Annotated in this window: 46 protein-coding genes and 3 pseudogenes (1 of these 49 running past the window's edge); 27 read left to right on the top strand and 22 right to left on the bottom strand. The window is 61.0% G+C overall.

Annotated elements, in window-relative coordinates; all coding sequences use genetic code 11:
* The 3 genes from B3N48_RS26585 to B3N48_RS26575 all read right to left on the bottom strand — a co-directional run.
* Nucleotides 1-784, bottom strand: partial view of a lysine N(6)-hydroxylase/L-ornithine N(5)-oxygenase family protein gene (locus B3N48_RS26585; RefSeq protein ID WP_296188796.1) — the 5' portion only. It extends 545 nt beyond the left edge of the window; only the first 784 of its 1,329 coding nucleotides appear in the window; its start codon is at nt 782-784; the stop codon falls past the left edge of the window.
* Between the two features lie 174 nt (nt 785-958).
* A complete protein-coding gene (locus B3N48_RS26580; protein WP_296188794.1) occupies nt 959-2,653 on the bottom strand; it encodes a multidrug ABC transporter permease/ATP-binding protein in 1,695 nt (564 codons plus the stop codon).
* A 50-nt stretch (nt 2,654-2,703) separates the two neighbouring features.
* Nucleotides 2,704-3,255 carry a sigma-70 family RNA polymerase sigma factor gene (locus B3N48_RS26575; protein WP_296188792.1) on the bottom strand — a complete coding sequence of 184 codons (552 nt, stop codon included), beginning with the start codon at nt 3,253-3,255 and terminating at the stop codon, nt 2,704-2,706.
* A 449-nt stretch (nt 3,256-3,704) separates the two neighbouring features.
* Between B3N48_RS26575 and B3N48_RS26570 the strand changes: the two genes are divergently transcribed.
* Nucleotides 3,705-5,450 carry an OPT family oligopeptide transporter gene (locus B3N48_RS26570; protein ID WP_296188791.1) on the top strand — a complete coding sequence of 582 codons (1,746 nt, stop codon included), beginning with the start codon at nt 3,705-3,707 and terminating at the stop codon, nt 5,448-5,450.
* Nucleotides 5,451-5,765: 315 nt separating this feature from the next.
* Here the strand turns inward: B3N48_RS26570 and B3N48_RS26565 are convergent, their stop codons facing one another.
* Both B3N48_RS26565 and B3N48_RS26560 read right to left on the bottom strand, forming a co-directional pair.
* A complete protein-coding gene (locus B3N48_RS26565; protein ID WP_296188790.1) occupies nt 5,766-6,689 on the bottom strand; it encodes a Gfo/Idh/MocA family protein in 924 nt (307 codons plus the stop codon).
* A gap of 69 nt (nt 6,690-6,758) precedes the next feature.
* Nucleotides 6,759-7,937: a XylR family transcriptional regulator gene (locus B3N48_RS26560; RefSeq protein WP_296188787.1), complete on the bottom strand. Its 1,179-nt coding sequence runs from the start codon at nt 7,935-7,937 to the stop codon at nt 6,759-6,761.
* A 163-nt stretch (nt 7,938-8,100) separates the two neighbouring features.
* Here B3N48_RS26560 and xylA point away from each other — a divergent pair, with 163 nt between their 5' ends.
* From xylA to B3N48_RS26530, 6 genes are all read left to right on the top strand, one after another.
* Nucleotides 8,101-9,417: a xylose isomerase gene (gene xylA / locus B3N48_RS26555; RefSeq protein WP_296188785.1), complete on the top strand. Its 1,317-nt coding sequence runs from the start codon at nt 8,101-8,103 to the stop codon at nt 9,415-9,417.
* Between the two features lie 260 nt (nt 9,418-9,677).
* Entirely contained in the window at nt 9,678-10,679 is a 1,002-nt protein-coding gene (gene xylF, locus B3N48_RS26550) for a D-xylose ABC transporter substrate-binding protein (protein ID WP_296188783.1), read from the top strand.
* 200 nt (nt 10,680-10,879) lie between these two features.
* Nucleotides 10,880-12,454, top strand: coding sequence for a D-xylose ABC transporter ATP-binding protein (gene xylG / locus B3N48_RS26545; RefSeq protein WP_296188781.1), 1,575 nt, complete (start codon nt 10,880-10,882; stop codon nt 12,452-12,454).
* A complete protein-coding gene (locus B3N48_RS26540) occupies nt 12,451-13,587 on the top strand; it encodes a sugar ABC transporter permease (protein WP_296188780.1) in 1,137 nt (378 codons plus the stop codon). The genes xylG and B3N48_RS26540 overlap by 4 nt, the downstream gene beginning before the upstream one ends.
* 191 nt (nt 13,588-13,778) lie before the next feature.
* Entirely contained in the window at nt 13,779-14,045 is a 267-nt protein-coding gene (locus tag B3N48_RS26535; protein ID WP_296188778.1) for a hypothetical protein, read from the top strand.
* Nucleotides 14,045-15,262 carry a type II toxin-antitoxin system HipA family toxin gene (locus B3N48_RS26530; protein ID WP_296188776.1) on the top strand — a complete coding sequence of 406 codons (1,218 nt, stop codon included), beginning with the start codon at nt 14,045-14,047 and terminating at the stop codon, nt 15,260-15,262. The genes B3N48_RS26535 and B3N48_RS26530 overlap by 1 nt, the downstream gene beginning before the upstream one ends.
* A 70-nt stretch (nt 15,263-15,332) precedes the next feature.
* On the opposite strand, the gene dusA is transcribed toward B3N48_RS26530, so the two are convergent.
* A complete protein-coding gene (dusA, locus tag B3N48_RS26525; RefSeq protein WP_296188841.1) occupies nt 15,333-16,313 on the bottom strand; it encodes a tRNA dihydrouridine(20/20a) synthase DusA in 981 nt (326 codons plus the stop codon).
* A gap of 311 nt (nt 16,314-16,624) precedes the next feature.
* Between dusA and B3N48_RS26520 the strand changes: the two genes are divergently transcribed.
* From B3N48_RS26520 to B3N48_RS26510, 3 genes are read left to right on the top strand one after another with little or no spacing between them, the layout of a single operon-like run.
* Entirely contained in the window at nt 16,625-17,989 is a 1,365-nt protein-coding gene (locus B3N48_RS26520) for an iron-containing redox enzyme family protein (RefSeq protein ID WP_296188775.1), read from the top strand.
* Nucleotides 17,986-18,969, top strand: coding sequence for a class I SAM-dependent methyltransferase (locus B3N48_RS26515; RefSeq protein WP_296188773.1), 984 nt, complete (start codon nt 17,986-17,988; stop codon nt 18,967-18,969). The genes B3N48_RS26520 and B3N48_RS26515 overlap by 4 nt, the downstream gene beginning before the upstream one ends.
* 32 nt (nt 18,970-19,001) lie before the next feature.
* On the top strand, nt 19,002-19,301 hold the full coding sequence (locus tag B3N48_RS26510) for an RcnB family protein (protein WP_296188771.1): 300 nt from the start codon (nt 19,002-19,004) through the stop codon (nt 19,299-19,301).
* A gap of 325 nt (nt 19,302-19,626) precedes the next feature.
* Here B3N48_RS26510 and B3N48_RS26505 read toward each other — a convergent pair whose 3' ends face one another.
* Nucleotides 19,627-20,529, bottom strand: coding sequence for a manganese catalase family protein (locus tag B3N48_RS26505; protein ID WP_296188769.1), 903 nt, complete (start codon nt 20,527-20,529; stop codon nt 19,627-19,629).
* A 232-nt stretch (nt 20,530-20,761) separates the two neighbouring features.
* A pseudogene (locus tag B3N48_RS26500) lies at nt 20,762-21,126 on the bottom strand (DUF892 family protein).
* A 115-nt stretch (nt 21,127-21,241) separates the two neighbouring features.
* On the opposite strand from B3N48_RS26500, the gene B3N48_RS26495 reads away from it, so the two are divergent.
* On the top strand, nt 21,242-21,757 hold the full coding sequence (locus tag B3N48_RS26495) for a DUF4142 domain-containing protein (protein ID WP_296188768.1): 516 nt from the start codon (nt 21,242-21,244) through the stop codon (nt 21,755-21,757).
* Between the two features lie 76 nt (nt 21,758-21,833).
* On the opposite strand, the gene B3N48_RS26490 is transcribed toward B3N48_RS26495, so the two are convergent.
* Entirely contained in the window at nt 21,834-22,577 is a 744-nt protein-coding gene (locus tag B3N48_RS26490; RefSeq protein ID WP_296188767.1) for a DUF72 domain-containing protein, read from the bottom strand.
* 164 nt (nt 22,578-22,741) lie between these two features.
* Entirely contained in the window at nt 22,742-23,839 is a 1,098-nt protein-coding gene (locus B3N48_RS26485; RefSeq protein ID WP_296188766.1) for an alpha/beta hydrolase, read from the bottom strand.
* A 299-nt stretch (nt 23,840-24,138) separates the two neighbouring features.
* Between B3N48_RS26485 and B3N48_RS26480 the strand changes: the two genes are divergently transcribed.
* Both B3N48_RS26480 and B3N48_RS26475 read left to right on the top strand, forming a co-directional pair.
* On the top strand, nt 24,139-25,362 hold the full coding sequence (locus B3N48_RS26480) for a zinc-dependent alcohol dehydrogenase (RefSeq protein WP_296188764.1): 1,224 nt from the start codon (nt 24,139-24,141) through the stop codon (nt 25,360-25,362).
* 26 nt (nt 25,363-25,388) lie between these two features.
* Nucleotides 25,389-25,610 (top strand): PLD nuclease N-terminal domain-containing protein, encoded by a 222-nt coding sequence (locus B3N48_RS26475; protein ID WP_414704292.1) that lies wholly within the window; start codon nt 25,389-25,391, stop codon nt 25,608-25,610.
* A 74-nt stretch (nt 25,611-25,684) separates the two neighbouring features.
* Here the strand turns inward: B3N48_RS26475 and B3N48_RS26470 are convergent, their stop codons facing one another.
* Nucleotides 25,685-26,044: a response regulator gene (locus B3N48_RS26470; RefSeq protein ID WP_296188761.1), complete on the bottom strand. Its 360-nt coding sequence runs from the start codon at nt 26,042-26,044 to the stop codon at nt 25,685-25,687.
* 348 nt (nt 26,045-26,392) lie between these two features.
* Here B3N48_RS26470 and tal point away from each other — a divergent pair, with 348 nt between their 5' ends.
* A complete protein-coding gene (tal, locus tag B3N48_RS26465) occupies nt 26,393-27,319 on the top strand; it encodes a transaldolase (RefSeq protein WP_296188759.1) in 927 nt (308 codons plus the stop codon).
* A 125-nt stretch (nt 27,320-27,444) separates the two neighbouring features.
* On the opposite strand, the gene rssC is transcribed toward tal, so the two are convergent.
* Both rssC and rssB read right to left on the bottom strand, forming a co-directional pair.
* Entirely contained in the window at nt 27,445-27,927 is a 483-nt protein-coding gene (gene rssC, locus B3N48_RS26460; RefSeq protein WP_037009276.1) for an anti-sigma factor antagonist RssC, read from the bottom strand.
* Nucleotides 27,927-29,108: a two-component system response regulator RssB gene (rssB, locus tag B3N48_RS26455; RefSeq protein WP_296188754.1), complete on the bottom strand. Its 1,182-nt coding sequence runs from the start codon at nt 29,106-29,108 to the stop codon at nt 27,927-27,929. The genes rssC and rssB overlap by 1 nt, the downstream gene beginning before the upstream one ends.
* A 265-nt stretch (nt 29,109-29,373) precedes the next feature.
* Between rssB and B3N48_RS26450 the strand changes: the two genes are divergently transcribed.
* Nucleotides 29,374-29,673: a PilZ domain-containing protein gene (locus B3N48_RS26450; RefSeq protein ID WP_296188751.1), complete on the top strand. Its 300-nt coding sequence runs from the start codon at nt 29,374-29,376 to the stop codon at nt 29,671-29,673.
* 101 nt (nt 29,674-29,774) lie between these two features.
* On the opposite strand, the gene B3N48_RS26445 is transcribed toward B3N48_RS26450, so the two are convergent.
* A complete protein-coding gene (locus B3N48_RS26445; protein ID WP_296188749.1) occupies nt 29,775-30,476 on the bottom strand; it encodes an MlaA family lipoprotein in 702 nt (233 codons plus the stop codon).
* A gap of 201 nt (nt 30,477-30,677) precedes the next feature.
* Here B3N48_RS26445 and B3N48_RS26440 point away from each other — a divergent pair, with 201 nt between their 5' ends.
* Both B3N48_RS26440 and B3N48_RS26435 read left to right on the top strand, forming a co-directional pair.
* Nucleotides 30,678-31,313, top strand: coding sequence for an HAD family phosphatase (locus B3N48_RS26440; protein ID WP_296188747.1), 636 nt, complete (start codon nt 30,678-30,680; stop codon nt 31,311-31,313).
* Between the two features lie 108 nt (nt 31,314-31,421).
* Complete coding sequence (locus B3N48_RS26435; protein WP_296188746.1) at nt 31,422-31,685, top strand: DUF4404 family protein; 264 nt, start codon at nt 31,422-31,424, stop codon at nt 31,683-31,685.
* A 117-nt stretch (nt 31,686-31,802) separates the two neighbouring features.
* Here B3N48_RS26435 and queF read toward each other — a convergent pair whose 3' ends face one another.
* Nucleotides 31,803-32,633: an NADPH-dependent 7-cyano-7-deazaguanine reductase QueF gene (queF, locus tag B3N48_RS26430; protein ID WP_296188744.1), complete on the bottom strand. Its 831-nt coding sequence runs from the start codon at nt 32,631-32,633 to the stop codon at nt 31,803-31,805.
* 81 nt (nt 32,634-32,714) lie between these two features.
* Nucleotides 32,715-33,221 (bottom strand): cupredoxin domain-containing protein, encoded by a 507-nt coding sequence (locus B3N48_RS26425; RefSeq protein ID WP_296188743.1) that lies wholly within the window; start codon nt 33,219-33,221, stop codon nt 32,715-32,717.
* A 162-nt stretch (nt 33,222-33,383) separates the two neighbouring features.
* Between B3N48_RS26425 and B3N48_RS26420 the strand changes: the two genes are divergently transcribed.
* Complete coding sequence (locus B3N48_RS26420) at nt 33,384-34,064, top strand: heavy metal response regulator transcription factor (RefSeq protein ID WP_296188741.1); 681 nt, start codon at nt 33,384-33,386, stop codon at nt 34,062-34,064.
* A complete protein-coding gene (locus tag B3N48_RS26415) occupies nt 34,064-35,422 on the top strand; it encodes a heavy metal sensor histidine kinase (protein ID WP_296188739.1) in 1,359 nt (452 codons plus the stop codon). The genes B3N48_RS26420 and B3N48_RS26415 overlap by 1 nt, the downstream gene beginning before the upstream one ends.
* Before the next feature lie 210 nt (nt 35,423-35,632).
* On the opposite strand, the gene B3N48_RS26410 is transcribed toward B3N48_RS26415, so the two are convergent.
* The 3 genes from B3N48_RS26410 to B3N48_RS26400 all read right to left on the bottom strand — a co-directional run bounded on the left by B3N48_RS26410 (nt 35,633) and on the right by B3N48_RS26400 (nt 38,884).
* Complete coding sequence (locus tag B3N48_RS26410; protein WP_296188738.1) at nt 35,633-36,877, bottom strand: lipoprotein-releasing ABC transporter permease subunit; 1,245 nt, start codon at nt 36,875-36,877, stop codon at nt 35,633-35,635.
* A gap of 65 nt (nt 36,878-36,942) precedes the next feature.
* A complete protein-coding gene (gene lolD / locus B3N48_RS26405) occupies nt 36,943-37,626 on the bottom strand; it encodes a lipoprotein-releasing ABC transporter ATP-binding protein LolD (RefSeq protein ID WP_166595144.1) in 684 nt (227 codons plus the stop codon).
* Nucleotides 37,627-37,633: 7 nt separating this feature from the next.
* Entirely contained in the window at nt 37,634-38,884 is a 1,251-nt protein-coding gene (locus tag B3N48_RS26400) for a lipoprotein-releasing ABC transporter permease subunit (protein WP_296188734.1), read from the bottom strand.
* 126 nt (nt 38,885-39,010) lie between these two features.
* On the opposite strand from B3N48_RS26400, the gene B3N48_RS26395 reads away from it, so the two are divergent.
* Nucleotides 39,011-39,598, top strand: a complete 588-nt coding sequence (locus B3N48_RS26395) for a PilZ domain-containing protein (protein ID WP_296188733.1) — start codon at nt 39,011-39,013, stop codon at nt 39,596-39,598.
* A 44-nt stretch (nt 39,599-39,642) separates the two neighbouring features.
* Nucleotides 39,643-40,365 carry a glycerophosphodiester phosphodiesterase gene (locus tag B3N48_RS26390; protein ID WP_296188732.1) on the top strand — a complete coding sequence of 241 codons (723 nt, stop codon included), beginning with the start codon at nt 39,643-39,645 and terminating at the stop codon, nt 40,363-40,365.
* Nucleotides 40,366-40,407: 42 nt separating this feature from the next.
* Here B3N48_RS26390 and sthA read toward each other — a convergent pair whose 3' ends face one another.
* Nucleotides 40,408-41,802 carry a Si-specific NAD(P)(+) transhydrogenase gene (sthA, locus tag B3N48_RS26385; RefSeq protein ID WP_296188729.1) on the bottom strand — a complete coding sequence of 465 codons (1,395 nt, stop codon included), beginning with the start codon at nt 41,800-41,802 and terminating at the stop codon, nt 40,408-40,410.
* A gap of 418 nt (nt 41,803-42,220) precedes the next feature.
* Between sthA and B3N48_RS26380 the strand changes: the two genes are divergently transcribed.
* Complete coding sequence (locus B3N48_RS26380; RefSeq protein ID WP_296188728.1) at nt 42,221-42,787, top strand: chalcone isomerase family protein; 567 nt, start codon at nt 42,221-42,223, stop codon at nt 42,785-42,787.
* Here B3N48_RS26380 and B3N48_RS26375 read toward each other — a convergent pair whose 3' ends face one another.
* Nucleotides 42,788-47,002: a dermonecrotic toxin domain-containing protein gene (locus B3N48_RS26375; protein ID WP_296188726.1), complete on the bottom strand. Its 4,215-nt coding sequence runs from the start codon at nt 47,000-47,002 to the stop codon at nt 42,788-42,790. It abuts the gene before it with no gap.
* A gap of 295 nt (nt 47,003-47,297) precedes the next feature.
* Between B3N48_RS26375 and B3N48_RS26370 the strand changes: the two genes are divergently transcribed.
* Nucleotides 47,298-48,587, top strand: a complete 1,290-nt coding sequence (locus B3N48_RS26370) for an MFS transporter (RefSeq protein WP_296188725.1) — start codon at nt 47,298-47,300, stop codon at nt 48,585-48,587.
* A 304-nt stretch (nt 48,588-48,891) separates the two neighbouring features.
* Here B3N48_RS26370 and B3N48_RS26365 read toward each other — a convergent pair whose 3' ends face one another.
* Nucleotides 48,892-50,355 (bottom strand): glyceraldehyde-3-phosphate dehydrogenase, encoded by a 1,464-nt coding sequence (locus B3N48_RS26365; RefSeq protein WP_296188839.1) that lies wholly within the window; start codon nt 50,353-50,355, stop codon nt 48,892-48,894.
* Between the two features lie 169 nt (nt 50,356-50,524).
* Here B3N48_RS26365 and mfd point away from each other — a divergent pair, with 169 nt between their 5' ends.
* The 4 genes and pseudogenes from mfd to B3N48_RS26350 form a co-directional block, all read left to right on the top strand.
* Entirely contained in the window at nt 50,525-53,977 is a 3,453-nt protein-coding gene (mfd, locus tag B3N48_RS26360; protein WP_296188723.1) for a transcription-repair coupling factor, read from the top strand.
* Between the two features lie 9 nt (nt 53,978-53,986).
* Nucleotides 53,987-54,523 carry a CsiV family protein gene (locus B3N48_RS26355; RefSeq protein ID WP_296188722.1) on the top strand — a complete coding sequence of 179 codons (537 nt, stop codon included), beginning with the start codon at nt 53,987-53,989 and terminating at the stop codon, nt 54,521-54,523.
* A 13-nt stretch (nt 54,524-54,536) separates the two neighbouring features.
* A pseudogene (locus B3N48_RS27020) lies at nt 54,537-55,067 on the top strand (SWIM zinc finger family protein); the annotation flags it as partial.
* Between the two features lie 39 nt (nt 55,068-55,106).
* A pseudogene (locus B3N48_RS26350) lies at nt 55,107-57,242 on the top strand (DEAD/DEAH box helicase); the annotation flags it as partial.
* Nucleotides 57,243-57,671: the final 429 nt, after the last annotated feature.

The raw sequence follows: 57,671 nt of genomic DNA, 5'->3' as shown, positions 1-57,671 counted from the left end.
GGTTGAAAATAGTGTCGGTGAACGACGGGTTGAAGATCTGGTTGACGAAGGGGCTGTCGTCGGAGGGCTTCAACGCGCTGCCGCGAATCACCAGGCTGGCCTCCACGTTGTCGAAACGGCTGGCCAGATCTTCAAAGATTTCCGCTGCACTCTGCCCGCCGCCGACCACCGCCACGCGCAACGGCCCCGGACGGTTGCTCAGCAGTTTTTCAATGCCGCCACGATAGCCTGACGAGTGCAGGATGCGCGGATCGCTGAGGCCGTCGAACGCTGCCGGTGCCTGGGGAATGCCGCCGATGCCGAACACCAGGTTGCGTGCGCGACGTCGGGAAATCTCGCCGCCGGGGCCGCGAGACAGCACGTCCACGGCATGGAGGCGGCCGTCCTGGAGATGAGGCTCAAGCGACATCACTTCCTGGCCGTAATGCGCCTGCTCGCTGAAGTGCGACGCGGCCCAGCTCAGGTAATCGGTGTACTCCTCGCGGGTGGGGAAGAAGGTCTTGAGGTTGATGAAATCCTGCAGACGCCCGCGCTCGTTGAGGTAGTTGACGAAGGTGAAGCGGCTCGCCGGATTGCGCAGCGTCACCAGGTCCTTGAGGAAGGAAATCTGCATCGTGGAGCCGTCGATCAGCATGCCTTCGTGCCAGTTGAACGCGGGCTTCTTCTCCAGAAAGCACACCTGAGGCGCCAGACCGTCGCGCAGCGCATGCTCCTGGGTGGCAATCGCCAAAGCCAGGTTCGACGGGCCGAAACCGATGCCGATGTAGTCGTAGACGAGTTCCATGCTTCCCTCTCGTTAGGCGCGATGCGCGATCAGGTTCCGTCGCTGGTGAGGTAACGCCATGACTGGGCATTGCCTCTCGCTACCGGACGGGTCACGCGCATCAGTGATGAATAGGACTGATTATCATTAAGACGCCTGAGCCTTTAGGCTGTTTAGTCGTCAGCGCTGAAAAACTTACAAAGCCTTTACATTTTTTAGCGGGTACGCGCCGCCGATTTCCTCCACGGCGTCGCGGCTCGCGTGGTCACGGCGGTCGCCCTGCAACTCGCTGAGCTGACCGGATTCCATCTTCACCAGACGGTCGGCCAGATCGAAATACTGGTCGTCGTGGCTGATGGCGAACACGGTCATACCTGCCGCTTTGAACATCGGCAGCAGTTCGCGGTAGAAGAACCGGCGGAACAGCGGGTCCTGGTCAGCGGCCCATTCGTCGAGGAGCAGAATGTCGCGTTTTTCCAGCACGGCCAGCAGCAGCGCCAGGCGCTTGCGCTGCCCTTGAGAGAAACGCGTGTCGAGCAGATGCCCGTCGCCAATCTGCACCTTGTGCTTCATGTGCAGTTGGCCGAGCCAGTGATCGATGTGTTCGGCAGCGGCGTTTTCGCCATCGGCACCCAGCAGTTGCGCGAACAGGTGAAAGTCGGTGAATACGCTGGCGAACAGGTGCCGATAGGCAAGCCAGTCGTCCGAACTGATCACCTGGCCGTCGATCAGAATCGCGCCCGCCGAAGGGCGATACAGACCACTGAGCAGGCGCGCCAGGCTGGATTTTCCGCTGCCGTTGCCGCCCATCAGAAACACCGTTTCACCCCGACGCAGCGTCAGGTTGACCGGGCCGACGTCGAAGCCGGGCTCGTCGCCCTGCGCCGGATAGTGGTACTCGACGTCACGCAATTCGAGGGTCTGCCAATGACCGACGATGTGGCTTGGTGCGACCTCGAAGCTGTGGTGATGCTCGGCCAGCGCGAGGGATTCCACCTTGTCCAATGCCACGCGCCCCGAGATTTGCGCCGGGATCGCAGCGACCGCAAGCACCAGCGGCGTGCGCATGAACAGCACGGTCAGGGCGTAGGTCGCGGCCACCTCCGTCGGTGCCCAGCCCAGGCCGTTCGCCAAGTAAAACGCCAGGCCGATGGTGCCCAGGACCATGATGTTGGCCCAGTTGCTGGCCAGGCCGTGATAGCGGTCGGCGAGGGTGAAATGCTCGCGATAACGCAAGGCAGCGACGTCGAAGGTTTCTTCATATAAACGGCGCGCACGGTCGCGGTTGAGGGTCAGCTCCTTGCGGCCGTCGATCACGCTTTGATAACTCTGATAGAGCTTGTCTTCGGACTCGCGCAGCGCGCGGATGTGGGCGTTGAGTTTGCCCACCAGCAGCCAGCCGACGCCGAGGGTGAAGGCCATCCAGCACAGCGTGGTGATGAACAACGACGGCGACAGCCAGGCCAGGTAGCTGAATGCGGCAACGCTCAACACGGTGCCGTAGATCAGGTCCGGCAGCTGCACGAATGCCATGGTCACGGCGCGAATGTCGCTGGACAGGCTGGCGAAGATTTTCGCCCCACCGATGGCTTCGATGCGCTCGATGTTGGTGTCCAGCAAGCGCTTGACCATCACCCGGCGCAGGCCGTAGACGAAGCGATGGCCGAGCGCGGTCAGCGACAGCGACGCCCCGGATGCCAGCGCCAAAAGCAGGACCAGCATCAGGCCGAATTGCCACAACGCGGTGCCCAGACCGTCGTGGGTGCTGATCATGCGCTGGTTGACGAAAGCGATCACGCCGACGCTCAACAGGCCGCTGCTGATGCTCAACAGCAACACCAGCGCGAGTGGCCAACGGTATTGCTGGAAGACCAGACGAACTAATTTCATGGATGACTCCGAACAGTGGAAGCAGAATACAAAGGGCGAAGCGTCGGCGGCTAAAGCTCGCCCAGCCGGGCGCGGCAATGGGACAGGGTGTCGCGCAGCAGGAAGTTGACCATCGTCGGTGAGGTGCCGATGACCTTGGCCACATCACGCTGGGTGTAGCCCTGGATCTGGCTGAGGTTGAAAACGATGCGCATGCGCTTGGGCAGCTCGTTGAGGGCGCCGACCAGTTGGGTCAGCGATTCGCGCCCCGCCAAGACACGCTCGGGCGATACCTCGAAACGCGGCGGCTCGTCGAGTTCTGCTTCGGCGCCGTGACTGCGCTCCAGTCGCTGACGACGCAACCGGTCGATGGCCAGGTTGCGCACCACACGAAACATGTAGCGGGCAGGCTCGATGGAGGACAGGTCGCTTTCGAGCATCTTCACGAAAGCGTCCTGCACCACGTCTTCGGCACGGGCACGGCAACCGAGGAACTTGGCGGCCAGTCGCAACAGCCCTTCGCGATGGGTGTTGTAAGTGCCCATCAGTGCGTCGAGACGAGGATCGGTCGGGCCAAGAGACCCGCCCGAGCAGGCGGCGCGCACACGTGTGAGCTGGCTCATTGCAGGTTGAAAACCCATCTTGTTCGACATCCCTGGTAACAAAGAGACGCGAAGGATAACGCAAACGATTCTCATTGCAACGTAAGAAAATTTACCGATTGGTGAAACTTTCGCTATAAGCACGAGGTCGGTTTCTCGCCAACGGTGTAAAGGCGAAATACTGGCAAACCCGGTCTATCTTGTTGATCAACAACGATATTTACTCTCGATCGAGCCCTTGGACGTAGGAGACGCCGGATACTAATTGCCCCCCTCGCGCTCAGCAGAGGCACTATCGAATACACCACACATCCTGTAGGAGACGCCGGAGGCACGACGCCAGCGAGCTGGCGCGCTGCGTCGGCAAACCGGCGCACGCGGTCTAATTGATCCTCCTCACACGGCCCCAACGGTGAACCTTTCTCACCCCAAAACGCTCACTAGTCCTGAGACCGACCACAGGACGTCCCATGGGCCGACACGCCAACACTTCCCTTCTCGTGCCGCGCATCGAGCGTGAACTGAGCCCGCGTGCCGTGCTGACAGGCGCTGTGTTAGGCATCCTGCTGACGCCCTCGAATGTCTACGCCGGCCTCAAAATCGGCTGGTCGTTCAACATGTCGATCATCGCGCTGTTGATCGGCTTCGGGATCTGGCAGAGCCTCGCCCGTCGCAATCATCGGCAGCCCCCGTGGACCCTCCACGAAAGCAACATCAACCAGACCGTCGCCTCAGCCGCCGCATCGATCATCTCGGGCGGGCTGGTGGCACCGATCCCCGCGTACACCCTGCTCACCGGCCAGCAACTCGACCCCCTCCCCATGATGGCGTGGGTGTTTTCCGTGAGTTTTCTCGGCATCTGGATCGCCTGGTACCTGCGCCCTACCCTGCTCAACGACAACGGCCTGAAGTTTCCCGAAGGCATGGCCACGCTGGAAACCCTTCAGCACATTTACCGCCACGGGCAGGAAGCCGTTACCCGCATCAAGGTGCTGTTCAGCGCCGCGTTACTGTCGGGCCTCGTGAAGTGGATCGACGACTTCATCTGGGCCATTCCGCGTTGGGCTCCCACGGCGCCGTTGGAACGGCTGACGTTCACGCTCGACCCGTCGCTCCTGCTGATTGGCTTCGGTGGAATCATCGGCATTCGCGTTGGGCTGAGCCTGCTGCTCGGCGCGCTAGTGGCGTGGGGGGGGTTGTCACCGTGGCTGATCGATCACGGCTGGGTGCTGTTGGCGCCGGACGCCAACGGCCCCCAGTTCGCCAAACTGGTGGAATGGCTGCTGTGGCCGGGGGTCAGCCTGATGGTGTGTTCGACGCTGACCGCCTTGGGCGTGCGGCTCTTCATCGCGCCCAAAGCCAAACGGGGACCTGAAGAACGACGCGCCCGAGCCCCTTTTTCAACAGGCCCGATCGCCGGTCTGTTGCTGGCGATTGCGCTGGTGGTGGGCTTGCAGGCCTTGCTGTTTGGCATTGACCTGTGGATGGCGCTGCTGAGCATTCCGTTGGCCATCTGCCTGGCGGTCGTCGCTGCGCGGGTGGTGGGCGCCACGGGCATTGCCCCCATCGGCGCCATCGGCAAGCTGTCGCAGCTGACCTTCGGCCTGATCGCGCCCGGCCAGGTGCCGATCAACCTCATGAGCGCCAATACAGCAGGCGGCGCGGCTGGACAGTCCACCGACCTGATGAACGATTTCAAGGTGGGCCTGGCCATCGGCGCAACGCCAAAAAATCAGGTCGTCGCTCAATGCATCGGCATTTTCATCGGCAGCGTGGTCGGGGTGCTGGTGTACCTTGCGTTGATTCCCGATCCCCAGCACATGCTGCTCACCGAACAATGGCCCGCCCCTGCCGTCGCCACGTGGAAAGCCGTGGCCGAAACCCTGACCCACGGTTTGGGCTCGCTGACACCGCAGATCCGCTGGGCGATCATCGTCGGCGGTCTGATCGGTGTGCTACTGGGTGCGTTCGACAGCCTGTTGCCGCAACGCACGGCGCGTTGGCTCCCGAGTTCGGCGGCGCTGGGTCTGGCGTTCGTCTTGCCGGCCTCTACCTCGCTGATGATGGGGCTCGGTGCGGTATTGACCTGGGCGGTGAGCCGCCAATGGCCGAGCCTCACCGAGCGATTCGCGATCACGGCTGCGGCCGGACTGATCGCCGGTGAAAGCATGACGGGCGTCGGTGCCTCGTTCTGGGCGATGTTCCAGAACCTGTGAGTGCCGTTCGTCTATCGGAGTCAACACATCCACGGCTCACGCTTCAAAGCCCTGGAGTATCGATGGCGTCGATAACGAACATACACACGAAGGCCGTTCATTTTCCCCACTCGGATCGGGATCATGTCGGCACCGAATCATTGAACAAGGATTTCACCCCATGTCCGTCAACATGTCCATTTTGCTGATGCTGATCGTTTCCTTCTCCATCGCACTGGCAGGCGTCGGTCACGTCTGACCGCCGAGTCGCTCTGTCGGCGGCCAGATCCCGAACGCGCGCCTACCCACGCGATGAATGTCAGTGGGCTGACGGCGTCACTCGTGAAACGCCGCGACCGTCTGCTTGCTTCCCACGAAGAAACTGTCGGCCACAATGCGCAACGGCTGCAGATCGAGATCGCTGCGTCCCTCAGCGATGAGGCTTGCAAAATGCCGGTACATCGCCGGGTATTCGCCCTCTTCGGACACCTTCTGCGCGACGCCATCGAGACTGACCTGTGCCCCGCCCGAATCCAGACGTAGCACACTGTCATCGCTCTGCAGTTCGATGCGCCACAGCTCGTTGACACTGTGGTCAAAATCTAATTCCGCCGTCACCGGCACTTGGCCGCCACGCAGGTTCAACGACGCCGCGATGGGTGATTGGCAATTGCTCGGCACGCTCAACGCAGCAGCGTCGACGAACAGCGCGTCGGGCAGCAAATCAGTGACGATGGACAGTGCGTTAATCCCCGGATCGAACACCCCCAACCCGCCCGCCTGCCAGATCCACGCCTGGCCCGGGTGCCACTTGCGCACCTGCTCTTTCCACTCGATGCGCACCTGTTTGAGTTGCCGGCCTTCCAGCCAGGCTCTGGCATTGAGCACACCCGGCGCGAAGCGCGAATGCCAGGCGAACAGGCCGCTGACCCCGGCACGCTCGACCTCGTCGATCAACGCCATGGCTTCGCCCAGTGTCGAGCACGGCGGCTTTTCCACCAGTACGTGCTTGCCGGCTTTCAGCGCTTCTTGCACCAGCGCGAAACGCCCTTGAGGCGGGGTGCAAAACGCGATCGCGTCCACCTGCGGCCCTTTCGCCAGCAGCTCGGTCAGCGAACCGAAGTTCTGCACGTCCGGGCAATGGGCGCCCAGCGTGGCTACTGCCACCAGCTCGAACTGCGGGTTGGCGTGGATCGCCGGCACATGCTGGTCCTGCGCAATCTTGCCGTAGCCCACCAGCCCTAAACGAATCGGATGCATCGATGACTCCTGTGATCGTGTCGTGGTCATGTACAGACCCGCCCTGGCCGAGCGCGCCTGAAAATCGAATCAATGAACAGCGCTTTGCTGATATTCCCGAGGAGTGCAGCCGAACTCCCGGCGAAACACGGTGTGCAGGTATTGCGCGGATTTAAAACCGCAATGCTGGGCGATGTCGGCGATGGCGGAATCGGTCTTTTCCAGCCGTGACGCCGCTGCCGCGAGTTTGAAGCCGAGGATTTCGTCATGCACGCTGCAACCGCGTTCCTTGCGGAAATGCGCTTCCAGCGAGGAACGGGAAATCCCGACATAGCCCGCGACTTGCGCGGTCTTGATCCCCTGACAGGCGTATTGCCGGATGAAATGCAGGGCCTGCATCACATAAGGATTGCCCAGCGGCTGATGCAGACTCGAAGCCTGCACGTTGATCGCCTCGGGGGGCACCAGAATCTGATGGGTCGTCGAGGGCATGCCGTGGAGCATCTGGTGCAGCATGTGCGCGGCCATCCGGCCCATGCTTTGCGTGCCTTGAATCACTGAACTCAAGGGCACGCGCGTGAGGGTGCGGGTCAACGGGTCGTTATCGATGCCGATCAGCGCCACCTGCTCCGGCACGGCAATGCCCGCCGTCAGACAGGCCTGCAACAGTTGTCGGGCACGGGCGTCGCTGACAGCGATGATGCCAATGGGCTTGGGCAGGCTGTGCAGCCAGGCGATCTGTTGTTCGACGGCGCTGTCCCAAAGCGGCGCACTGGTGCTCAGGCCGCGATAGACCTCACCGCGCAGGCCGTCGCGCTTCAACAGGCGGCGGAATGCGGCTTCCCGCTCCTGAGCCCAGCGGTTGCTCTGCGCTTCGGGCAGGCTGAAGCAGGCAAAACGGGTCAGCCCGGCCTCGATCAGGTGCTCGTACGCCATCTTGATCAGGGCGAAATTGTCAGTGGCGACGTAGGGGATGTTCGCAGGATAGGCGCGAGAATCTTCATAGGAACCGCCGACGGCGACCACCGGCAGTTTGCTGTGGGCCAGGGCTTCGCCAATCAGCGGGTCGTCGAAATCGGCGATGATCCCGTCGCCCTGCCAGCGCTCGATGCCTTTCAAACGGCAGAGAAAGTCCTCCTCCAGGAACAGATCCCAGGACGCGCGGGTGCTGCTGAGGTAATCCCCGATGCCGGTGATGATGCCGCGATCGTAGATCTTGCTGCCGTTGAACAGCAGCGCAATACGGTGAACGGGCGGGACGGTTTTCATTGTTTTCTCCCGGGCCTGCGAAACAGGTCGGCACAGACTAGGCCTGCGCACGGCGAATCTCAATACTCAAAATCGAACACTGCGTTGGTGATTTTCGTAATCGGCAGCGGCCACCCCGTTGCTAGTATCGGGGCATCGCCAAGAACAATAAGGAAATACCTCGATGCCCTGCTTTCCCGAAATCGACACGATTCGCTACGAAGGCCCCCAAAGCGATTCCCCCCTTGCCTTTCGCTATTACGACGCCGACAAGTTGATACTCGGCAAACCGATGCGCGAGCACCTGCGCATGGCTGCGTGCTACTGGCACACCTTCGTCTGGCCGGGGGCCGACATGTTCGGCGTCGGCACCTTCAAGCGCCCATGGATCAAAGCGGGGGACGCCATGGAGGTTGCGCGCTTCAAGGCCGAAGCCGCCTTCGAATTCTTCTCCAAGCTGGGCATCGACTACTACAGCTTCCACGACACTGACGTCGCCCCCGAAGGCGCAAACCTCAAGGAATACACCCGCAATTTCGCGCAGATGGTCGATGAACTCGAACGCCATCAGCAACAGAGCGGCCTCAAGCTGTTGTGGGGCACGGCCAACTGCTTCAGCAACCCGCGTTTTGCCGCCGGGGCCGCGAGCAATCCCGACCCGGAAGTGTTCGCCTTCGCCGCCGCCCAGGTGTTCAACGCGATGAATGCCACGCAACGGCTGAACGGCGCGAACTACGTGCTGTGGGGCGGTCGCGAAGGCTACGAGACCCTGCTCAATACCGACCTCAAGCGCGAGCGCGAGCAGCTCGGCCGCTTCATGCAGATGGTGGTCGAACACAAGCACAAGATCGGCTTCAAGGGCGATCTGCTGATCGAGCCCAAACCCCAGGAGCCCACCAAGCATCAATACGATTACGACAGCGCCACGGTCTTCGGCTTTCTGCAGCAGTTCGGGCTGGAAAAAGAGATCAAGGTCAACATCGAGGCCAACCACGCGACCCTGGCGGGCCACAGCTTCCATCACGAAATCGCCACGGCGGCCTCCCTCGGCATCTTCGGCAGCATCGACGCCAACCGCGGTGATCCACAGAACGGCTGGGACACCGATCAGTTCCCCAACAGCGTCGAAGAACTGACCCTCGCCACCTACGAAATTCTCAAGGTCGGTGGCTTCCAGAACGGTGGCTATAACTTCGATTCGAAGGTGCGCCGCCAGAGTCTCGACGAAATCGACTTGTTTTATGGCCATGTCGCGGCGATGGACGTGCTCGCCCTGTCCCTCGAACGCGCCGCCGCGATGGTGCAGAACGATGTGTTGGAACAGTTCAAGACCCAGCGCTACGCCGGCTGGGATCAACCGTTCGGGCGCGCGGTGCTGACCGGCGACTTCAGCCTCGAATCCCTTGCACAACACGCCCTAGACAACGATCTCAATCCGCAGGCCGTCAGTGGCCGACAGGAAATGCTCGAAGGCGTTGTGAACCGGTTTATCTACCGCTGACGTCATTCACCGGGAGTTGAACCTGAGGGAGCCGGCTTGCCGGCGTAAGCGTCCGGTCAATGACATTGATGTTGCTGATCCACCGCTTTCGCCAGCACGCCGGCTCCCACAGGTTGAGTGGGTTGCCGGCAAGTTCCCACGAAGACGTGGTGACAAACTCGCGACAATTCTCTGCATCACGTCGTCACTGAAGTCTCTACAGTTTTATCCGCGATACGCTCATGAAGTGCCTCTAAACAACAATAAAAGGACGCACCCCAATGAAGAACCTGAAACGCACCTTGCTCGCCTCTGCCCTGGCTTTGCTCAGTCTGCCGGTCATGGCGGATTCAGCCCATCCAAAAATCGGCTTTTCCATCGATGACCTGCGTCTCGAACGCTGGTCCCGCGACCGCGATTACTTCGTCGCGGCGGCTGAGAAAATGGACGCCAAAGTGTTCGTGCAATCGGCGGACGCCAACGAGCAGAAGCAGATTTCACAGATCGAAAACCTGATCTCACGGGGCGTCGACGTCATCGTCATCGTGCCGTTCAACGCCACCGTGCTGACCAACGCCGTGGCCGAAGCCAAGAAGGCCGGCATCAAGGTCGTGTCTTATGACCGGCTGATTCTCAATGCCGACATCGACGCCTACATTTCCTTCGATAACGAGAAAGTAGGCGAAATGCAGGCCTCGGGCGTCCTCAAGGCCGCGCCCAAAGGCAATTATTTCTTGCTCGGTGGCGCGCCCACCGACAACAACGCCAAGGTGCTGCGCGAAGGCCAGATGAAGGTGCTGCAACCGGCCATCGACAAGGGCGACATCAAGATCGTCGGCCAGCAATGGGTCAAGGAATGGAACCCCACTGAAGCCTTGAGCATCGTCGAAAACGCCCTGACCAAGAACGGCAACAAGATCGACGGCATCGTCGCTTCCAACGATGCCACCGCGGGCGGCGCGATTCAGGCCCTCGCCGCGCAGAAGCTCGCGGGCAAAGTGCCGATTTCGGGTCAGGACGCTGACCTGGCAGCGGTCAAACGGGTCATCGACGGCACTCAGACCATGACCGTGTACAAGCCCCTCAAACTCATCGCCTCTGAGGCCGCCAAGCTGTCGGTGCAACTGGCACGCAACGAGAAACCGGCCTTCAGCTCGCAATACGACAACGGCACCAAGAAGGTCGATACCCTGCTCCTGACGCCCACGGCGTTGACCAAGGACAACATCGATTTGCTGGAGAAGGACGGGTTCTACACCAAGGATCAGATGGCGGGGAAATAGCGGTTTTCAACACGTCTGTCACACGCTCACCCTTGTAGGAGCGTGGCGTGTCCCGCGAACGGCGGGGTACCCGTCGTCAGTCCTGTAGCTACGGTGTGCCTGACACACCGTGCCTGTTGAATTCACGACTGCTGCACCGCCGTTCGCGGAACACGCCACGCTCCTACACCGGAGATCCGGCCTGCCCTGGAATACCCGCCATGTTCGACTACCTGTTGCAAATGAACGGCATCGTCAAAACCTTTGGCGGTGTCAAAGCCCTCAATGGCATCGATATCAAGGTGCGTCCCGGCGAATGCGTCGGCCTGTGCGGTGAGAACGGTGCAGGCAAATCGACGCTGATGAAGGTGCTGTCGGCGGTCTACCCCTACGGCACCTGGGAAGGCGAGATTGTCTGGGACGGCCAGCCCCTGAAGGCGCAGTCCATCAGCGAAACCGAGGCTGCCGGGATCGTCATCATTCATCAGGAATTGACCCTCGTCCCCGATCTTTCGGTGGCGGAAAACATCTTCATGGGTCACGAACTGACGCTGCCCGGTGGGCGCATGAATTACCCGGCGATGATCCACCGCGCCGAAGCGTTGATGCGCGAACTCAAAGTGCCGGACATGAACGTCTCGCTGCCGGTGTCGCAATACGGCGGCGGGCATCAGCAACTGGTGGAAATCGCCAAGGCGCTGAACAAGCAAGCCCGCCTGCTGATCCTCGATGAGCCCTCCTCGGCCCTGACCCGCTCGGAAATCGAGGTGCTGCTGGACATCATTCGCGACCTCAAAGCCAAGGGTGTGGCCTGCGTCTACATCTCCCACAAGCTCGATGAAGTGGCCGCCGTCTGCGACACCATTTCGGTGATCCGCGACGGCAAACACATCGCCACCACGGCCATGGCCGATATGGATATCGCGAAGATCATCACGCAAATGGTCGGCCGCGAGATGAGCAACCTCTACCCTACCGAGCCCCACGACATCGGCCAAGTGATCTTCGAAGCGCGCCACGTCACCTGCTACGACGTCGACAACCCCAAACGCAAACGGGTGGACAACATCTCCTTCAGCCTCAAGCGCGGAGAAATCCTCGGCGTGGCGGGCCTGGTCGGCGCGGGCAGGACCGAACTGGTGTCAGCGCTGTTCGGCGCTTACCCCGGTCGCTACGAGGCCGAGGTCTGGCTGGACGGCAAACCCATCGACACGCGCACGCCGCTCAAGTCGATTCGCGCCGGACTGTGCATGGTCCCCGAAGACCGCAAACGCCAAGGCATCATTCCCGACCTCGGCGTGGGCCAGAACATCACCCTTGCCGTGCTCGACAGCTTCGCCCACCTGACCCGCATCGACGCCGAAGCGGAACTGGGCAGCATCGACAAGGAAATCGCGCGCATGCACCTCAAGACCGCGAGCCCGTTTCTGCCGATCACCAGCCTCTCCGGCGGCAATCAGCAAAAGGCCGTGCTGGCCAAGATGCTGCTGACCCAGCCGCGCGTCCTGATCCTCGACGAGCCCACGCGCGGTGTCGATGTCGGCGCCAAGTACGAGATCTACAAACTGATGGGCGCGCTGGCGGCCAACGGTGTGTCGATCATCATGGTGTCGTCGGAGCTGGCCGAAGTCCTGGGGGTGTCGGACCGCGTGCTGGTGATCGGCGAAGGCCAGCTGCGCGGCGACTTCATCAATCAAGGCCTGACCCAGGAGCAAGTACTGGCCGCCGCCCTGCGCCCTGCGGGCCGCGATAACCCAAACGATCAGCCCCAAGCGGTGAGAGAAACGCGTACATGAATCAGCTCAAACACCTGTTCACTCGCTACAAAATGCTCGCCCTGGTCATCGCCATCGCGGTGATCTGGCTGTTCTTCAGTTGGCAGACCGAGGGCGGTTTTCTCACGCCGCGCAACCTCTCCAACCTGCTGCGGCAGATGTCCATCACCGGGATTCTGGCGTGCGGCATGGTGCTGGTGATCATCAGCGGCGAAATCGACCTGTCGGTCGGCTCGTTGCTGGGGCTACTCGGCGGCATGGCGGCGATCCTCGACGTGGTCTATCACGTGCCGCTGATCGTGAACCTTGGCGTCGTCGCGCTGTGCGGTCTGGCGATCGGCCTGGCCAACGGCTGCATGACCGCCTACCTGCGCATCCCTTCGTTCATTGTCGGGCTCGGTGGCATGTTGGCGTTTCGCGGGATTCTGCTGGGCATCACCGGTGGCACCACCATCGCCCCAGTGTCGCCGCAACTGGTGTACGTCGGCCAGGGGTATCTGCCGCCGCTGGTGGGCGTGATATTGGGCGTGCTGCTGTTTGCCCTGACGCTGTTCCTGACCTGGCGCCAGCGTCGCAATCGCGCCTTGCATGGCCTGGCAGCCCACGCCTTGCTGCGCGATGTGTTGCGGGTGATCGCCATCGGCGCGGTGCTCGCCGGTTTTGTCTACACCCTCAACAGCTACGACGGCATTCCGGTGCCGGTCTTACTGCTGTTGGTGCTGCTTGGCGTGTTCAGCTACATCACCAGCCAGACCGTGTTCGGTCGCCGGATCTACTCGGTGGGCAGCAACATGGAAGCCACGCGCCTGTCCGGCATCAACGTGCAGGCCGTGAAGCTGTGGATCTTCGGCATCATGGGCGTGATGTGCGCCCTCGCCGGCCTGGTCAACACCGCGCGGCTGGCGGCGGGATCCCCCTCGGCCGGTAACATGGGCGAACTCGACGCCATCGCCGCGTGCTTCATTGGCGGGACTTCCATGCGCGGCGGGTCGGGCACGGTCTATGGCGCGTTGCTCGGCGCGCTGGTGATCACCAGCCTCGACAACGGCATGTCGATGCTCGATGTCGACAGCTATTGGCAGATGATCGTCAAGGGCAGCATTCTGGTGCTGGCCGTGTGGGTCGACGTCAGCACGCGCACTGGCAGACGCTGAGTTCATTTTTAAAGCGCTCATGTGAGCCGCTTATCGTTCATAAGCAGACAGAAGAGGCGGTTTAACCTAAACTCCGCCTCTACTAAACGGCCATATATGGCCGTTTATCTGTGATAAGCCGCTCAAATAGGCCGTTTATGATGAGCTTCTTTCCCGTTGATTGCAGCGCGACACTCCAGCGAATCGGCTTATTGATCAAAGCCAACCGCCTGGCACAAAACATTCGCCAGCTTGATGTGGTAAGCCGTCTGGGCGTGCCGGAGAAGGTCCTTCGTCGTATTGAAAAAGGCGATCCCTCGGTCAATGTCGGCGCCTGGATGCTGGTGCTCTGGAATCTGGGCCTGATGGATCAGGTGTTTCGACCGGCCGACGAGACGTCGATATCGGTGTTGGCCCTGAAGGAAGACACGACCGGACGCCGCGCTCGCGTGCGCCGGGCCAAGGCTGAGGATTTCTGATGCCTAACGCTTATATCTACATGGAAGATCCGGCCACGGGCGAGGTATCGACCTTGGGCCGATTGACCCTGAACAGCGGAAAACCCGGCGAATTCATTTATTCCCCCTCAGCTCTGGAAGCCAAGGTGTGGGTGCCTGACCCGATCCGCTTTCCTCTCTCCGACCGGGTGTATACCGTCACCCGAAACCGGGGCGTTCCCGGTTTCATCGACGACGCGATTCCCGACGGTTGGGGCGAACGCATCCTGCAACGCCTGCAGCGCGATCCGGTGACCCGGTTCGACCTGCTGCTCGGCTCGCCCAACAGCGACCGAACCGGCAACCTCATGACCGGGCGCGAAACCCGGCCGCCTGCCGGAATCGGCCAGAAGCCCCTGCCTCGCCTTTCCGGGCTGGACGCGTTCATCGAGGCTTGCGAAGTGATCTACGACCGGGACCTGAGCGAGGAAGCGGTGAAGCAACTGGGGATTCGCGATCAACGCTCATCGGTCGGGGGTGCGCGGCCGAAAAGAACCTTTCTCGGCGAGCGAAAGCTGATTCTCGCCAAGCCACGGGACCGCTTCGATCAATTCGACCTGCCGCCCCTGGAACACGCCTGCATGACCTTTGCCGCTAAAAAAGGCCTGCGCGTGGCCAACACCTCGCTCTATCGGGATCAGAAAGGCAAAACGCTGTTGGTGGAGCGCTTCGACCGGGTGTACGCCAACGGCCGGTTCCGGCGCACGCCGATGCTCAGCGGCCTGACACTGCTGGACACCGACTGGCACATCGTCGATATGCGCGCGCGATCCTACGCACGCTTGGCCGACGAGCTGTACCGCAGAAACGTGCCGGACGACGATCGCCGTGAGCTGTTTACGCGCATGGTGTACAACGCGCTGGTGGGCAATGCCGACGATCATCCGCGCAACCACGCCATCCTCTATACCGAGGGCATGTGGCGGCTGTCACCGATGTTTGACGTACTGCCGCTGCTTGATGAGGGGCCCGCGCGCCAGCTGTCGATGTCGGTCGGCATCGATGGCCCCCGCATCTCTCGCGCCAATCTGTTGAGCCAGCACGAGCATTTTGCGCTGACCCTGGCTGAAGCCGAACACACCCTTGAAGAAGTGGCCAGCTGGGCTGACGCGCTCAAGGATCACTACGCGGACTTTCTTCAGGGCGAAGATTTACGGCTGGCCCAAGCAGCCACGACGTCGGCGTTCATTCTGGGCTAAGGCGCGTGGCCGAAGGGTGAGCGCAGGTCCGATGATGGGCGGGCGCGAGCGACGCCCCTGCCTTCCCGATTCAACGCCCGTCGAGCAATTCCCCTGCCTTGTCCAGCAAGCCCAACGGGTCGTCGGTCTTGTGAATGTCCACTGACAGCAGCTGACGAAACTTGCGTGCGCCAGGAAAACCGGTGCCCAGACCCAGCACGTGACGGGTGATGTGGTGCATCGAACCGCCGTCGCGCAAGTGGGCTTCGACGTAAGGGCGTAATTGCGCCAAGGCCTCGGCGCGGGAGACTTGTGGCGCATGGCTGCCAAACAGCGCGCGATCGACCTCAGCCAGCAGATAGGGATTGTGATACGCCTCGCGGCCCAGCATGACCCCGTCGAACGTCTGCAAATGCTCGCGGCATTGCTCAAGGGTCTTGATGCCGCCGTTGAGGATGAACTCGAGGTCGGGGAAATCCTGCTTCAACTGCGCCGCGATGTCGTAGCGCAACGGCGGAATCTCGCGGTTTTCCTTGGGCGACAGGCCTTCGAGGATGGCGATACGGGCGTGCACGGTGAAGCGGGTGCATCCCGCGTCACGCACGATGCCGACGAACTCACAGAGCTGCTCATAGCTGTCCCGGCCGTTGATGCCGATGCGATGCTTAACGGTCACGGGAATCGACACGGCGTCGCGCATGGCCTTCACGCAGTCGGCGACCAACTGCGGATGGCCCATCAACACCGCGCCGATCAGGTTGTTCTGCACCCGGTCGCTCGGGCAGCCGACGTTGAGGTTGACCTCGTCATACCCCGCCGCCTCAGCCAGACGCGCGCAGGCGGCCAGGTCCGCCGGGTGACTGCCGCCCAGTTGCAAGGCCAGGGGATGCTCGGTCTGGTCGTGGCGCAGGAAGCGCTCACTGTCGCCGTGCAGCAGCGCGCCGGTGGTGACCATTTCGGTGTACAGCAGCGCGTGCTTCGACAGCAGGCGCAGGAAATACCGGCAATGGCGATCCGTCCAGTCCATCATCGGCGCGACGCTGAATGTTATGGAGGGAATACCTTGATTCAATAGAGGGTGGTCGTCGGAGCGATTCAATTTCAGCCTTCAGGCGTGGCAGGCCTGCGCACGCGGTATGCAAAGGGTGTTGGCGTGCGGCGGGTGATTCAGGATCTGAACAGGGCCGCACTCGGTGGCGGGCATTGTAATGGTTCCTGGCGATCATCGCTGGGCAAAAACCGCTGAAGGCGGGAACCGGCCCCTGCGCCCCGACGAACGATCCCTCCGCCCATCACCAGCCATCGAACGCTTGTAAAGCCTTTTGAATTATCCCGCGAGCGCCCTCTCTGACTTACATATCAAGAAAAGTCAGCAGGTCTTCCATGACAGCCTTACAGCGTTTATCGCACGCCTCTGCCACCGCACAGCCCCCACTCAGCGACGTGAAATCGCTCTATGGTCGGCTGCTTCGCGCCCCGACCGCCGACAGTGCCGAGGCCGCCCGGCGGTTTCTGGACCAACAGTTAGGCCTGGTGAAGCCGTTGCCGTCAGGCCTGCCGGCCGACCCTGCTGACTTCACTGCGTGGGTGACCCGCAACTGCCAGTCCGTTGCCGAACGCTACCGGGCCTACCTGGAAAGCCGGCATGCAGGCGAATCTCGGGCTTTCTTCAGCACCAAGGCCCACGCCTTGCATTTCTTGCAGCATGTCGCGCCGAGCAAGCTGGTGGACGGGGCCTGGCTGTACGGCAGCGTCCGGCACGCGGACGACTGGCGTTACCACGGGCTGATTCGCACCTACCTCGAAGAGCTGGGCGATGGCGACCCGGCGCTGAACCATGTGCTGCTCTATCGCACGCTGCTGGAAGAACACGATTGCGCCCCTACCGCGCACCTCGACGACGAGCTGTACCTGCAGGGCGCTCTACAGCTCGCCCTCGGCAGGCTGTCCGATGAGTATCTGCCGGAAGTGCTCGGCTACAACCTCGGCTATGAGCAGTTGCCGTTGCACTTGCTGATCACGGCGTTCGAGCTCAATGAACTGGGCATTGATCCGTACTATTTCACCTTGCACGTGACCATCGACAATGCCAGCACCGGCCATGCCCACAAGGCAGTGAAGGCGGTCATGGACCTGATGCCCACTGACGAGTCCCGCACGACCTTTCTGGAGCGTCTGCGTCATGGCTACCTGCTCAATGACTTGGGCCGAAATTCGACCGGCGTCATCGCCTCGTTCGATCTGGAAAACGAAGTCGTCGCGATGCTGGAAGCCAAGAGCACCTTTGGCCAGCACATGCATTCGGACTACTGCAAGCTCGAAGGCCGCACGGTCAATGAATGGCTGGCAACGCCGGGGCAGAGCCGGGCATTTCTCACCTCGCTGGAAAACCGCGGCTGGATCAAACGCCACGAAGACCCGAGCCATAGCCGTTTCTGGCAACTGATCGACGGCCCCGGCGCGGTGATGTTCGGGGTGTTCAGCGGCTATGAAATGCAGTTGCTCAACGACTGGATTGCCGGCGACTGGCGCGCAGACCAGGCGGTCGAGCGCAACAGCCCGTTCCGCGCGCGCTTTCGGCGTACCCCCGCTCAGGCTTCGAGCCCATCGCTGCCCCGTCGCACCCCGCCTCGACCGCTGGACGAGCTGATTCCGCTGATCGCGCCTGAGGCGCATCCGACACCCGAAGGCCTTGCGGCTACCCTGGCATTCGCCCGGCAACTTTCCCACGGAGGCCTGACCCGATGACCGTTCCTGGAGCACTCGACCTGCCGCAAAACGCCTCCGACATGGACGAAAGCCATGACCTTGCCCTCCTCCAATTGGGTCAGTACCTGCAAGCGGAGGATTATCGCTTCGTCACCGTCACGCCTCTTTCGCATCAGCGGGTGAACCAGCGGGAAGAGAACCGCGTGGCCCAGGACCTGCGGGGTATTTTTGGCTGGAGCCGACCTTTCGAAAATGGCCTGTTGCCGCCCGACACCCTTGAAGCCTTGCTCGACAGCGGCGTGATTCGCGCCCGCGCCGGGATGTGGGTCAGTGACGTGCGCTGGTCTAGCCTCGATGACGCGCTGTTCGTCCACTCGAGCTTCCCCACCGTGGCCCACGACTCAGTATTTTTCGGCCCCGACACCTACCGATTTGCCCAAGCCATCGAGGCTCACTTGAGCACGTCAACGCATACCATTCGTACCGCCGTGGACATCGGCTGTGGCAGTGGCGTCGGCGCGATCCTGATTGCGAAGGCGCGACGTCACGCCAACGTGCTCGCTGTGGACATCAACCCGACCGCCCTGCGCTTCACGGCGGTGAATGCGTCGCTGGCCGGGACCGAGAACGTCTCGGCCTGGCACAGCGACATTCTGGCCAGCACCACAGGGGAATTCGACCTGATCGTTGCCAACCCGCCCTACATGCAGGACACCCAGCAGCGTGCCTACCGCCACGGCGGGGATCAGCTTGGCTCTGAGCTGTCCGTACGGATTCTGGCCCAGGCCATCGACCGGCTAGCACCGGGCGGCAGCGTATTGCTGTACACCGGCGCGCCCTCGGTGGGCGGTGTGGACCTGTTTCTGCAACAGGCGCATGGCTTGATCGAGCGCGCTGACCTGGCTTGGTCTTATCGCGAAATGGACCCCGACGTCTTCGGCGAAGAACTGGAAACGGACACCTATAAAGAGGCAGAACGCATTGCGGCGGTGGTGCTGACCGTCACACGCCTGAACTGACTTTCATGTGGATATCGACAGGAGACCTTTCCATGATGCAAAAGCCGACCCTTGCTGCACTGTCACTCGCGGCGCTGTGCGCACTGTCCAGTTACGTAAATGCTGCTGACGGGCCGAGTGTAAAAGTCGACCGACCGGGCGCAGGTGTGCAGGAAATCAAGGCAGGGGACGTCGTCCCCGATGAATACCAACGCAGCAGCCTCTCCCTCAAAGACTGGAAAAGCAGGCACCTGAAAGCGCCTGAGAAGAACGAGCAATGGGTGGAGATTGGCGGAAAGTATGCGCTGGTCAGCATCCCGACGGGCACCGTCAAAGAGATGGTCAACAAGTAAGACAGGTCGCGGTCAAACCCTTTCCTTCACATAAAAAAAGCCCGTGCATGCACGGGCTAAAAACACTCGGCTCGGGCTACGGCCGGCCAAGCAAGCCCTGTTTGAAGCGCTGAATGAACAGCGAAGTGTGCAAACCCCGTGTGCAGGCAATCGCCTGCGCATCGAAGCGTCGTGCACACTTGCCAAATTCACGGCTCACCAGGTCATCAAGACGGGGGAGTCGTGCAGATGCGTTTTCGGGTGTCGGGGCCATGACGTCATCCTGTTCAGAACAGTGAAATCAAAAAGGTGGCCACAGCGTGAATCCGCCGTGGCCTGCAGGGTTTTACAGCGAAGGTTTCAGATCGGGATCTTCACCCTGCGCCAAGCCTGAGCCAAGGTCTGCGCCGGTGACCGGATCGGCCGCCAGGTTGGATTTGGTCCGTTCCTTGAGCATGGTCAGCGTGACGGCATCCTCTTCGCTCAGTTCGACAGTCGCCATGCCATCACCACCGTCTACCGCAGGATGTGGGTTCTCAACGTATTCGAATTCAGCGTCGCTGTTCCACGGCCCACGAACGTTCGGCTCGCCGTTGGACATGCTGAAGTAGGTACGGCTGAATTCCGGCATGCCCGGCAATTTGCCCTGCGGGAAGTTTGGCTGGATCGAGTGCAATGCTTTCTCGAACGACAACTGGTGAGCGATTTCCCGCGTCATCAAAAAGCCCAACGCTTCTTTGATGCCTGGGTCGGTGGTCACGTTGATCAGGCGTTCGTACACGATCTTCGCCCGCGCTTCGGCGGCGATGTTCGAACGGAAATCGGCTGTCGGCTCACCGATGGTGTCGATGTACGCCGCAGTCCACGGCACGCCTGCCGAGTTCACCAGTGGCGCACCACCGCCGTACAGCAGGCTGGTGATGTGGGAATCGTTACCGGCGCCATTGATCTCACGATACAACTCACCCTCGGCCTGCACGCCTTCGGCGAGTTTGCCTTTGCCGCCCTTGTTCAACATCACGATGATCGAGCCGATGATTTCGAGGTGGCTCAGCTCTTCGGTAGCGATGTCGAGCAGCAAATCCTTGCGACCTGGATCTTCTTCAGCCAGTGCTTGGGTGAAATAACGGGCGGCCGCCGCCAGTTCACCCTGTGCGCCGCCAAATTGCTCAAGCAGCAAGTTGGCGAGACCTGGGTTAGGTTCAGCGACACGCACGGTGTATTGAAGTCGTTTGTTATGCAAGAACATAGGGGTATTCCTTTAATAGGACTAATTGGCAGCAAGGCATGTCAGCAAGACATTTGCCGCTCACGGTGATACGCGCAAATAAAACAGTAAAGCGAAGTGCACAGAAATCAGAGAAAACGCGGCAGGGTTAATTCAGAAGCTCGGCACTATTACGGATCAACGGTCTTCAGCAAATAATGCCAGCGTCAATTGAACCCAGCGGTAATTAAAAACTATCCGTTTGAAGAGACGCTTATTGCGCATCATCAATAAGTCTGATGGCGGATAGTGTTTTGCCATCATACTTATTTCTTGACCCATGTTGCCGCCAATTGCCGCCTTGTTCCGCAATGGCGGGCAGCTTTTCCTCCGCGCCTTTTTCTTCGGCCAAGGTTTCAGCGAGCTTCAAACCCACCTGCTTGACCAGTTGGTCGATCCGGTCGATCTGCCCGGAGCTTCCCCAAGATGGGCCGTGAACGCTTCGGCCAGTTTGGAATTTGTCAACGCCCGCGCCAGCCGAGGCAATGCCTTAGTAATTTGTTTTTCTGCGCTGTAAACGTCCGGCAGTCCGTGAATGAAAAAGGTGTTCGTCCAGTCTGCGGTATAACCGACAGGCAATCATCGTTGGTTTTATTTAATGTCCATCGCGCATTTAGGCTGAACCAAGTCAAACTGAACGAACTCTCAGCCTTATGGGCACTATCGCCTATCAAGGAAAGTAGAGGTCTACACCATGGCTAATCTCATTAAAGTGTCTGCGTTGACGCTGTTAGTTGCACTTAGTACACAAGGCGCGTTTGCGGCGCAGGACAACGATGATTTCGTCGAAGATGCGTCCGCCAAAGGCGTTGCTGAAGTCGAGGCTGGCAAGCTGGCGCAGGAGAAAGGCAGCGCGGCCGATGTGAAAAGCTTCGCCGAGATGATGGTCAAGGACCACACCGCTGCGAACGCCAAGCTCAAATCCATCGCCGATGCCAAGAAACTCGATGTATCGGACAGTGCCATGCTGATGGACAAAGCCAAGTCGATGATCCTTGAGCTGCGCAGTGCCAAGTCGTTCGACCAGGCTTACGCGAACAATCAGGTGAAGGCGCACGAAGCGACCATCGCGCTGTTCGAGAAAGAAGCCTCGCAAGGCAAGGATGCTGATCTCAAGGCGTTCGCAGCTGAAACGCTGCCCAAACTCAAGACCCATCTTCAACACGCCCAGGCGTTGGCCAAGGCCCATGGCGGCGACGCTGCCAACTAAGCTGACCCTTCAGCGGTCGTAAGTCTACGCTGCCCGATTCGTCGGGCGGCGTTCTGCCGAACCATGCCGTTCGGCATTACTCGCCTTCAGCGACAATTCCCTGCAACAACCCTTGTGTGTAGAGCGCATTGCCCAACGCTGCGTCTCGGGCCGTGTTGTCGAATATGCACCACGTGGGCACCTCGCGCTCCCCCTCTGTCAATTTTTCCGCCAATCGCTCAAGCCACGCGCTTTCGTAAGCGCTGTAGTAGATCCGGGGCGTTCCGTGCAAACGCCAGTAGCGAATGCCAGGCCAACCATGGGGTGCGTCGTCGCCCGTGATACGGGACGGGTCGACAGCGACGCGCGCCACGTGATGATCAATCAATAGCGCATCGGCCTGCACCCAGGATTCGTGACGGGGTTCGATGACCAAAGGCCCCGTGTAGCGGGCCTTCACCTGCTGAAAAAAGTCGCGGACCAGCGCGGGATCGAACGCGAATGAAGGCGGCAGCTGAACCAGCAGGCACCCGAGCTTGCTGCCCAGGGCCGTGCACTCGGACAAAAAGGCGTCCAGCAACTGAGAGCAGTCGCGCAGCCGATGCTCATGAGTAATGACCTTCGGGACCTTCACCGAAAAGCGAAAATCGTCCGCCACTGACGCCGCCCATTTGGCATAAGTGGCGGGCCGATGGGGGCGATAGAACGAGCTGTTGATTTCCACGGCGTTCAAACGTGACGCATAGCGTTGAAGGTGACTTCCTTCGCTATCGAATGCCGCTCCATATTCGCGAGCCAGCTTCCAGCCTGCACAGCCGATGTACTGTCGCGACTGACTCATGGGCGTGCCTTATCCATGGCATGCTCGACAGGTCCGCTATAAATGGCAAGGTGATGCATCGTGGCCTCCGGCAGGATGTTGGCGTTTGCCATCCCGCAATCAAAACCAACGAAGCCACGCATGAGGCGTGGCTTCGTTGAGTTCAGCAAACGTGCAAAGGCAGCTTATTTGGACAGGTCGCTACGAAGGCGCTCGCCCGCGTAAGCCTGGGCCTCTTGGGCTTTTTCGACCACTGCCGCGGTGCCGAAGAACTCGTGAGTCACGCCCGGATACACCTTGCGCTCGACACTGACACCGGCGCTGCGCAGTGTTTGCTCGAGCTGCGCACCGTCATCGCGCAACGGGTCGATTTCGGCGTTAATCACGGTCACCGGCGGCAGCCCCTTCAAATCTGCGTGGACCAGATCGATCCGCGGGTCTTTCGCCTGAACGGCGCTGGTGGTCACTTGCGAAATGAACCAGAGCATCATCGGGCGATTGAGCGGCATGGCATCCGCGTATTTCAGGTAGGACTCAGTGTCGGTATTCGACTGCGCGACCGGATACACCGACAATACATGTTTCGGCGCGGTGAGCCCTGCTTTATGAGCCGCGACTGCCGTCGCAACGGCCAGGTTGCCGCCTGCGCTTTCACCTGCCAGCGCCAACCGTTTCGGATCGCCATTAACGGTCGTCGCGTGGGTCGTCAGCCAGCGATACGCAGCCAGCGCGTCATCGTGGGCGGCCGGAAATTTGTTTTCAGGGGCGAGGCGATAATCCACCGAAATCACCACAGCATTGGCCTGTTTGGCCAGACCGCGAGCGCCGCCGTCATACACCTTGCGATCGGCGAATACCCATCCGCCGCCATGGAAATACAGCACCACCGGGAACGGCCCGGTGCCTGCCGGGGTATACACGGTCGCAGGCATCGCACCGCCAGCGCCGGGAATACTGATGTCGCGGGTGGTCACGCCAGGAACCAGGGTTTCGGGCGAGCTGTCGCGCTTCTGATCAGCCAACACGCCCTTGACCGCGTCGGCCATGGTGGGCTGCAAGCGGGCTTCTGCCGGGGTGACCTTTTCCACGGCCTTGGCATCGAAACTGGCGAATTTGTTCAGCACTTTCTGCATGTCTGAATCAGTGCGCAGCATACTCTTGGTGCCGCTCACCGCGAGCTCGGAAACCGAGTGTTTATCAGGGTCGCGGGCGCATCCGTGGAGCGCTATCACCACGCTCAATGCCGACAGTGTCCATAGCCATTTACGCTGCGTTGTTCTCATTCGTGAATCCTCGTCATTGCGTGGCCCCTGGCATTGCAGCACTGAGGCTGCTCGGAAAGTAGACAGGGATTGGCTCTGCGGGCGACCCCATGTGTTCGCCCGCTTACGAGATATCTGTCCGAAGCCACCGCCATTCGCTCAAACATTCGTACGTGGGTCAGACGAGCGGTGGACTTTCACTGATTTCATCGGGACGAAACACCACTGATCCCACCCTGCCCCATCGGACTGAACTTAACGTCTCGCAGGCGGCTCCGCTTTAGGAGACACACGTCATCCCAACCTGCGGAGAAACATTTATGAGAGCCCTCACCTACCACGGTGCCCACGACGTGAAAGTCGACACCGTCCCCGATCCGATCATCGAAGCCGCAGACGACATTATTTTGCGCGTGACCGCCACGGCCATTTGCGGGTCCGACCTGCACCTTTACCGTGGGAAGATTCCAACCGTCGAGCATGGCGATATCTTTGGCCATGAGTTCATGGGCATCGTCGAAGAAACCGGCTCTGCGGTCACCGCCGTTCAAAAGGGTGATCGCGTGGTGATCCCGTTCGTGATCGCCTGCGGTGAATGCTTCTTCTGCAATCTCGACCTGTACGCGGCCTGCGAGACCACGAACACCGGGCGCGGCGCGATCATGAACAAAAAGGCCATCCCACCCGGTGCAGCGCTGTTCGGCTTCAGTCATTTGTACGGGGGAATTCCGGGCGGTCAGGCGGAATACGTGCGCGTACCCAAGGCCAATACCGGCCCCTTCAAAGTCCCCGGCACCCTCGCGGATGAGAAAGTGCTGTTTCTCTCGGACATTCTTCCAACCGCCTATCAAGCCGTGACGAACACCGGCATCGGCCAGGGTTCGAGCATCGCCATCTACGGCGCTGGCCCTGTAGGTCTGTTGTGCGCCGCCGTCGCGAGAATGCTCGGCGCCGACCGCATCTTCATGGTCGATCACCACCCCTACCGCCTTGCCTATGCGCAGAGCACTTATGGCGTGATCCCGATCAACTTCGACGAAGACGATGACCCGGCCGACACCATCATCCGCCAGACGCCGGGCATGCGTGGCGTGGATGGCGTGGTTGATGCGGTAGGTTTTGAGGCCAAGGGCAGCACCACGGAAACCATCCTGGCGACGCTCAAACTCGAAGGCAGCAGCGGCAAGGCGTTGCGCCAGTGCATCGCAGCGGTACGCCGTGGCGGCACCGTCAGCGTGCCCGGGGTGTACGCCGGCTTCATTCATGGTTTCCTGTTCGGCGATGCGTTCGACAAGGGCCTGACTTTCAAAATGGGCCAAACCCACGTTCAGCGCTTCATGCCCGAGTTGCTGGACTGCATCGAACAGGGAAAAATCTCGCCGGAAGTCATCATCACCCACCGCATGTCCCTGGAGCAGGCGGCCGAAGGCTACAAAATCTTCGACAAGAAACAGGAAGACTGCCGCAAAGTGATTCTGACCCCCGGCAGCAATGAAATTCCCGCGCTGGTAGAAGACGATGTGAGCGCCCTTCCAGCGACATAAACGTTCGTTACATACAGGTGAAGCAAATGGATATGAGCATGTTCTGGATCGTGGCGGGCTTCATTGTTCTGCTCATTGATCTGTGGGCGATCGCCAGTGTCTGGCGGACCACCAAAACGCCCGCGACCAAGCTGGGATGGGCTGTCGTCATTCTGGTGTTCCCGGTAGTGGGTTTTGCCATCTGGGGAATTGCCGGTCCGCGCGGCATCGCCGAGCCGCCAACGTCCAAGGAGCACAGTAAAGGCTGAAAATGAGATAAGGGAGGCAACGAGCCTCCCTTATGCTTGAGCGGCTCGTCAAAGATGGATAGGTCGTAGAAAGGTCAGTTGTCCAGTAGGCTTTTGACCGCTTCGTGTAGCGTGTCCAGCGCCCAGGGCTTGCGCATGAACATGGCATTGGCGGGCAGCGACCCGTGTGACACGACCCGGTTGCCCGAGGACACGATGACCGGTAACTGGGGCCACCTGCCCCAAATGGTTTTCGCCAACTCCAGACCGTCCATCTCGCCTGGCATGCAAATGTCAGTCAGGACCAGCACATGTCCATGATCCCTCTCCAGTATCGCCATCGCCTCCGCGGCGGTAGCGCATTCTGCTGCATCGAGATCGATCAATGACAACGCTTCCACGATCAATGACCGTAAGATTGTGTCGTCTTCTACGAGGAGAACCGTCCTTGCCATGGCGCCTGTTCCGTTGGACATGTGCAGCGTTAGTCAGGAGCGGATGACAGTGGTTTCTTGATCCCGACCGATGGTTGAGCAGTTCGGCGCTGACACGCTAAAAGGAACGACTGCCGAACTGCATGCTCCAATCAGTCTGGATCGAGTATCCGCCCTCCTCGGGAACCGACGATCAAAACCCCGCCCGATTGGAAAATCGTCGCGTTGCGTCACGTTCGTGACAGGTGCACGGGCCTGCTGTTTGCGCAAACGCAGCGCTCTAAACCCGCGGATTCGAAGCGGTTTCCACCCTTGAGTGACCGGCGGCGCTCGGGTAATGTCATCAAACCCACAGGACAGAGCACGCTCATGACTTCCAAGCTGGAACAACTCAAAAACTTTACCACCGTCGTTGCCGATACCGGCGACTTCGCCGCCATCGAAAAGCTGAAGCCGGTCGATGCCACCACCAACCCCTCCTTGCTGCTGAAAGCGGGCTCCAATGACAGCAATGCCGACCGCCTGAAAGAAGCGTTCAGCGGTAGCAAAGGCGACATCAATCTGGCGAGCGATCGCTTCGCCGTTGCCATTGGCCGCGAAATCCTCAAAGTCGTGCCGGGTCGCGTGTCGACCGAAGTGGACGCACGCATTTCCTTCGACACTCAAGCCTGCATTGCACGCGCCGAGCGTCTGGTGGGGCTGTACGAAGAGTTCGGCATTGGCCGCGACCGCATCCTGATCAAACTGGCTTCGACCTGGGAAGGCATCAAGGCGGCCGAGCAACTGGAGAAGAAAGGCATCCAGTGCAACTTGACCCTGCTGTTCTCCTTCGCCCAGGCCCAAGCCTGCGCCGACGCGGGGGTGTTCCTGATTTCACCATTCGTAGGCCGCATTTACGACTGGTACAAGAAAGCCGAAGGCAAGGACTACGTCGGTGCGGAAGACCCGGGCGTGAAATCCGTGACCCGTATTTACAACTACTACAAGGCCAATGGCTACAAAACCGTGGTCATGGGCGCCAGCTTCCGCAACCTCAGCCAGATCGAAGAACTGGCCGGCTGCGACCGTCTGACCATCAGCCCGGATCTGCTGCAAAAATTGTCGGAAGACAATGGCACCCTGGTTCAGAAGCTCAAGCCCGGCAACGGCGGCGAGCCACGCCAGACGCTGAACGAAAGCCAGTTCCGCTGGGCCTCCAACGAAGACGCCATGGCGACCGAGAAGCTCGCCGAAGGCATTCGCCAGTTCGCCCGTGATCAGGAAAAACTGGAAGCACTGCTGAGCGCCAAGGCGTAACGCTCAGGCCTCGCCGTCATGAAAAAGGCGGCGCCCTTTGGGGTGCCGCCTTTTTTGTGTCCGGGTTTTGGGAAGGCGAGTTGTGTGGCAGCGTCGGAAGCCTCGGCAACGCTGCAGAACTGCGCTTACTGATGCTCGAGTGCGTTCACCAAGTCGCGAAAGGCTTCGCGATTGGAATCGTTAAGTCCCATCAGAATCTTGTGCGCTTCCAGCACCTTGGCTTTGACCACGTCTTCGCACTGATCCTGCGAGGGCAAATCGCTCAATGCTTCAGGGCGCGGGATCGGTCGACCCACGATGTTGAACACCTGATCGAAGCCCATCGACTGGAGCAGCCGGGTGATGTCTTCATGGGTCGTCACGACGGTGGGCAGCAGCCCCGCCTTCTGACGTGACAGGATCGACAGCTTGGCCAGCAGGCCCAGGGTCGTGCTGTCAATGCTGCGGGTTTCGGTCAGGTCGATCACCACGGTCGAAAAATTCATCGAGGTGAAGATCCGCTCGATCGTCGCATCCAACGCCGAGCAGAGGGTCAGGCGCACTTCTCCCACAAACTTCAGGACGAAGGTGCCATCTTGCTCGGCAAACTGGATTCTACCGGTACTCATTAAAGGTTCCTGCTCAACACTAACAAAGCGATATCATCCGGCATCTCCCCGAGCGTGGCCAATCCAAACTTACGGCGCAGACCATCCAGGCTGCCGCCCGCCGACTTCACCAATTCAGGCAAGTTGGCTTCTTTCTCTTTGAGTGTATCACCTGGCAACAGGTCCAGAATGCCATCAGACAGCAGCGTCAGACTAAAGGACTCAGGCAAGTCCAGCACATGGTCCGAATACGTCGCTTCATTGAACAGCCCCACCGGCAGGCCGCGCCCCTCAAGGTAACGGGTTTCTGTCGGGGTATACAGCACCGGCAACGGCAAATGGCCGCCCACGCTGTAAGTCAATTTCCCGCTCTGCTCGTCGATCACGCCCCCTACCATCGTCACATGCTTGCCCAGCTTGCAACTGATCAGGCCGCGATTGATGTGGCCGAGGACCTCGGAAGGCTTGAACTCCGGCAACGTGCCGCCGCGCTTGGATTCGAACAGCAAACGTGTGGTCATGAACTTCAGCAGCACTGTGATGAAGGCTGAAGACGCACCGTGGCCCGAGACATCGGCCAGGTAAAACGCAACGCGACGTTCGTCGACCCGAAAGTAATCGACGAAGTCACCCGAGAGATACAACGAGGGAATGATTTCGTGTTCGAATTCGAACGAGTCAATGGCCCAGGGATTAGTCGGCAGCATGTTCATTTGAACCTGTCGACCGGCGTCCTGGTCTTCCTGCAGCAAATGCAGGCTGGCTTCGAGCTCGCGGTTGGCGGTCTCGAGCTTCTGACGGTAGAGCTTGTTTTCCTGTAGCAGCCGTGCCCGGTCCAGAGCACGCTTGACTGAATGTTCAAGGACGGCCAGGTCTTCCAGCGGTTTGATCAGGTAATCGGCCGCGCCCAGGCGCAATGCTTCGACAGCATCGCTCATGACACCCGCGCCGGAGACCACGATCACCGGAGTGTCCGGCGACAGGCTGGTGACCTGTCGAATCAGCTCCAGGCCTCCAACTTGAGGCATGCGCAGGTCACAGATCACGAGATCAGGCGTGTGTTTCTCGAAGGATTCCAGACCCTGCTGGCCATTACTGGCTTGCAAGACGCTGAACCCACTGTCTTCCAAGTAGGCCGCAAGACTCGCGCGCACTACTTCGTCGTCATCGATAATCAGCAGCGTGGCACTGGTTTTTTGCATGTGGGCAAACGGCGCCAGATCAGGTTGGCGTAGGGGTCGGAGGGTGTCAGGCCGCCTACTGGATTCGCTTCTAGCCTCTCTGGCCGCTGGCAGCGGACTTTTGGTCAAACGCTTCAGTCGTCAGAGGTGCCCTTCAAGGCGCAGACGGTACTCCCATCCGCGGGGCGTTTCAAGCGTGCTCCAGCGCTCGGTCGGCGACTTTACATCGCAAATCGCCCGGAGTTATAAGAACGCCTAAACCAGCAACAAAAATGAAGGATGTGCCATGGGCCAGATTGATCGCGACTATGCCGAGAAACGAGATTACATCCGCATGCGGGTCGACGCGGACATCAGCCTGATCTACGCGGGCCAGATCATTCCTGCCGTCTGCGTGGATTTATCCAGCTCTGGCATGCAGATACAGGCGCCTCGCTCGTTCAACGTGGGCGATAAAATCAGTGTTCGCATCGAATCGGAGCACGCGGCGCTCAAGGGCCTGGAGGCCGACACCGAGGTGGTATGGATCGCTGACATCGAGGGCGACGGACAGAAACTGGGGCTGACTATCCTGTCGATGAAGTGATATCGATCAGGAACCACTTCACACTTCCGAAAAATTCCGAAAAAAAGAAAAAGGCGACTCGAAAGTCGCCTTTTCTATATCCGGCCAGCGGTCAGGCGCGCTTAAAAATCGTCAACCACCTTGCCATCCTTGACCTTGAACTCGCGGTTCTGCAGGTAGGCGTTTCGGATGAAGATGTATTTGTCGCCGTTGATCAGCTTCTCGGCCGACAGCAGGCTGGCGCGGGTGTCCACCACACTCACGCCAAACGCCGTGTTACGGGTCGGCACGTGGTCAATGTAGCGGTACGGTGCGGTGTAGGTGTCCGGGTATTTGGCGAACGCGTCGCGCACGGTGCTCGGGCCGAAGAACGGCAGCATCACGAACGGCCCGCTGCCGACGCCCCAGTGGCCCAGTGTCTGACCGAAATCTTCGTCATTGCGCTGCAGGCCCATCTTGGTGCCGACATCGAAGAAACCCAGCAGACCGAACGTAGTGTTGACGATCAGGCGAGCGGTATCGACCCCTGCGGCTTCAGGCTTGGCTTGCAGCACGTCGTTGGCGAAGTTGGTGACTTCACCGATGTTCTTGAACATATTGTGGATGCCGTCTTCCAGGAACTGCGGCGTGATGAACTCATAGCCTTGGGCAATGGGTTTCAACGCATAGGTGTCGACGGTGTCGTTGAAGCGGAAGATCGCGCGGTTGACGCCTTCCCATGGATCATCTTCGGCGGCTTGAGCGGCCATGGGCACCAAGGCCAAACCGGCCCAAAAACACGTTCGAGCCAGACGATTGATAAAGCCTGCACCGGTCACGGGCATAGCAAAGACTCCCAGTCAAAGTGATGAAGCGGGCTACGCCCCCCAACCAAAGGCGAGAGTATAAAGCGTTCTGTCAGTATTTACGTCGCCGAACACTGACGGAATACGCCGTTCTTTAAACATCTGCTCACAATGTCACCTGTCGGTCATCGCACTGTCATGAAACTCCCTTAGCGTCATGGGCATTTGAGAGGGAATTTCATGCTTGCCCCGGTCGCCGCCCCTGCCCCGTCGTTCACCGCTGTGCTGTTTGGCCTGAGCGGCTGCCTGGTCGATTTTGGCGCGCAGGCCCGGACGCTGCGCAGCGGAGACGGTCAAGCGTTCATCTCGCAGGACGCCACGTCCTTTTCCCACCCCACGCCAGGGGCGCTGGCCGCGTTGAAGCGGCTCAAGCAGCAAGGCGTTCCCTGCGCCTGGATCGACGAATACCCCACCTCCATCGCCGAACAATTGGCCGCGCCACTGGCCGGATGGGTACAACCGACGCCCAGCGCTAATCACCACTGGCCCGCGCCTGATGCTTGCTGGCAGGCGCTGATGACCCTGAACGTTGCCCAACTGGACGGCTGCGTGTTGGTGAGCGGCGACCCTCGCTTGCTCAAGGCCGGGCTTAATGCTGGTCTGTGGACGGTTGGCCTCGCGTCATGCGGTCCGCTGTGTGGGCTTTCTCCGGCGCAATGGGACGCTGTCAGCGACCTGGAGCGCGAGCGCCTGCGGGGGCGCGCCACCCTGGAGCTTTACGCGACGGGCGCGCATTCGGTCATCGACCATCTGGCCGAGCTGGAATCCTGCCTGGCGGACATTGCCCTGCGTCGACTGAAGGCCGAAAAGCCCTGATCGATCAGGGCCGGGCAAGAACCTCCACTGTGGATTAGTCTTATCGCCAAAGGACCTTTGCCGAAACGCCGAGGTCCATGCAGAGACTATTCATAAAGGGAGCACCCTATGCCCGCCCGCGAACTGCAAGCCCAACTCGACACCCTGCGCGAGCAACTGGAGCAGAACCCGCCGATGACCGAAGAAGAACGCGCTGATCTGCACACGTTGATGGCGCAGATCCAGGCCGAGATCGAGGTCGAGAAAACCATTCCTGACAACAACCTGGCCGACGGCGTCAACCTCGCGGTCGAGCGTTTCGAAGTCGAACACCCCACCATCGCCGGGACGTTGCGCAATATCGTGCAGACGTTGGGGAATATCGGGATTTGATCAGGTCGGACTGACGCAGAACAGCGTTGGGAGAGTGGGCGTGCTTACTCACTGGTCATCTTGGCCAGGCACCTGAAAGTGGCACGCCACACTTGAAAGCAGATCCCGCGAACACCTTTACTGCCGAGCCAACCGCCCATTCTTCAGAGTCAGGGTATCGGTGCTGCGGTACGGATTGATGTCCAGCCCGCCACGTCGCACGTAACGCGCATACACCGTCAGTTTTTCCGGTTTCAGCAGCTGTTGCAGGTCCATGAAGATGCGTTCGACGCACTGTTCGTGGAAGTCCGAATGCTGACGGAAGCTGACGATGTAGGCCAGAAAGCTGGCGTGATCCAGCGCTGCACCCCGATAGTCCACGGCAACGCTGCCCCAGTCGGGCTGGCTGGTGACAGGGCAGTTCGACTTGAGCAGGTGACTGTGCAGCGCCTCTTCGACCACTCGGGACTCATCGCAGCGCAGCAACTCAGGCTGCGGCCGGTCGTAGCTGCTGATGGTCACGTCCAGATCATCGACGCACACACCAGGCACCGCCACGATGCCCTCCGCTTCGATGTCTTTCAATGAGCGGATGTGCACCCCTACCGGCTTGCCTGCGGCGGCAGACAGGTCCTTCTCCAACGTGGCCACCACGTCGGCCTCGGAGGCGAAGGGTGTCTGGTTCAAGGAGTTGAGGTACAGCTTGAAGGATTTGGATTCGATGATGTTCGGCGAATCCGCGGGAATGCTGAATTCCCCGATGGCCACCACCGGCTTGCCCGACGGCAGCAACCACGACAGTTCGTAGCAATTCCAGAAATCGACACCCTGATACGGCAGCGTCTCGGCGGTCAGCCCCAGCTCCGCCCACTTGGCGGCGCGGGGAATGGGAAACAGCAGGGACGGTGTGTAGGTGGCGATGTATTCACTGGACTTGCCCAGCGGCGAATGTTCGGCTGCGGGATGCATGGCGGGACCTGAAAACGATAAAAGGGCTGATGTGAAATCCTGACCGCCGAGTTTATAGGTTTTGTCCCGCCCTTTCAGCGATTACTCGGCAATCGACACCTTGCCGACCATGCCCGCCTGATAGTGGCCCGGCAAGTTGCAGGCGAACTCCAGGTCGGTGGCCTTGGTGAACGTCCAAGTCAATTCGGCGGTCTTGCCCGGCTCGACCAGCACGCTGTTGGGGTCGTCATGCTTCATGGCACTGTGATCCATCCCGGCCATGTCATGTTTCATGCCAGTCGACGTCAACATGCCACTGGCAACCATCTTCAGCATCTCCTGTTGATGCGCGGCATGCATGGCCGCATCGCCGAGGTTGAACTCGTGAAGCAGTTGGCCCTTGTTCACCAGCACGAAATGCACGGTCTCACCCTCTTTGACGTTCAGCGCCTTGGGTTCGAAATACATGTCGCCCAGGGTCAACTCGACCGTGCGTGTCGCCTGATCAGCCCGCGCTGGGTGGCCGAAGTCAAAATGCTCGCCGGGAGATGCTTGAGACGACAGGCTCACACCCAGCAACACGGCAGCAGCGACAAAACGAGCGAACATGGCAATCTCCAATCAACGACAATCGATGACCCTAAGGTAGGCCGACGCGACTGGCAATCAGCTGACCGCGAGATTACAACTTTGTAAGCTTGAGCACCTGCTCGCCCGCTCGCGTTATAAATCCGCGACGATTGACGTGTTACTGGAAGCGATGAGTCACCCATGAAATTACTGATCATCGAAGATCAAGCCAAAACCGGCCACTACCTGCGCCAAGGCCTGACTGAAGCGGGGTTCAACGCCGAACTCGTCGCAGACGGCATCGGCGGCCAGCACATGGCACTGACCGGTGATTACGCGCTGGTGATTCTGGACGTGATGCTGCCGGGCCGGGATGGCTGGCAGATTCTGCACGCCCTGCGCAGCGCCGGCCTCGACACGCCGGTGCTGTTCTTGACTGCCCGCGACGCGGTCGAAGACCGGGTGCGGGGCCTGGAACTGGGCGCCGACGATTATCTGGTGAAGCCCTTCGCGTTTTCCGAGCTGCTCGCCCGTGTCCGCAGCCTGTTGCGCAGAGGCGGCAGCGCGCCCGCGGAAACCCAGCTGCAACTGGCGGACCTGCGGCTGGACCTGTTACGCCGCCGCGTCGAGCGCAGCGGTCAGCGCATTGACCTTACGGCCAAAGAGTTCGCCCTGCTGGAACTGATGCTGCGCCGTCAGGGCGAAGTGCTGCCCAAGTCGCTGATCGCCTCGCAAGTCTGGGACATGAACTTCGACAGCGACACCAATGTGATTGAAGTCGCCATCCGCCGTCTGCGGCTGAAAGTCGACGACGATTACCCCAACAAGCTGATCCACACCGTACGCGGCATGGGTTACGTGCTCGAAGCGCGCAGCCTCTGATGGTCAGGCGCCTATCGCTGGGCAGTCGGTTGGCCCTGCTGTTCGCGGCCTGCACGGCGGTGGTTTCGTTGACCGCGGGCGTGCTGTTCAACCGGGCGAGCGAGAGCCACTTCATGGAGCTGGATCAGCAACTGCTCGACAGCAAGTTGCCGACCCTGCGCGACGCCTTGAGGGGGATTTCCAGCCCTGAACAGCTCAGTGAGCACCGTTACGCCCTGCAGGGCGAACTGGCGCATTCGCCAGACTTGGCCTTACAGGTTCGCGGCCCGGATGGCGCGCTTTGGTTCGACAGCCTCACTTCGTCGATAGCCACGACCTCGGCCCATGACGGTCTGCACACCTTGACCGACAACGGCACGGCCTACCGCGCCTACACGGTAGCCTTAAGTCCGGGGCAGCGCGATTCCCCCCAGCTGACCTTGCTGCTGGACATCACCCATCACCAGCATTTTCTGGAGCGCATGCAGCACCTGATCTGGCTGACCGTGGGCCTGTCAGCACTGGCGACGGCGCTGCTCGGCGCCTGGGCGGCACGCAGCGGTCTACGCCCGCTGCGTGAAATGAGTGAGGTCGCCGCCGGGGTCTCGGCCAGCTCCCTGATGACCCGGCTGCCACACGCCAACATGCCGGCCGAGTTGGCGGAATTGAGCCAAGCGTTCAATGCCATGCTGGGCCGTCTCGACGATGCCTTTCAGCGGCTGTCGGCCTTTTCAGCTGACATCGCTCACGAGCTGCGCACCCCCCTGTCAAATCTGCTGACCCATACCCAGGTCACGCTCACGCGCCCGCGCGATGTGGCCGAATACCGCGAAGCGCTGCTAGGGAATCTGGAAGAACTGCAAGGCATGGCGCAAATGGTCAACGACATGCTGTACCTGGCCAAGGCCGAGCATGGGTTGCTGAACCCCAAACGCGAATCGCTGGTGCTGGGCGACGAGGTCGAGGCGCTGCTGGAGTTTTTCCTGCCGGTGGCTGAGGAAGCTCAGATCACACTCACCCGCAAAGGGGACGCCTCATTTAAGGGTGACCGACACATGCTGCGCCGTGCCTTGTCCAACCTGCTGGACAATGCCCTGCGCTTCACGCCCGCCCAGGGCCGGGTGTCGGTGACCTTGGATTCATCCGCTCACCATGTGGGCATTCGCATTGAAAACACCGGGCAGATGATTCCGGCCGAGGTGCTGCCGAAGCTGTTCGACCGCTTCTATCGGGCCGATCCGGCGCGCCATGAAGGCAGCAGTGAGCATGCGGGGCTGGGGCTGGCAATCACTCAGTCGATCATCAAGGCCCATGGCGGGAGGATCGACTGTGAGTCGCAACAGGGCGTGACGCGGTTTTGCATCGAGTTGCCCATCTGAAATCGACACACCCTCTGTAGGAGCGTGGCCTGTCCCGCGATCTGCCGGGGACCGGCAGCACACCCATACGTCCAGCTGTGTCAGACAAAACGCATCGAAAGGATTTGCTGCCGCTACGCGTGTCAGATCGCGGGACAAGCCACGCTCCTACCAGGCACACGCGAGAGAGCACACGTGAGCGTTGGCTAAAGTCTGCGAGGCCTCAGCATCTTACTCATACCGCAACGCATGGGCGGGCTGAATCTGCGACGCGCGATAGGCAGGGTAAATCGTCGCCAGAAAGCTCAGGATCAGCCCCGCGGCGCAGATCATCACCACGTCGCTGCCTTCCAGTTTCGACGGCAGGTTGCTGATGAAATACACGTCCGAGGTGAAGATGTGCTGGCCGGTGACGCGCTCGACCCAGCCCACCAGTTGGCTGACGTTGATGGCCGCGACCACACCCAGCGCGCCGCCGATGATCGTACCGATGACGCCGATCACCGACCCTTGCACCATGAAGATCGTCATGATCTGCCGGGGCGTGGCGCCAATGGTGCGCAGAATCGCGATGTCGGCGCCCTTGTCGTTCACCACCATGATCAGGGTGGCGATGATGTTAAAGGCCGCCACCGCGACGATCATCAGCAACAGCAGACCGATCATGGTCTTTTCCATTTTCATCGCGCTGAACAGACTGCCTTGGGTGTGGGTCCAGTCATCGGCCTTGTAGTCTGCGCCCAGCCCGCCCGCAATGGCGCTGGACACCTGCGGCGCGGCGTACAGATCAGTCAGCGCCAGGCGCACGCCCTGCACCTGATTCGGCTGCCAGCGCTTGATCGTCGCGGCATCGGCGACGTTGACCAGTGCCATCGAACCGTCCAGCTCGGCGCCCACCTTGAACACGCCAACCACGGTCAGACGCTGCAGGCGCGGAGTGATGCCCCCCGGATCGTTGCTGATCTCGGGGACGATCAGGGTGATTTTGTCGCCGACGTTCAGCCTGAAACGTCGCGCCGTGATCTCTCCGATGACCACGCCGAACTCGCCGGCCTTCAGATCCTGAAGGCGACCCTGAACGATGTGTTGAGTGACGATGGAAACCTGGGATTCCAGGGCGGGGTCGACGCCGTTGATCTCGATCGGCTGCATCGATCCCTTGTACGACAGCATGCCGTCCATTTGCGTGAAGGGCACGGCGGCCGTGACCTGCGGGTTCTTCAACGCCGCGTCGGCGGCAGGTTTCCAGTCGTCCAGCGGCTTGACCCCGTCGATGACCGCATGGGGCACCATGCCGAGGATCCGCGAGCTCATTTCCTGCTGGAAACCATTCATCACGGACAGCACGACGATCATCGCCAGCACACCCAGCGCCAACCCGATCATCGAGGTCATCGAAATGAACGAGATGAAGTGGTTACGGCGCTTGGCCCGGGTGTAGCGCGTGCCGATGAAAATGGATAACGGTCTGAACATTCGTGGAGCACCGTAGCTAAATAGGAACACCCCGACGCCCGGTTACAGGCGTCGGGTTCAATTCATCACGCCTCGACGAGACGGCCTTCTTCCAGGCGCCACACGCGGTCCATCTGGCGAGCCAGCGACAAGTCGTGGGTCACCACCAGAAACGCAGTGCGCGACGAGGTGCTGAGTTCCAGCATCAGGTCTTGAATGCCTTGAGCGGTGTGGGAGTCGAGGTTGCCGGTGGGCTCGTCGAGCATCACCAACCCTGGCTGATTCACCAGCGCACGGGCAATGGCCACGCGTTGACGCTCGCCCCCGGACAGCTCAGAGGGTTTGTGCGCCAGACGGTGCTTGAGCCCTACCCGCTCCAGCAATGCCGTGGCGCGTTGCCGGGCTTCGGGGATTGGGGTCTTGCCGATCAGCAGCGGCATGCAGACGTTCTCCAGCGCGGTGAACTCCGGCAGCAGGTGATGGAACTGATAAACGAAACCCAGCGCCCGGTTGCGCAACAGACCCCGGGCCTTTTCGTTGAGTGCGGACAACTCTTCGCCTGCCAGCCAGACGCTGCCTTCAGTCGGCGTGTCCAGCCCGCCCAGCAGGTTGAGCAAGGTGCTCTTGCCTGAGCCGGAGCTGCCGACGATCGCCACGCGCTCGCCCGGGTGCAGCTCCAGTTGCAGGCCCGACAACACCACCACGGATTCCGGGCCTTCCTCGTAGGATTTGCCCAGGTTGCGGCAACTCAGTACAGCTTTATCACTCATGCCCGACTCACTCATAACGTAGCGCCTCCGCCGGCTGGGTGCGCGCGGCACGCCAGGCGGGATACAAGGTGGCGAGGAAACTCAGGACCAACGCCGCGCCGCAGACCATCAGCACGTCTTCGGTCATCAATTGCGAAGGCAGATAGTCGATGAAATAGACATCCGCGTTGAGAAACTTGTGGCCGATCAGCCCTTCCAGCGCAGAAATCGCCGAACTGACGTTCAGCGCCGCAAGGATGCCGACACCTGCGCCGATGGCCGTGCCGACCACACCGATCACCGTGCCCTGCACCATGAAAATGCGCATGATCTGCCCCGGCGTCGCCCCCAGCGTGCGCAGGATCGCGATGTCGCCGCGCTTGTCATTGACCACCATCACCAGCGTCGAAATGATGTTGAACGCCGCCACCGCCACGATCAGCAGCAGCAAAAGGCCGATGATGGATTTCTCCATGCCGATGGCCTGATACAGATTGCCGTGGGTACGGGTCCAGTCGCGGGAGTAATACTGGTGGTCGCCCAGGCTCTGGGCAATGTCGTAGGCGGTGCGCGGCGCTTTGAACAGGTCGGTGAACTTCAGCCGCAGCCCCTGCACCTGATCAGGCTTCCAGCGGTGCAGACGCGCCAGGTCCTGAAGGTTGGTCACGCCGAGGTAGCCGTCCAGTTCGCCCGCGCCGACATGGAAGATCCCGACCACGGTGAAGCGCTTCATACGCGGGAACATCCCGGCCGGTGTGACCGTGACTTCAGGCGAAACGAAGGTGACCTTGTCGCCGATGCCGACGCCCAGCTTGGTGGCGGCCTTGTCGCCGATGACCACGCCAAAGCCGCCGGACACCAGATCGTCGAGCCGGCCCTGCTTCATGAAGCCATCAATAATGGAAACCTTGCGCTCCTGCACGGGGTCGATGGCATTGAGCAGGATTTTCTGCACGTTGCCGTTGTTGGTCAGCAGACCTTGCACCTGGGTGAAGGGCGCGATGGCCTCGACCTGCGGGTTCTGCTTGACCTTGGCGGCGAGGCTCTGCCAGTCGCTGATCGGCTCGCCGGATTCGATGGTCGCATGGGGCACCATGCCAAGGACGCGGGTGCGCATCTCATGATCGAAGCCGTTCATGACCGATAACACGACTATCATCACCACGACGCCCAGGGCGAGACCGATCATCGACGTCAGGGAAATGAAGGAGACAAAATGATTACGGCGTTTTGCACGGGTGTAACGCGTGCCGATAAATACAAAAAGAGGTCTGAACATGTAGGGGCTTGTTCGGAGGAATGGGAACGTCCTTGTGGCGGGCCTTGGCCTGCGGCTTTACACTCGAATCACTGAGTCGCAAACGAGAGCAATCACTCTGACAACCGCTGCTACCATGGGTTCGCCATGCCGACATTAGATGAAGAAGAACGCCGCGAATACTACCGTATCGAGGACAGCGTCGCACTGGAAATTCAACGCATTCCAGACTCCGGCTCGGTCGACGAACTGGCTCACCGGGACACCTCGACCCTCTTCGATCTGCTGAGCGAGTTGCATGTCGCCGAGTTCGAATCGCAGCACTTGCTGCGCCAGCTCGACGACCGCGACCGTACCACCAACAGCTTCCTGCGGGCCATGAGCAAACGCATCGATTTATTGGGTCAAGTGGTGGCCCAGACCGTTCTCGGCAAGCTCGGCGCGCCGCAGAAGGTGATCATGTCCGAAGGTGGTCTGCAGTTCGAGTCCCATCAACCTTTCCCGGTTGGCAGCCTGCTGTCGGTCAAAATGGTGCTCATGCCCCAGGCTTCCGGGATGATGCTCCGCGCCAGGGTCACCCACTCTCAGTCCCACACCATCGGCGGTTACGAGGTCGGCACCGAATGGGTCGAGCTGAGCGATGCCCAGCGACAGCTGCTGGCCCGACACATACTGCAACGACAAGCCGCGCAACGACGCCTGGCCCGAGAACAGAACAGCCCTGATCCATCCTGACTTTTTAGCCAAAGGCGCGTTATGCAGCCATTCAAGGAGTACCCGTGACCCTCATCTACGGCCACCGCGGCGCCAAAGGCGAAGCACCGGAAAACACCCTGACCAGCTTTCAGGAATGCCTGAAACACGGGGTCAAGCGTTGCGAACTGGACCTGCACCTGTCCCGCGCCGGCGAACTGATGGTCATTCATGACCCGACCCTGAAACGCACCACCGATCGGCGTGGCAAGGTGGTCGAGCACGACGCGGCGGACCTGGTGACCTATGACGCGCGCAGGGGCGGTCCGGGTTGGGTCAACCCGTGCCCGATTCCGCGCCTGGAAGAGTTGTTCGAGAAATGCGATTTCGACCACTGGCAACTGGAAGTCAAGAGCGCGTCACGCACCCGCGCGGCCACGACTGTGTTGGCGATCCGCGAGATGGCCCAGCGTCACGGTTTGCTGGACAAGGTCACCATTACGTCGAGTTCGCGGGAAGTTCTGAAGGCGGCGTTGGAGCTGACCCCGGACCTGTCGCGAGGGCTGGTGGCCGAATACGCGTGGCTCGACCCGTTGAAGGTCGCCACGAGCTATGGTTGCGAGATTCTGGCGCTGAACTGGACGCATTGCACGCCAGAGCGCCTCAAGAAAGCTCAGACCCTGGGCCTGCATGTGTCTGTGTGGACCGTCAACGAGCCTGCGCTGATGCGCAGACTCGCCGACTTCGGCGTTGACAGCCTGATTACAGACTTTCCCGGTTTGGCCAGCGCCACCCTCGGGAATCACTGAAATCGGTCTCCCCGGCCGGCTCAGGCCACCGGCCGGAGCCGCTCAAAAAAGCCGGTTGAGGCCGTCGTACGCTGCCACCCGATAGGCTTCGGCCATGGTCGGATAGTTGAATGTGGTGTTGACGAAATACTTGATGCTGTTGGCCTCACCCGGCTGGTTCATGATCGCCTGGCCGATGTGCACGATCTCCGAAGCCTGGTCACCGAAGCAGTGCACGCCCAGAATCTGCAGGGTTTCGCGGTGGAACAGAATTTTCAACATGCCCACCGGCTCATTGGAAATCTGGGCGCGGGCCATGCTTTTGAAAAACGCCTTGCCCACTTCATACGGTACTTTGGCCTGGGTCAAATCATGCTCGTTCTGGCCGATCGAGCTGATCTCCGGAATGGTGTAGATGCCGGTCGGCACGTCATTGACGAAGCGCCACGTGCCGTTATCCACCGCCATGCCCGAGGCCGAACGGCCCTGGTCATAGGCCGCGCTGGCGAGACTCGGCCAACCGATCACGTCGCCTGCGCCATAGATGTTGGGCTGGCTGGTCCGGTATTCCTCGTCCACTTCGATCTGGCCCCGGCCGTTAGCCTTGATGCCGACGTTTTCCAGGCCCAGCTTGTCGGTGTTGCCGGTACGGCCGTTGCACCACAGCAACGCGTCGGCTTTCACCTTCTTGCCGGATTTGAGGTGCAGGATCACGCCGTTTTCCAGGCCTTCGACACGCTCATACTCCTCGTTGTGGCGCACCATCACATTGTTGTTGCTGAAGTGATAGCTCAGGCCTTGGGAAATCTCGGCGTCGAGGAAGCTCAGGAGTTGGTCACGGTTGTCGATCAGCTCGACGTCCACCCCCAGACCGCTGAAGATCGATGCATATTCGCAGCCAATCACCCCGGCACCGTAGATGATGAGCTTACGTGGGGTGTGGGTGATACTGAGGACGGTGTCGCTGTCGTAGATACGCTTGTGGGAAAAGTCGATATCCGCCGGACGATACGGCCGCGAGCCGGTGGCGATAATGATCTGGTTGGCCACCAGCTTTTCCACGACGCCACTGTTGCAGACCACATCGACGGTGCGTTCATCGGCGAAACTGCCGGTGCCAAAGAACACGTCGACGCGGTTGCGAGCGTAGTAACCGGTGCGGGACGCGACCTGTTTATTGATGACCTTTTCGGCGCTCTTCAACACGTCCGGGAACGAAAACCAGCGCGGCTCGCCAATGGCCCGGAACATCGGGTTGGTGTTGAACTGGATGATCTGCTTGACCGAGTGACGCAATGCCTTGGACGGGATCGTGCCCAGGTGGGTGCAGTTGCCGCCGACCTGCCGACGGCTGTCGACCATGGCTACCTTGCGCCCAGCCTTGGCGGCGTTCATCGCCGCGCCTTCTCCAGCTGGGCCGGAACCCAGTACCACTACGTCGTAGTTGTAGACAGCCATGCGTACTCCTTAGAACAGGCCGAGGCGCCACTCTGGCGTCTCCGGCTAACCCATGCCGCGCCCGGCGACATGAAGACTCGAAACTCGCGGCGCAGTCTAATCGTCCAGCGTCGCGGGGAACATTAACCCTTGGTCGCGTCGCAAGCCAATTTTGTCTGCGTGACGTGCATCCGTCACCGCAAACGGGGAGGAAATGCCCGATGGGTGCGGATGATAAATGTGTTGGTGGGGGGAATCCCAATAAAAGCTGCAATTTTTGTGGGTTGAGCCTTGGAGGGTTGTTCGCCACGCCGCTTCGGGGTCTCGGCGGTATGGCGGAATGTAGGCGAACGGCACAGTCGTTTGCCTACCGCGCTCAACCGCGAATGGGCAAAAATGTCATACCCTTACCGCACCTTCATCGAGAGAAGAGCCCCTTATGCGCCACCGCCTCCTGCCCTGGATGCTTGTGCTCGCCGCGTTCGCCAGCCCCATGGTCATGGCTTCGCAGGCGGATCTGCTCAAGCAGGCCAACTTTCCCGTCCGCCTCGACGGCCACACTCCACCGCTGGAGCGCAAGAACCAGGCGATCCTCACGTACTTGTGGACCGACGTCTACGCCGCCGCCTTCTACGCCGAACCGTCCGTTTCCGCCAAACAGGCCGCCTTCACCCAAGCCCCTCAGAAGCTCGAACTGTACTACCTCAAAGACATTGACCGTCAGGACGTGATCAAGGCCGCCAATGCCGCGCTCGACAAACAACAGACGCCGGAAACATTGGCCCGGCTGAGACCGGAGCTTGACCGGCTGCACGGCAGTTTTCAAAACATCGTCAAAGGCGACCGCTATGACCTGGCGTGGGACCGCACCGACGGCCTGACCCTGATCCGCAACGGCAAGGTGATCTTCGCCAGCCCCGATGCCGAGCTGGCGAAGGTGTACTTCGCGATCTGGCTGGCCCCGGACGGCTTGTCCGCCGACCTGCGTGAGGCGTTGCTTAAATAGCTAGCCGACCAGGCTCAAGAACAACCGCTGCGCGACGTCCTTGCCGATCGCGCTGCGGTACACGCTGATGACTTCTTTGCTGTCCTTGGCCGCCTTGACCTGCGCTTTGTAGCCGACGAATCGCTGCTCCGGGAGTTTCAGGTGGGCCGCGCTGAAGGCTTCTGCCGACGCACTTTCAGTGGGGTAGTGAAAGTGCGCCCACCAGAGCACACGACGATCCGTGTCACGAATGACGTACTCCTGCAGAAAGTCGTTGCGCTTGGCCCCCGACAGGTTCTTGCGCCCCTCGAACAGGGCGATGTCCACTTCCCGCTCCTGCGCCAGATACGCAAGACGCGCCGCCGTGGGTGGCTGCGCCTTGATCATGGCGATGCGCAGCGCGCGGCCCTCTTCCACCAGTCGAGTGGCGGCCGCTCGCAACGCACTGACCTGCCCCTGAGCGGCTTCGTCACTGCCCGCAGCGTTTGCGAGCTTGTCCGCCAGTGCAGACAGGCTGTCGGCTTTGTGCACCAGAATGTCCTGCATGTCGGCCGGCTCATCGGCCCGTTTCGCCTGACGACGGGCGTTACCGATGTCCGAATCGACGCGCGCCAGCGCTTCGCTGGACTGACGTTTGAGCTCGACCGGTCCGAGCTTGGGTTCCGGTTTGTCCGGCTGGACGGGCGCGGCGGTTTCGACCTCGACCCACTCCCCGTTTTCATGCAAGTGGTAGGTCTCGATCGCAGCCTGTCCCATGGGTTGGGTGACTTCCAGCACCGCGCCCGGTAAATCCGGCTCGCCCTCGCGAAGCTGCCCCACCAGGGTGCGCTGATTACGGGTCTTGAACACCCGCTTGCGCGGCTGTCTGACCCTCGGCGCGACGTCAATAGGCCGTTTCTCGGCTTCTGTACTCTCGCGAATCAGATCGGACAGGCGTTGCTCCGCGCGTTCCGCTATCCAGCCGAACTCGTCGAGAAAACGCGTGAACCGCGCCGGATCGAACGCTTCGGGCATGTCTTGCTGGGCGCAGGTCGCGGTCAGAATGCCCCGATCGTACTCGCGCAGTGAGCTCTCCAAGACGTCGATTTGCTCGGCCAGCGTGTAATCGTTGGGCTTCTCCAGTTCGATCTGGGAGCTGACCGCCGCATGCAGGCGGTCATCGGTCCGCAACGCTTTGATCTCGGCGTTACCGTGTTTCGACAGCACCACGTCTCTGCTGAAGCTCAGCTCCAGCAGCGACCACAGGCGCGTCGCACGCCAGTCAAGGTGCGTGAACACGTTGCTGCGCAGCAGGTCCAGCACTTCGTCGTGCCAGATTTTTTCCCCGACTTTGGGCACCTCCCGCAGTTGCTGCCATAAGCGTTCCCGATGCGCAGACCACACAGTGCCGCGCTCCTCGATCAGCAGCATCTCTTCGAACAGCGCGACGTAGGCATCGACGTTGGCCTGGGTCACCGCCGACACGGCCAGCGCGTCAAGCCGGTTGATTTGAGAGCGCGCGAGCTTGACCAGGTTTTGCATCAACACCCCCTCGTAAAAGGCGATGCGCCGCACCACGGCCTGCAGGTCCGTTGCCACTGTTTTCTCAGGCATCCGATCCGCAGGGCGCAACGAGGCTTGCAGCCGCTGTTTCTCTTCGAAAATGCCCATGAGTTCATTGAGGTCGACTTCGATCGCATCGAACACCGTGGCCTGGATCTGACCCGCGACGTTGCGGCAGGCCGCGTGCCACGTCACGAATCGTCGATACAGGGTTTTCTTGCGTGCGTCGAGGACGGCGTTCTGCTCCGTGACCTGCTTGAGCTTCGCTGCGTTTTCCTGAGCCAACTGTCGGGCCGTGCGTTTCGGCCCGCCGCCGCGCAGGCCCAGTGACAGATCGAGCTGCCATTGCTGCTCGACACGCTTGAGCCGAGGCCCCAGCGATAACGGGTGCTGCGGGTCGGCAATGCGCACCGTTTCCCCTGAGAACGACACTGGATACACCCCGGTGTCCAGCTGCACCCACCATTGATCATCGTGCTGGATAAGCCCGTTTTTCTCCGAGGCTTCGGACGTCAGCACCCATTGCGGCTCGGGAATGACTCTCAGACGGTCCAGATGCTGTCTTTGTGCATGGGTCAACGTATGCCGAAGGCTGGACCAGGAAAAATCCAGCTGCTGAGGGGCCTCGCTGGCAATCGCCAGCGGTGGGGGTTCGTTGCTTTGCACATCAGGCGCCTCTGGCGAGGCCGCCAATTCAGTTTCGATGGCGCGAAGGGTGGCCGAGCGCTGCACGTCTCGGGCGCGGTACGTAAAGCCCCGATGCAGCAGAATCATGGAGACGGTCAGCAGCAGCGTATTCCACGCCTGCCGTTGCTCAGGACCGACCGAGCGCTTACCCGCCACCAGCGTCTGATCCACCGCGTTCATCAACTGCACCAGCCACAGCGCGTTGGCAACCCCGCCTGACAGGAACGGCATTACCAGATCCAGCCCGAGCCAGCCGGCGCGCTGGATCATCGCCCAGCGGCTTTCGGCGTTGGACACCGACTCGCGATCAGCGAGGTCCACCAGTGCCTGGGCATTGGCGTCGAACAGGGCCTGCAACAGATCGCCCTCGACCGGCGCCACGCTCAATTGCGCAGGGGCGGGAATCGGCGTCGGCGCGAAATCCGAGCCGAGCCCGAAGCGGATGATATGTGGCTGATCAAAACCACCATTGGCGTAACGGCGCCGTCCGTGATCGGTCATCCAGGCCAGCACCTCATCTTGCAGCTCGCCCGCTGTGGCAATGGCTGTGCGCAGTTGCTGCCACGTGGCGAATTCAACCAACGGCACGGGCGCCAGCGGGCGATACAGCAGAAACGGACCGACGGCGGTATCCGCTGCGCCAATCACGAACAGGTTACAGACTGGGTCAGCCGTGGCGCCGGGCTGTGCCACCCAGGCCAGCGGACGCAGCACACTGTCAGCGGGTGAACCTTCAGCAGACTTCGCGAACAGCGCACACACCCGCCGATAGCCCGCCTCGGTCAGTTGGCCTTCGCCACGAATTTTCTGCTCCAGTGCTTTGAGCGGTAATTGCGCGCGAAGCTGATCGGCGAACAGGCGTTGACGGCGCACGGTCTCGACCGGATCGGCAATCAGGTAGCGACGCACCAGGGCCGGGTACGCACTGCCGACATTAGCGCGGGTAATCAGGCGCTTCAGGTAATTGACTGTCAGCCAGGTCGGCGGCGGCCCACCGTCCCGCATCGACAACTTGATCGTGCCGCTGGGGAGGCTGCACAGGTTGCCCAGGGCGAAATGGGCCACGCTCATCCGCTGATGCTCAACGCTGCCGATGGGGATGAACTGCCCGACTGACGGCACCGGCGCGGCGACCACTTTGTCGATGTGCACGGTGACATCATCGAGGGTAAGCCACGTGGCGTCCGGGTAGTCATCGCGCAGCAAGTCCTGCAGCGCTTTGCGGGCGTAATCGAGGAGCGGCGGCAAGTCGTCGTCCCAGCTTCGCCCCTCCGACTGCTCGGTGACCACCGCCAATGCCGCCAGTTTGCGGCTGTAATCGAGACGGTCAGCAGGCGATGCAGCGCTCAGCCAGGGCGGGAGTTGTTCGAGCCGGGACAGACGCGAGGCAATCACCGTGTCTCGTGCATCGATCAATAAGGGGGTGATGTCGGTGATTTTCGCCAGATAACGCTCAATCTCAGCGAAATCCGCCAGACCCAGCGCAGGAACGCCCTGAATGGCAGTCAACTGCGCGTCGAGGACCGATAACGCCTGATGCTCGGAGGCGACCGAGGCGTCGGGACCCGGGTGCCGCTCTTCGAGCACGGCCGCCAAACGCACGCCAGGACTGAGGCCGTCTGCATCGGGCTGGTCCCAAAACGTCACCAGTGCGGCCATGAAATGGTCGAGCAGGCTCAGGGACACGGTGTCGAAGACCACGGCTAACGTTTCCATGTCCACGTCGGAGGCCGTGGCGTCCGGCAGTGTCGGGTCGATGAGCAGCGTATTCACCCCGGCGCGCCATTGGGGCGTAGTGCCAACGGCGAACAGCCGATGCAGGCAGGCGGTCAGGGTTTCGCTCGTCGGCTCGCCGCTCTCGGTCACCTCCGTTATGACCACCACGTCAGGGTCGAGCGGGAGGTGAGGAAATTGACGCTTCAGTTCGCCGCGCAGCAATGCGCGAGCCAGTGGCGAAAGTGAAGGACGTCGGGAAAACAAATCGATCAGGTCAGCTTTAACAGTCATCGGGTGGTTAACTCGCAAAGTAAGCCATGGCCGCCAACAGCCTTGGCAACCGGGACGGAACAAAGGGAGCGAGTTAAAAGGAGAGGCGGGAAGGCCGTGACATGAACAAATATTGCAGCCGGGGGCCCATGGACCGATTGCAACGAGGCGACGCGAGGCTTCTGATTGCCATCCGCCACTTTTACACATATCGTTACAAATCTGCGCAGCTCAGGACCAAGCGTGAACTGCGCGGCAGAGGACGTACAAATACAACGGATCCCCCCAGCTAGACAGCCTAAGTGAGTAATTCCAAATGGCCTCGACCACAGGCAAAGGCAAGGCGATTTTCCGCGTTGTCAGCGGCAATTTCCTTGAAATGTTCGACTTTATGGTTTACGGCTTCTACGCCACAGCCATTGCAAAGACCTTCTTCCCGGCCGACAGCGAGTTCGCCTCCCTGATGCTGTCACTGGCAACCTTCGGCGCGGGCTTCCTGATGCGCCCACTGGGCGCCATCTTCCTCGGTGCCTACATCGACCACCACGGTCGTAAAAAAGGTCTGATTATCACGCTGGCAATGATGGCGATGGGCACGATCCTGATCGCGTGCGTGCCCGGCTACGCGACGCTCGGGGTCGCCGCGCCACTGTTGGTGCTGGTCGGCCGTCTGCTGCAAGGCTTCTCCGCCGGCGTAGAGCTGGGCGGTGTGTCGGTGTACTTGGCTGAAATCTCGACCCCGGGCCGCAAAGGCTTCTTCGTCAGCTGGCAATCCGCGAGCCAGCAGGCAGCGGTGGTGTTCGCTGGCCTGCTGGGTGTGGCCCTCAACCACTGGCTGAGCCCGGAAGACATGAGCCAATGGGGCTGGCGCGTACCGTTCATTGTGGGTTGCGCCATCGTTCCGGCGATTTTCATCATCCGCCGTTCGCTGGAGGAAACCCCTGAATTCGAAGCCCGCGCGCGCAAACACCGTCCGACCATGGGCGAGGTGGTGAAGTCCATCGGCTCGAACTTCGGCATTGTCATTGCCGGCATGGCGCTGGTGGTCATGACCACCGTGTCGTTCTACCTGATCACGGCTTACACGCCGACCTTCGGCAAAAACGAGCTGCACCTGTCCGACCTGGACAGCCTGCTGGTGACCGTGTGCGTCGGTATCTCGAACTTCATCTGGTTGCCGGTCATGGGCGCGGTGTCTGACAAGATCGGTCGCAAACCCCTGCTGCTGGCGGCGACGATTCTGGCCATCGTCACGGCGTACCCTGCCCTGTCCTGGCTGACCTCCAACCCGAGCTTCGGCAACCTGCTGATGGTCGAGCTGTGGCTGTCCTTCCTGTACGGCTCGTACAACGGCGCGATGGTGGTGTCCCTGACCGAAATCATGCCCGTCGAAGTGCGCACCACGGGCTTCTCTCTGGCCTACAGCCTGGCGACGGCGACCTTCGGCGGCTTCACCCCGGCGGCCTGTACCTACTTGATCCACGAGCTGAACAACAAAGCGGCGCCGGGCATCTGGTTAAGCGGTGCGGCCATTCTGGGCCTGATCGCCACGCTGGTGCTGTTCCGCAAAGGCGGTCATGCGCACGTGGAAGCGGTCGCGAGCTAAAAGCTGCAAGCTGCAAGCTGCAAGCTGCAAGCTGCAAGTGGAAACGCAAACGCCCCGACTGGTTCGGGGCGTTTTTTTGGGCGGTCGATTTTCTGCAACGCCGACGATATCCGTTTTGACACCACTCCCACAAGAAATCCGCCGAGGCTCGGAGTTTGGCCGGACTCAAACCCCACAAACAAAAACGCCACGACCGGATGCTCCAGTCGTGGCGTTTTAGGTTGGTTTGCGGCTCGCAACTCGTGACTCGTCGCCGCTTTAGCAGCTTGCAGCTTATAACTTGCCGCTCGCCGCCGCTTCTACCTTATTTAGGGAAAGCAGGCGGGTTGACCCCGGCCATGTCTTCCATCACGCGAACCACCTGACAGCTGTAACCGAATTCGTTGTCGTACCAGACGTACAGCACAACGCGGTTGTCGTTGACGATGGTGGCTTCGGCGTCGACCACTCCGGCGTGGCGCGAGCCGACGAAGTCAGTGGAGACCACTTCCTGCGAGGCGACAAAGTCGATCTGCTTGTGCAGGTCCGAGTACAGCGCGGTGTGGCGCAGGTATTCATTGACCTCTTCCCGAGTCGTTTCAGCACTCAGATTCAGGTTCAGGATCGCCATCGAGACGTTTGGCGTCGGTACGCGAATCGCGTTGCCGGTCAGCTTGCCCGCCAGCTCTGGCAGCGCCTTGGCAGCCGCGGTGGCAGCGCCGGTTTCGGTGATGACCATGTTCAGCGCGGCGCTGCGGCCACGGCGATCGCCCTTGTGGAAGTTGTCGATCAGGTTCTGGTCGTTGGTGTACGAGTGAACCGTTTCGACGTGGCCGTTGACGATGCCGAACTTGTCGTTGATGGCTTTGAGCACCGGCACGATGGCGTTGGTGGTGCAGGACGCGGCCGAGATGATCTTGTCATCGGCGGTGATCTGCTGGTGGTTGATGCCGTGAACGATGTTCTTCAACTTGCCTTTGCCGGGCGCGGTCAACACAACGCGGTCGACGCCAGGGCACTGCAGGTGCTGGCCCAGGCCGTCGGCATCCCGCCATACGCCGGTGTTGTCGACCAGCAAGGCGTCCTTGATGCCGTACTGGGTGTAGTCCACCTCGGTCGGGGTCTTGGCGTAAATGACCTGAATCAGATTGCCGTTGGCGCTGATGGTGTTGTTCGCTTCATCGATGGTGATGGTGCCGTCGAACGGGCCGTGAACCGAGTCACGACGCAGCAGGCTCGCGCGCTTGACCAGATCGTTCTCGGCGCCTTTGCGCACGACGATGGCGCGCAGACGCAGGCCGTCGCCGCCACCGGTTTTTTCGATCAGGATGCGCGCCAGCAGGCGACCGATACGGCCAAAACCGTACAACACGACGTCGGTGCCTTTGCGAGCGCCGGAATTCTGCTGACCCACGACCTCGGCCAGCTCTTCGCGGACAAACTGCTCAGCGCTACGGCCATTGGCCTCGGCTTTGTATTTGACGGCCAGTTTGCCGAGGTCCACCGAAGCGGCACCCAGTTTGAGTTCGCTCATCGCTTTGATGAGGGGGAAAGTTTCGTGTACGGACAACTCGGTCGCGTCGGCTTGACGATGACGTGCAAAGCGGTGTGCTTTGAGAATCGCAATCACTGAGCGATTGATCAGGGTGCGGCCATAGATCGAACTCACCACATTGTTATTGCGGTAGAGCTGACCGATAAGCGGGATCATCGCCTCGGCGAGCGCTTCACGATCGATCCATTCACCAAGACACTGGTCGGGCTTCTGAGTCACGGTAACCTTCCATATGTAGGGGCTGAAAAAAGGGACTACATTATGCCCAAGCCTTTGTTTATGAGCAATCCGGACTTTGCGGGTCGCCGGGCACTACATAATTGTGAGCGGGTAAAACTGACAGCGGATTGCGGTTTTAGTTACAATCCCCGGCTTTGCCGCAACGCCTGGAGCTTTATCTTCCGTGCCCGTTCTGCGCCTACCGATTCTTCCTGCCGCCGCAGGCAAACAACATTGGGGCAACCTGCCCGGTGCCGCTCAAAGCCTGGCCATTGCCGAGGCTGCCAGCGCCGCGAAACGCTTCACCCTGCTTTTGACCGCCGACAGCCAAAGCGCCGAGCGACTGGAACAGGAACTGAAGTTCTTCGCCCCCGATCTTCCGGTGTTGCATTTCCCTGACTGGGAAACCCTGCCCTACGATCTGTTCTCCCCTCATCAGGACATCATCTCCCAGCGCATCGCCAGCCTGTACCGGCTGCCGGAGCTGGTCCATGGCGTGCTGGTGGTGCCGATCACCACGGCGCTGCACCGACTGGCACCGACCAAATTCCTGCTCGGCAGCAGTCTGGTACTGGACGTCGGCCAGAAGCTCGATGTCGAGGCCATGCGCACGCGGCTCGAAGCGACCGGTTATCGCTACGTCGACACGGTCTATGAACACGGCGAGTTCACGGTGCGCGGCGCGCTGATCGACTTGTTCCCCATGGGCAGCAAACTGCCCTACCGCATCGACTTGTTCGACGACGAGATCGAGACCCTGCGCACCTTCGAGCCGGAAACTCAGCGTTCCATCGACAAGGTCGACTCGGTGCGCCTGTTGCCGGCCAAGGAATTTCCGCTGCAGAAAGAAGCGGTCACGCGTTTCAAGGCCCGTTTCCGCGAGCGCTTCGACGTCGATTTCCGGCGCAGCCCGATCTTTCAAGACCTGAACAGCGGCATCACGCCAGCAGGCATCGAGTACTACATCCCGCTGTTCTTCGAAGAAACCTCCACCCTGTTCGACTACCTACCCCAGGACACGCAGGTGTTTTCGCTGCCAGGCATCGAAGCGGCGGCGGAGACCTTCTGGAAGGACGTGCGTAACCGTTACGAAGAGCGTCGTGTCGACCCGGACCGTCCGCTGCTGCCCCCTGCCGAGCTGTTCCTGCCGGTGGAAGACTGCTTCGCGCGCCTCAAAAGCTGGCCCCGGGTGGTCGCCAGTCAAGACGATGTCGAAACAGGCGTCGGTCGCGACCGTTTCCCCGCGCGGGCATTGCCGGACCTGGCCATCGAGGCCAAGGCCAGCCAGCCCCTCGCCGCGCTTTCGACCTTCCTCGACGAGTTCCCCGGTCGCGTGCTGTTCACCGCCGAATCCGCAGGTCGTCGCGAAGTGCTGCTGGAGCTGCTCGAACGCCTGAAACTACGCCCTAAAACCGTAGACAGCTGGCAGGAATTCGTCGACAGCAAAGAGCGGCTGGCAATCACCATCGCCCCGCTGGACGAGGGTCTGGTGCTTGAAGAGCCGGCCTTGGCGCTGGTTGCGGAAAGTCCGCTATTCGGTCAACGGGTCATGCAGCGCCGCCGTCGCGAGAAGCGCATGGATGGCCACTCCAGCGATGCGGTGATCAAGAACCTCGCCGAGCTGCGCGAAGGTGCGCCGGTGGTGCACATCGACCACGGGGTGGGCCGTTACCTTGGGCTGGCGACACTGGAAGTGGAAAATCAGGTCGCCGAATTCCTCATGCTGGCTTATGCCGAGGACGCCAAGCTCTACGTCCCGGTGGCCAACCTGCACCTGATCGCGCGCTACACCGGGAGCGACGACGAACTCGCACCGCTGCATCGCCTCGGCTCGGAAGCCTGGCAGAAAGCCAAACGCAAGGCCGCCGAACAGGTGCGCGACGTCGCCGCCGAACTGCTCGACATCTATGCCCGTCGCGCCGCCCGTGAAGGCTATGCGTTCGCCGACCCCAAGCTGGATTACGAGACGTTCAGCGCCGGCTTCCCGTTCGAGGAAACCCCCGATCAGCAGACCACCATCGAGGCCGTGCGCGCCGACATGCTCGCGCCCAAGCCGATGGACCGTCTGGTCTGCGGCGACGTGGGCTTCGGCAAGACCGAAGTGGCCATGCGCGCCGCGTTCATCGCCGTGCACGGCGGCAAGCAGGTGGCAATTCTGGTGCCGACCACCCTGCTCGCCCAGCAGCACTACAACAGTTTCCGCGACCGCTTCGCCGACTGGCCGGTGACGGTCGAGGTGATGAGCCGCTTCAAATCGGCCAAGGAAATCAACGCCGCGGTGGCGGATCTGGCCGAGGGCAAGATCGACATCGTGATCGGTACCCACAAGCTGTTGCAGGACGACGTCAAGCTCAAGAACCTGGGCCTGGTGATCATCGACGAAGAACACCGCTTCGGTGTGCGTCAGAAAGAACAGCTCAAGGCCCTGCGCAGCGAAGTCGACATCCTGACCCTGACCGCCACGCCGATCCCGCGCACGCTGAACATGGCCGTGGCCGGCATGCGCGACCTGTCGATCATCGCCACCCCGCCTGCCCGTCGCCTGTCGGTGCGTACCTTCGTCATGGAGCAGAACAAACCGACGGTCAAGGAAGCGCTGCTGCGGGAATTGCTGCGCGGCGGTCAGGTGTATTACCTGCACAACGATGTGAAGACCATCGAGAAATGCGCCGCCGACCTCGCCGAACTGGTGCCGGAAGCGCGCATCGGCATCGGTCACGGCCAGATGCACGAACGCGATCTCGAACAGGTGATGAGCGACTTCTACCACAAGCGTTTCAACGTGCTGATCGCCTCGACCATCATCGAGACCGGCATCGACGTGCCAAGCGCCAACACCATCATCATCGAGCGTGCCGACAAATTCGGCCTGGCCCAGCTGCACCAGCTGCGCGGCCGGGTCGGGCGCAGCCACCACCAGGCGTACGCTTACCTGCTGACGCCGCCGCGCAAGCAGATCACCGCCGACGCCGAGAAGCGTCTGGAAGCCATCGCCAACACCCAAGACCTTGGCGCAGGCTTCGTGCTGGCGACCAACGACCTGGAAATCCGCGGCGCGGGCGAACTCCTGGGCGAAGGCCAGAGCGGGCAGATCCAGGCCGTGGGGTTCACCCTTTATATGGAAATGCTCGAACGCGCGGTGAAGTCGATCCGCAAGGGCGAGCAGCCGAACCTCGACCAGCCGCTCAGTGGCGGTCCGGAGGTCAATCTGCGGGTGCCGGGGCTGATTCCGGAAGACTACCTGCCAGACGTCCACGCGCGGCTGATGCTCTACAAACGCATTGCCAACGCCGCCGACGAAGACGGCCTCAAGGACCTGCAGGTGGAGATGATCGATCGCTTCGGCCTGCTGCCGGAACCGACCAAGAACCTGGTGCGTATGACCTCGCTCAAGCTCAAGGCCGAGCAGTTGGGCATCAAAAAGGTCGATGCGGGCCCACAGGGTGGACGAATCGAATTTGCCGCCGATACGCCGGTAGACCCGCTGACGCTGATCAAGCTGATTCAGGGCCAACCCAAACGCTACAAGTTCGAAGGTGCCACGCTGTTCAAGTTCACGGTGCCGATGGAACGCCCTGAAGAGCGTTTCAACACGATTGAAGCGCTGTTCGAGCGCCTGACCCCGACACCTGCCTAAGGATTCATCATGCGTGTGTTTCGCTCGCTCACCCTGCTGCTGGTGCTGATCGCCCCGGCAGCCTTCGCCGATGGGATGTATCAGGTGGAGCTGATCCTGTTCCGCCAGCACGGCGAGCCCGCGGCCACCAATCAGGCGGCACCGGAAGACTGGGCCGCGGGTGCGCAAACCCTGGGCGCCGATAACCAGACGTCCACCGGGCTCGACGCGCTGGTCAGCAAGCTCGAGGCCAGCGACGGCTACCAAGTGCTGCTGCACCGCGCCTGGCAACAGAGCCTGAGCGCGACGCCGAGCAAGGTGGCCATCAGCAGCGGTCAGCCACAGTTCGGCCACTTTCCCATCGAGGGCACGGTGAGCCTGGGTCTGGCGCGCTTCACTGACATCGACGCCAATTTCTGGGTCAATCAGCTGGATGAGCATGGCGTGCTGGTGACCAGCGAACGCATGCGTCAGGCGACGCGGGTCCGCAACGGCGAATTGACCTACATGGACAATGGGAGTCTGGCCATGTTGATCAAGGTCTCTCCTCTTCAAGCTCCACGTTGATGTAGGGCAACACGTGTCAACCCTATTGGAAAAAGCCCTCGCCCTGCCATGGGAACCGTTGTTCAAAGCGCAAAGCGTGGAGCGCGGGCTCGAATATGCCCGGCAAAAACGCGTCGCCCTCGAACACCTCAGTGCCGACCTCGTACGTACGGTGTGTAGGGGCTCGAGTCTGGACATGTACACCCAGACCCTGCTGTTCAAAGACCCCGAGCGCACCCGTAATTTCGTGGTCGGCAAATGCACCTGCCCGGTGCGCAACAACTGCAAGCACTGTGCGGCGGCACTGTTCTACCTGCAAGCCCCGGAGAATCAGCCAGACATCCTGGCCCTGTTGAATCGCTCATCCGCCGACAGGAAGGACCTCGTCGAACCCAAGCCTGCCCTGCCCGAAAAGCTGGAGAAGAACATCAAGCCCAAGCCGCGGCTGATCCTCGCCAGCTTCGAATTCAGCGCCTATGAGCCGCGTAACGGCAAGATGCAGCGGCACATACAGCACCGCGCGGCGCTCGCCTTCCGTTATCGCGAGCTATATGCCTCGGGGACGCCAAGTCCCGGTCGCTCCAGTGATCTGCTGTGGCACCTGAAATCGGAGACGCTGCGCATCCGCCGCCACCTGGAGATCGAGGCGCAATTGCGCAAAGAGCTACTGGACATGGGTTTTCGCATCGCGACACGCCAGAGCAAGGCCCTGCCGGACAGCGCTGGCGAAATGTTCGAGCTGCCCACCGACAAGGCCTGGCTGAGTTTCATGCTTGATGAACTGCCGAAGTTACGCGAGCGTGGCTGGCAGATCGAAATGAATGACGATTTCGGCTTCGACGTCACCGCCGTGGACGATTGGTACGCGGTGGTCGATGAGGAGCCGGAACGCGACTGGTTCGGCCTGGAACTGGGAATCATCGTCAACGGCGAGCGCCTCAGCCTGCTGCCGATTCTGATCAACCTGTTGCGTACCCATCCGGAGTTGATGACGGCCGCCGGTATCGCCAAACGCCGGGACGACGAGCAACTGCTGGTGCAGCTCAATCACTTCACCCCGCGGGGCGGCGTGCCGATTCAAGTGGCGCTTCCGTATGGTCGGCTGAAGACCGTGCTGGCGACCCTTGGCGACTTTTACTGGCGCGAAGACGGTAACAATGCGATTCGCCTGAACACGGCGGACGCCGCGCGGCTCAAGCAGCTCGACGACCTGCCGCTGGTGTGGCAAGGCGGCGACCGGCTGCGGGCGTTTTCCGAGCGGCTGGTCAATATCAAGAACGCCCGAGTCGAGGCACCGGAAGGCCTGAACGCTACGTTGCGCCCCTATCAACTGGAGGGCCTGAGCTGGATGCAGGCCCTGCGCGAACTGGAAGTCGGCGGCGTGCTGGCTGACGACATGGGGCTGGGCAAGACCCTGCAAACCCTGGCGCACCTGCTGATGGAGAAGCAGGCCGGACGGCTCGATCGTCCGGCCTTGGTCGTGATGCCCACCAGCCTGATCCCCAATTGGGTGGACGAGGCCAAACACTTCACGCCGCAGCTCACGGTGCTGGCGTTGTACGGCGCCAATCGGCATCAGGACTACGACAAGCTCGGGGATTACGACCTGATTCTCACGACCTACGCCCTGCTGCCCCGCGACGTGGAAAAGCTGAGCAAGCAGCTGCTGCACGTGTTGGTCCTGGATGAAGCGCAGTACATCAAGAACCCCAACAGCAAGGCGGCGCAGGCAGCCCGTCAATTGAATGCCCGCCAGCGCCTGTGCCTCAGTGGCACGCCGCTGGAAAATCACCTGGGCGAGTTGTGGTCGTTGTTCCACTTTCTGATGCCTGGCTGGCTCGGTGACGCCAAACAGTTCAGCAGCAACTACCGCACGCCCATCGAGAAGCTGGGCAACGAAGCCCGGTTGCAGCACTTGAATGCGCGGATCAAGCCGTTCCTGCTGCGCCGGACCAAAGAAGAAGTCGCCACCGAGCTGCCGCCCAAGACTGAAATCGTGCAGTGGGTCGAACTCAACGATGCCCAGCGCGACGTGTACGAAACCATGCGCCTGGCGATGGACAAGAAAGTCCGCGATGAAATCACCCGCAAGGGCGTGGCGCGCAGCCAGATCATCATTCTCGAAGCGTTGCTCAAACTGCGCCAGGTCTGCTGCGACTTGCGACTGGTGAACAGCGCGCCGGTCAACACGCGACAGTCCAGTTCGGCCAAGCTGGATAGCCTGCTGGAGATGCTCGAAGAGCTGCTGGCGGAGAATCGCAAGATCCTGCTCTTTTCGCAGTTCACGTCGATGCTGGAGCTGATCGAAGCAGAATTGACCCAGCGCGGCATCGAATACGCCCTGCTTACCGGCCAGACCAAGGATCGCCGCACGCCGGTGCAGGAGTTCCAGAGCGGCAAACGTTCGATCTTCCTCATCAGCCTCAAGGCGGGGGGCACGGGTTTGAACCTGACGGCGGCAGACACAGTGATTCACTACGACCCCTGGTGGAACCCGGCCGCGGAAAATCAGGCAACCGACCGGGCCTACCGCATCGGGCAGGAAAAGCCGGTGTTCGTCTACAAGATGATCGCTCGCGGCACCGTGGAAGAGAAAATCCAGCACCTGCAGCAGGAGAAGTCAGCCTTGGCATCGGGCGTGCTGGATGGCCGCACGGCGGGGGACTGGCGGCTTCAGGATGACGACATCGAAGCCCTCTTCGCCCCACTGCCCTCGCCGCCGAAGCGGGTGAAGCGGTAAGGCACGACGGCCGTGAAGGCGGTGTGTCAGATAACACACCACTTGCTGACCCGACGCCATCGCGGCCGTCGTGCCTTCGGCGGCTCCTACATGGCTTCAGCGTGTCCGAGATCCGGCTTGGCCTTATACGCCTTCGTCGCGGCGGACCAATGATCCGAGCCAGCCGCAGACCCCGTAGGAGCAGCCGGAGGCACGACGGCCGTGAAGGCGGTGTGTCAGATAACACACCACTTGCTGACCCGACGCCATCGCGGCCGTCGTGCCTTCGGCGGCTCCTACATGGCTTCAGCGTGTCCGAGATCCGGCTTGGCCTTATACGCCTTCGTCGCGGCGGACCAATGATCCGAGCCAGCCGCAGAACCCGTAGGAGCAGCCGGAGGGAAGACGGCCGCCAGGCGGTGTGCCAGACGCCGCACCAACCACTGACCC

This window comes from Pseudomonas sp. UBA1879 (assembly GCF_002338065.1).
Classification (GTDB): Bacteria; Pseudomonadota; Gammaproteobacteria; order Pseudomonadales; family Pseudomonadaceae; genus Aquipseudomonas.
The sequence above is the reverse complement of the archived record's forward strand: the minus strand, read 5'-3'. Positions and strand labels throughout refer to the sequence as shown.

Excerpts from the sequence above, each read along its gene's own strand:
- B3N48_RS26580 (WP_296188794.1), bottom strand. The coding sequence starts at position 2,653 with ATGAAATTAGTTCGTCTGGTCTTCCAGCAATACCGTTGGCCACTCGCG.
- B3N48_RS26575 (WP_296188792.1), bottom strand. The coding sequence starts at position 3,255 with ATGAGCCAGCTCACACGTGTGCGCGCCGCCTGCTCGGGCGGGTCTCTT.
- B3N48_RS26570 (WP_296188791.1), top strand. The coding sequence starts at position 3,705 with ATGGGCCGACACGCCAACACTTCCCTTCTCGTGCCGCGCATCGAGCGT.
- B3N48_RS26565 (WP_296188790.1), bottom strand. The coding sequence starts at position 6,689 with ATGCATCCGATTCGTTTAGGGCTGGTGGGCTACGGCAAGATTGCGCAG.
- B3N48_RS26560 (WP_296188787.1), bottom strand. The coding sequence starts at position 7,937 with ATGAAAACCGTCCCGCCCGTTCACCGTATTGCGCTGCTGTTCAACGGC.
- xylA (WP_296188785.1), top strand. The coding sequence starts at position 8,101 with ATGCCCTGCTTTCCCGAAATCGACACGATTCGCTACGAAGGCCCCCAA.
- xylF (WP_296188783.1), top strand. The coding sequence starts at position 9,678 with ATGAAGAACCTGAAACGCACCTTGCTCGCCTCTGCCCTGGCTTTGCTC.
- xylG (WP_296188781.1), top strand. The coding sequence starts at position 10,880 with ATGTTCGACTACCTGTTGCAAATGAACGGCATCGTCAAAACCTTTGGC.
- B3N48_RS26540 (WP_296188780.1), top strand. The coding sequence starts at position 12,451 with ATGAATCAGCTCAAACACCTGTTCACTCGCTACAAAATGCTCGCCCTG.
- B3N48_RS26530 (WP_296188776.1), top strand. The coding sequence starts at position 14,045 with ATGCCTAACGCTTATATCTACATGGAAGATCCGGCCACGGGCGAGGTA.
- B3N48_RS26520 (WP_296188775.1), top strand. The coding sequence starts at position 16,625 with ATGACAGCCTTACAGCGTTTATCGCACGCCTCTGCCACCGCACAGCCC.
- B3N48_RS26515 (WP_296188773.1), top strand. The coding sequence starts at position 17,986 with ATGACCGTTCCTGGAGCACTCGACCTGCCGCAAAACGCCTCCGACATG.
- B3N48_RS26510 (WP_296188771.1), top strand. The coding sequence starts at position 19,002 with ATGATGCAAAAGCCGACCCTTGCTGCACTGTCACTCGCGGCGCTGTGC.
- B3N48_RS26505 (WP_296188769.1), bottom strand. The coding sequence starts at position 20,529 with ATGTTCTTGCATAACAAACGACTTCAATACACCGTGCGTGTCGCTGAA.
- B3N48_RS26495 (WP_296188768.1), top strand. The coding sequence starts at position 21,242 with ATGGCTAATCTCATTAAAGTGTCTGCGTTGACGCTGTTAGTTGCACTT.
- B3N48_RS26490 (WP_296188767.1), bottom strand. The coding sequence starts at position 22,577 with ATGAGTCAGTCGCGACAGTACATCGGCTGTGCAGGCTGGAAGCTGGCT.
- B3N48_RS26485 (WP_296188766.1), bottom strand. The coding sequence starts at position 23,839 with ATGAGAACAACGCAGCGTAAATGGCTATGGACACTGTCGGCATTGAGC.
- B3N48_RS26480 (WP_296188764.1), top strand. The coding sequence starts at position 24,139 with ATGAGAGCCCTCACCTACCACGGTGCCCACGACGTGAAAGTCGACACC.
- B3N48_RS26475 (WP_414704292.1), top strand. The coding sequence starts at position 25,389 with ATGGATATGAGCATGTTCTGGATCGTGGCGGGCTTCATTGTTCTGCTC.
- B3N48_RS26470 (WP_296188761.1), bottom strand. The coding sequence starts at position 26,044 with ATGGCAAGGACGGTTCTCCTCGTAGAAGACGACACAATCTTACGGTCA.
- tal (WP_296188759.1), top strand. The coding sequence starts at position 26,393 with ATGACTTCCAAGCTGGAACAACTCAAAAACTTTACCACCGTCGTTGCC.
- rssC (WP_037009276.1), bottom strand. The coding sequence starts at position 27,927 with ATGAGTACCGGTAGAATCCAGTTTGCCGAGCAAGATGGCACCTTCGTC.
- rssB (WP_296188754.1), bottom strand. The coding sequence starts at position 29,108 with ATGCAAAAAACCAGTGCCACGCTGCTGATTATCGATGACGACGAAGTA.
- B3N48_RS26450 (WP_296188751.1), top strand. The coding sequence starts at position 29,374 with ATGGGCCAGATTGATCGCGACTATGCCGAGAAACGAGATTACATCCGC.
- B3N48_RS26445 (WP_296188749.1), bottom strand. The coding sequence starts at position 30,476 with ATGCCCGTGACCGGTGCAGGCTTTATCAATCGTCTGGCTCGAACGTGT.
- B3N48_RS26440 (WP_296188747.1), top strand. The coding sequence starts at position 30,678 with ATGCTTGCCCCGGTCGCCGCCCCTGCCCCGTCGTTCACCGCTGTGCTG.
- B3N48_RS26435 (WP_296188746.1), top strand. The coding sequence starts at position 31,422 with ATGCCCGCCCGCGAACTGCAAGCCCAACTCGACACCCTGCGCGAGCAA.
- queF (WP_296188744.1), bottom strand. The coding sequence starts at position 32,633 with ATGCATCCCGCAGCCGAACATTCGCCGCTGGGCAAGTCCAGTGAATAC.
- B3N48_RS26425 (WP_296188743.1), bottom strand. The coding sequence starts at position 33,221 with ATGTTCGCTCGTTTTGTCGCTGCTGCCGTGTTGCTGGGTGTGAGCCTG.
- B3N48_RS26420 (WP_296188741.1), top strand. The coding sequence starts at position 33,384 with ATGAAATTACTGATCATCGAAGATCAAGCCAAAACCGGCCACTACCTG.
- B3N48_RS26415 (WP_296188739.1), top strand. The coding sequence starts at position 34,064 with ATGGTCAGGCGCCTATCGCTGGGCAGTCGGTTGGCCCTGCTGTTCGCG.
- B3N48_RS26410 (WP_296188738.1), bottom strand. The coding sequence starts at position 36,877 with ATGTTCAGACCGTTATCCATTTTCATCGGCACGCGCTACACCCGGGCC.
- lolD (WP_166595144.1), bottom strand. The coding sequence starts at position 37,626 with ATGAGTGATAAAGCTGTACTGAGTTGCCGCAACCTGGGCAAATCCTAC.
- B3N48_RS26400 (WP_296188734.1), bottom strand. The coding sequence starts at position 38,884 with ATGTTCAGACCTCTTTTTGTATTTATCGGCACGCGTTACACCCGTGCA.
- B3N48_RS26395 (WP_296188733.1), top strand. The coding sequence starts at position 39,011 with ATGCCGACATTAGATGAAGAAGAACGCCGCGAATACTACCGTATCGAG.
- sthA (WP_296188729.1), bottom strand. The coding sequence starts at position 41,802 with ATGGCTGTCTACAACTACGACGTAGTGGTACTGGGTTCCGGCCCAGCT.
- B3N48_RS26380 (WP_296188728.1), top strand. The coding sequence starts at position 42,221 with ATGCGCCACCGCCTCCTGCCCTGGATGCTTGTGCTCGCCGCGTTCGCC.
- B3N48_RS26375 (WP_296188726.1), bottom strand. The coding sequence starts at position 47,002 with ATGACTGTTAAAGCTGACCTGATCGATTTGTTTTCCCGACGTCCTTCA.
- B3N48_RS26370 (WP_296188725.1), top strand. The coding sequence starts at position 47,298 with ATGGCCTCGACCACAGGCAAAGGCAAGGCGATTTTCCGCGTTGTCAGC.
- B3N48_RS26355 (WP_296188722.1), top strand. The coding sequence starts at position 53,987 with ATGCGTGTGTTTCGCTCGCTCACCCTGCTGCTGGTGCTGATCGCCCCG.